The 53,317-nt window shown below is 57.0% G+C and carries 63 protein-coding genes and 7 pseudogenes; 40 read left to right on the forward strand and 30 right to left on the reverse strand.

Annotated elements, in window-relative coordinates:
• Window positions 1–822: 822 nt before the first annotated feature.
• The 3 genes from ACI3K0_RS25945 to ACI3K0_RS25955 all read left to right on the forward strand — a co-directional run bounded on the left by ACI3K0_RS25945 (window position 823) and on the right by ACI3K0_RS25955 (window position 1,996).
• A complete protein-coding gene (locus ACI3K0_RS25945; RefSeq protein WP_183688196.1) occupies window positions 823–993 on the forward strand; it encodes a hypothetical protein in 171 nt (56 codons plus the stop codon).
• Between the two features lie 473 nt (window positions 994–1,466).
• Window positions 1,467–1,613 carry a DUF982 domain-containing protein gene (locus ACI3K0_RS25950; protein WP_148148861.1) on the forward strand — a complete coding sequence of 49 codons (147 nt, stop codon included), beginning with the start codon at window positions 1,467–1,469 and terminating at the stop codon, window positions 1,611–1,613.
• Between the two features lie 80 nt (window positions 1,614–1,693).
• Entirely contained in the window at window positions 1,694–1,996 is a 303-nt protein-coding gene (locus tag ACI3K0_RS25955) for a DUF982 domain-containing protein (RefSeq protein ID WP_206827486.1), read from the forward strand.
• A gap of 176 nt (window positions 1,997–2,172) precedes the next feature.
• Here ACI3K0_RS25955 and ACI3K0_RS25960 read toward each other — a convergent pair whose 3' ends face one another.
• Genes ACI3K0_RS25960 through ACI3K0_RS25970 form a run of 3 tightly spaced genes read right to left on the reverse strand, consistent with a single transcriptional unit; the run spans window position 2,173 to window position 3,091 of the window.
• Window positions 2,173–2,682, reverse strand: coding sequence for a LysR substrate-binding domain-containing protein (locus tag ACI3K0_RS25960; RefSeq protein ID WP_404946526.1), 510 nt, complete (start codon window positions 2,680–2,682; stop codon window positions 2,173–2,175).
• A 2-nt stretch (window positions 2,683–2,684) separates the two neighbouring features.
• The gene (locus ACI3K0_RS25965; protein WP_286194946.1) at window positions 2,685–2,894 is read right to left on the reverse strand and encodes a hypothetical protein; all 210 of its coding nucleotides are present in this window, start codon (window positions 2,892–2,894) and stop codon (window positions 2,685–2,687) included.
• Entirely contained in the window at window positions 2,885–3,091 is a 207-nt protein-coding gene (locus tag ACI3K0_RS25970; RefSeq protein WP_404946527.1) for a LysR family transcriptional regulator, read from the reverse strand. The genes ACI3K0_RS25965 and ACI3K0_RS25970 overlap by 10 nt, the downstream gene beginning before the upstream one ends.
• Before the next feature lie 91 nt (window positions 3,092–3,182).
• On the opposite strand from ACI3K0_RS25970, the gene ACI3K0_RS25975 reads away from it, so the two are divergent.
• The 4 genes from ACI3K0_RS25975 (at window position 3,183) to ACI3K0_RS25990 (ending at window position 6,444) form a co-directional block, all read left to right on the forward strand.
• A complete protein-coding gene (locus ACI3K0_RS25975) occupies window positions 3,183–3,563 on the forward strand; it encodes an SDR family NAD(P)-dependent oxidoreductase (RefSeq protein ID WP_206827485.1) in 381 nt (126 codons plus the stop codon).
• 500 nt (window positions 3,564–4,063) lie between these two features.
• A complete protein-coding gene (locus tag ACI3K0_RS25980; RefSeq protein ID WP_404946528.1) occupies window positions 4,064–4,510 on the forward strand; it encodes a hypothetical protein in 447 nt (148 codons plus the stop codon).
• Window positions 4,511–4,549: 39 nt separating this feature from the next.
• Window positions 4,550–5,641 carry a DNA polymerase IV gene (gene dinB / locus ACI3K0_RS25985; protein ID WP_183688203.1) on the forward strand — a complete coding sequence of 364 codons (1,092 nt, stop codon included), beginning with the start codon at window positions 4,550–4,552 and terminating at the stop codon, window positions 5,639–5,641.
• A gap of 140 nt (window positions 5,642–5,781) precedes the next feature.
• The gene (locus ACI3K0_RS25990) at window positions 5,782–6,444 is read left to right on the forward strand and encodes a hypothetical protein (protein WP_404946529.1); all 663 of its coding nucleotides are present in this window, start codon (window positions 5,782–5,784) and stop codon (window positions 6,442–6,444) included.
• A gap of 544 nt (window positions 6,445–6,988) precedes the next feature.
• Here the strand turns inward: ACI3K0_RS25990 and ACI3K0_RS25995 are convergent.
• The gene (locus ACI3K0_RS25995) at window positions 6,989–7,867 is read right to left on the reverse strand and encodes a 3'-5' exonuclease (RefSeq protein ID WP_286194956.1); all 879 of its coding nucleotides are present in this window, start codon (window positions 7,865–7,867) and stop codon (window positions 6,989–6,991) included.
• Window positions 7,868–8,151: 284 nt separating this feature from the next.
• Here ACI3K0_RS25995 and ACI3K0_RS26000 point away from each other — a divergent pair, with 284 nt between their 5' ends.
• The 7 genes and pseudogenes from ACI3K0_RS26000 to ACI3K0_RS26030 all read left to right on the forward strand — a co-directional run.
• A complete protein-coding gene (locus tag ACI3K0_RS26000; RefSeq protein ID WP_404946530.1) occupies window positions 8,152–8,694 on the forward strand; it encodes a sigma-70 family RNA polymerase sigma factor in 543 nt (180 codons plus the stop codon).
• Window positions 8,691–9,503 carry an anti-sigma factor gene (locus tag ACI3K0_RS26005; RefSeq protein WP_206827480.1) on the forward strand — a complete coding sequence of 271 codons (813 nt, stop codon included), beginning with the start codon at window positions 8,691–8,693 and terminating at the stop codon, window positions 9,501–9,503. Before ACI3K0_RS26000 ends, ACI3K0_RS26005 begins: the two co-directional genes overlap by 4 nt.
• 82 nt (window positions 9,504–9,585) lie before the next feature.
• Window positions 9,586–10,203, forward strand: a complete 618-nt coding sequence (locus tag ACI3K0_RS26010) for a LysE family translocator (RefSeq protein WP_286194955.1) — start codon at window positions 9,586–9,588, stop codon at window positions 10,201–10,203.
• Between the two features lie 402 nt (window positions 10,204–10,605).
• Window positions 10,606–10,758: pseudogene (locus tag ACI3K0_RS26015) on the forward strand (WGR domain-containing protein); the annotation flags it as partial.
• 114 nt (window positions 10,759–10,872) lie between these two features.
• Entirely contained in the window at window positions 10,873–11,145 is a 273-nt protein-coding gene (locus tag ACI3K0_RS26020; RefSeq protein ID WP_404946546.1) for an HU family DNA-binding protein, read from the forward strand.
• Between the two features lie 113 nt (window positions 11,146–11,258).
• Window positions 11,259–11,684 carry an Lrp/AsnC family transcriptional regulator gene (locus ACI3K0_RS26025; protein WP_206827478.1) on the forward strand — a complete coding sequence of 142 codons (426 nt, stop codon included), beginning with the start codon at window positions 11,259–11,261 and terminating at the stop codon, window positions 11,682–11,684.
• 570 nt (window positions 11,685–12,254) lie between these two features.
• Window positions 12,255–12,571: pseudogene (locus tag ACI3K0_RS26030) on the forward strand (aldehyde dehydrogenase (NADP(+))); the annotation flags it as partial.
• Window positions 12,572–13,129: 558 nt separating this feature from the next.
• Here ACI3K0_RS26030 and ACI3K0_RS26035 read toward each other — a convergent pair.
• The gene (locus ACI3K0_RS26035; protein ID WP_148148825.1) at window positions 13,130–13,534 is read right to left on the reverse strand and encodes an OsmC family protein; all 405 of its coding nucleotides are present in this window, start codon (window positions 13,532–13,534) and stop codon (window positions 13,130–13,132) included.
• A gap of 667 nt (window positions 13,535–14,201) precedes the next feature.
• Here ACI3K0_RS26035 and ACI3K0_RS26040 point away from each other — a divergent pair.
• From ACI3K0_RS26040 to ACI3K0_RS26055, 4 genes are all read left to right on the forward strand, one after another.
• Window positions 14,202–14,372, forward strand: a complete 171-nt coding sequence (locus tag ACI3K0_RS26040; RefSeq protein WP_183688659.1) for a hypothetical protein — start codon at window positions 14,202–14,204, stop codon at window positions 14,370–14,372.
• A gap of 55 nt (window positions 14,373–14,427) precedes the next feature.
• Entirely contained in the window at window positions 14,428–14,619 is a 192-nt protein-coding gene (locus ACI3K0_RS26045) for an XRE family transcriptional regulator (RefSeq protein WP_183688661.1), read from the forward strand.
• 438 nt (window positions 14,620–15,057) lie between these two features.
• Window positions 15,058–15,618 (forward strand): DUF4142 domain-containing protein, encoded by a 561-nt coding sequence (locus tag ACI3K0_RS26050; RefSeq protein WP_404946531.1) that lies wholly within the window; start codon window positions 15,058–15,060, stop codon window positions 15,616–15,618.
• Window positions 15,619–15,799: 181 nt separating this feature from the next.
• Entirely contained in the window at window positions 15,800–15,949 is a 150-nt protein-coding gene (locus ACI3K0_RS26055) for an SDR family oxidoreductase (RefSeq protein ID WP_353654219.1), read from the forward strand.
• 423 nt (window positions 15,950–16,372) lie between these two features.
• On the opposite strand, the gene ACI3K0_RS26060 is transcribed toward ACI3K0_RS26055, so the two are convergent.
• Window positions 16,373–17,287, reverse strand: coding sequence for a LysR family transcriptional regulator (locus ACI3K0_RS26060; protein ID WP_404946532.1), 915 nt, complete (start codon window positions 17,285–17,287; stop codon window positions 16,373–16,375).
• A 99-nt stretch (window positions 17,288–17,386) separates the two neighbouring features.
• Between ACI3K0_RS26060 and ACI3K0_RS26065 the strand changes: the two genes are divergently transcribed.
• The 7 genes from ACI3K0_RS26065 to ACI3K0_RS26095 all read left to right on the forward strand — a co-directional run bounded on the left by ACI3K0_RS26065 (window position 17,387) and on the right by ACI3K0_RS26095 (window position 22,392).
• Window positions 17,387–18,283 (forward strand): pirin family protein, encoded by an 897-nt coding sequence (locus ACI3K0_RS26065; protein WP_183688064.1) that lies wholly within the window; start codon window positions 17,387–17,389, stop codon window positions 18,281–18,283.
• Window positions 18,284–18,310: 27 nt separating this feature from the next.
• Entirely contained in the window at window positions 18,311–18,907 is a 597-nt protein-coding gene (locus tag ACI3K0_RS26070; RefSeq protein WP_404946533.1) for an NADPH-dependent F420 reductase, read from the forward strand.
• Between the two features lie 150 nt (window positions 18,908–19,057).
• A complete protein-coding gene (wrbA, locus tag ACI3K0_RS26075) occupies window positions 19,058–19,666 on the forward strand; it encodes an NAD(P)H:quinone oxidoreductase (RefSeq protein ID WP_112651751.1) in 609 nt (202 codons plus the stop codon).
• A 73-nt stretch (window positions 19,667–19,739) separates the two neighbouring features.
• Window positions 19,740–20,513, forward strand: coding sequence for an SDR family NAD(P)-dependent oxidoreductase (locus tag ACI3K0_RS26080; protein WP_404946534.1), 774 nt, complete (start codon window positions 19,740–19,742; stop codon window positions 20,511–20,513).
• A gap of 26 nt (window positions 20,514–20,539) precedes the next feature.
• A complete protein-coding gene (locus ACI3K0_RS26085; protein ID WP_404946535.1) occupies window positions 20,540–20,986 on the forward strand; it encodes an ester cyclase in 447 nt (148 codons plus the stop codon).
• An 11-nt stretch (window positions 20,987–20,997) separates the two neighbouring features.
• Window positions 20,998–21,774 carry an SDR family oxidoreductase gene (locus tag ACI3K0_RS26090; RefSeq protein WP_062579293.1) on the forward strand — a complete coding sequence of 259 codons (777 nt, stop codon included), beginning with the start codon at window positions 20,998–21,000 and terminating at the stop codon, window positions 21,772–21,774.
• A gap of 183 nt (window positions 21,775–21,957) precedes the next feature.
• Window positions 21,958–22,392 carry a DoxX family protein gene (locus tag ACI3K0_RS26095; protein WP_404946536.1) on the forward strand — a complete coding sequence of 145 codons (435 nt, stop codon included), beginning with the start codon at window positions 21,958–21,960 and terminating at the stop codon, window positions 22,390–22,392.
• A gap of 56 nt (window positions 22,393–22,448) precedes the next feature.
• On the opposite strand, the pseudogene ACI3K0_RS26100 reads toward ACI3K0_RS26095, so the two are convergent.
• The 9 genes and pseudogenes from ACI3K0_RS26100 to ACI3K0_RS26140 form a co-directional block, all read right to left on the reverse strand.
• Window positions 22,449–23,115 (reverse strand): annotated as a pseudogene (locus tag ACI3K0_RS26100) (SDR family NAD(P)-dependent oxidoreductase).
• A gap of 174 nt (window positions 23,116–23,289) precedes the next feature.
• Complete coding sequence (locus ACI3K0_RS26105) at window positions 23,290–24,129, reverse strand: oxidoreductase (RefSeq protein WP_404946537.1); 840 nt, start codon at window positions 24,127–24,129, stop codon at window positions 23,290–23,292.
• Window positions 24,130–24,149: 20 nt separating this feature from the next.
• Entirely contained in the window at window positions 24,150–24,452 is a 303-nt protein-coding gene (locus ACI3K0_RS26110; RefSeq protein WP_183688080.1) for a putative quinol monooxygenase, read from the reverse strand.
• Between the two features lie 100 nt (window positions 24,453–24,552).
• Window positions 24,553–24,837 carry a DUF1330 domain-containing protein gene (locus ACI3K0_RS26115; protein WP_183688082.1) on the reverse strand — a complete coding sequence of 95 codons (285 nt, stop codon included), beginning with the start codon at window positions 24,835–24,837 and terminating at the stop codon, window positions 24,553–24,555.
• A 52-nt stretch (window positions 24,838–24,889) separates the two neighbouring features.
• Entirely contained in the window at window positions 24,890–25,438 is a 549-nt protein-coding gene (locus tag ACI3K0_RS26120) for a flavin reductase family protein (protein ID WP_183688084.1), read from the reverse strand.
• Between the two features lie 57 nt (window positions 25,439–25,495).
• Complete coding sequence (locus tag ACI3K0_RS26125; protein ID WP_062579306.1) at window positions 25,496–26,245, reverse strand: SDR family oxidoreductase; 750 nt, start codon at window positions 26,243–26,245, stop codon at window positions 25,496–25,498.
• Window positions 26,246–26,390: 145 nt separating this feature from the next.
• Window positions 26,391–27,395 carry a helix-turn-helix domain-containing protein gene (locus ACI3K0_RS26130; protein WP_206827432.1) on the reverse strand — a complete coding sequence of 335 codons (1,005 nt, stop codon included), beginning with the start codon at window positions 27,393–27,395 and terminating at the stop codon, window positions 26,391–26,393.
• Window positions 27,396–27,778: 383 nt separating this feature from the next.
• Complete coding sequence (locus tag ACI3K0_RS26135; protein WP_183688090.1) at window positions 27,779–28,030, reverse strand: Atu4866 domain-containing protein; 252 nt, start codon at window positions 28,028–28,030, stop codon at window positions 27,779–27,781.
• Window positions 28,027–28,596 carry a hypothetical protein gene (locus ACI3K0_RS26140; RefSeq protein WP_206827431.1) on the reverse strand — a complete coding sequence of 190 codons (570 nt, stop codon included), beginning with the start codon at window positions 28,594–28,596 and terminating at the stop codon, window positions 28,027–28,029. Before ACI3K0_RS26140 ends, ACI3K0_RS26135 begins: the two co-directional genes overlap by 4 nt.
• Window positions 28,597–28,736: 140 nt before the next feature.
• Here ACI3K0_RS26140 and ACI3K0_RS26145 point away from each other — a divergent pair, with 140 nt between their 5' ends.
• A complete protein-coding gene (locus tag ACI3K0_RS26145; RefSeq protein WP_206827429.1) occupies window positions 28,737–29,636 on the forward strand; it encodes a LysR family transcriptional regulator in 900 nt (299 codons plus the stop codon).
• A 625-nt stretch (window positions 29,637–30,261) separates the two neighbouring features.
• Here ACI3K0_RS26145 and ACI3K0_RS26150 read toward each other — a convergent pair.
• Window positions 30,262–30,801 (reverse strand): annotated as a pseudogene (locus ACI3K0_RS26150) (alpha/beta hydrolase); the annotation flags it as partial.
• Between the two features lie 243 nt (window positions 30,802–31,044).
• Here ACI3K0_RS26150 and ACI3K0_RS26155 point away from each other — a divergent pair.
• The 3 genes and pseudogenes from ACI3K0_RS26155 to ACI3K0_RS26165 form a co-directional block, all read left to right on the forward strand.
• Complete coding sequence (locus tag ACI3K0_RS26155; protein ID WP_286194960.1) at window positions 31,045–31,599, forward strand: hypothetical protein; 555 nt, start codon at window positions 31,045–31,047, stop codon at window positions 31,597–31,599.
• Window positions 31,600–31,773: 174 nt separating this feature from the next.
• Window positions 31,774–32,052 carry a GNAT family N-acetyltransferase gene (locus tag ACI3K0_RS26160; RefSeq protein WP_404946547.1) on the forward strand — a complete coding sequence of 93 codons (279 nt, stop codon included), beginning with the start codon at window positions 31,774–31,776 and terminating at the stop codon, window positions 32,050–32,052.
• Window positions 32,019–32,213: pseudogene (locus tag ACI3K0_RS26165) on the forward strand (nucleotidyl transferase AbiEii/AbiGii toxin family protein); the annotation flags it as partial. The gene ACI3K0_RS26160 and the pseudogene ACI3K0_RS26165, both read left to right, overlap by 34 nt.
• Window positions 32,214–32,697: 484 nt before the next feature.
• On the opposite strand, the gene ACI3K0_RS26170 reads toward ACI3K0_RS26165, so the two are convergent.
• From ACI3K0_RS26170 to ACI3K0_RS26180, 3 genes are read right to left on the reverse strand one after another with little or no spacing between them, the layout of a single operon-like run.
• Complete coding sequence (locus ACI3K0_RS26170; RefSeq protein WP_404946538.1) at window positions 32,698–33,540, reverse strand: type 1 glutamine amidotransferase domain-containing protein; 843 nt, start codon at window positions 33,538–33,540, stop codon at window positions 32,698–32,700.
• 54 nt (window positions 33,541–33,594) lie between these two features.
• Window positions 33,595–33,897, reverse strand: coding sequence for a putative quinol monooxygenase (locus ACI3K0_RS26175; protein WP_183688098.1), 303 nt, complete (start codon window positions 33,895–33,897; stop codon window positions 33,595–33,597).
• 14 nt (window positions 33,898–33,911) lie between these two features.
• A complete protein-coding gene (locus ACI3K0_RS26180) occupies window positions 33,912–34,703 on the reverse strand; it encodes an SDR family NAD(P)-dependent oxidoreductase (protein WP_183688100.1) in 792 nt (263 codons plus the stop codon).
• A gap of 97 nt (window positions 34,704–34,800) precedes the next feature.
• Here ACI3K0_RS26180 and ACI3K0_RS26185 point away from each other — a divergent pair, with 97 nt between their 5' ends.
• Window positions 34,801–35,721 carry a LysR substrate-binding domain-containing protein gene (locus ACI3K0_RS26185; RefSeq protein ID WP_183688102.1) on the forward strand — a complete coding sequence of 307 codons (921 nt, stop codon included), beginning with the start codon at window positions 34,801–34,803 and terminating at the stop codon, window positions 35,719–35,721.
• A 62-nt stretch (window positions 35,722–35,783) separates the two neighbouring features.
• On the opposite strand, the gene ACI3K0_RS26190 is transcribed toward ACI3K0_RS26185, so the two are convergent.
• Window positions 35,784–36,575 carry an aldolase gene (locus tag ACI3K0_RS26190; protein WP_183688104.1) on the reverse strand — a complete coding sequence of 264 codons (792 nt, stop codon included), beginning with the start codon at window positions 36,573–36,575 and terminating at the stop codon, window positions 35,784–35,786.
• Window positions 36,576–36,584: 9 nt separating this feature from the next.
• Complete coding sequence (locus ACI3K0_RS26195; protein ID WP_183688106.1) at window positions 36,585–37,292, reverse strand: haloacid dehalogenase type II; 708 nt, start codon at window positions 37,290–37,292, stop codon at window positions 36,585–36,587.
• A gap of 87 nt (window positions 37,293–37,379) precedes the next feature.
• On the opposite strand from ACI3K0_RS26195, the gene ACI3K0_RS26200 reads away from it, so the two are divergent.
• The gene (locus ACI3K0_RS26200; protein WP_404946539.1) at window positions 37,380–38,237 is read left to right on the forward strand and encodes a LysR substrate-binding domain-containing protein; all 858 of its coding nucleotides are present in this window, start codon (window positions 37,380–37,382) and stop codon (window positions 38,235–38,237) included.
• Window positions 38,238–38,335: 98 nt separating this feature from the next.
• The gene (locus ACI3K0_RS26205; protein ID WP_183688111.1) at window positions 38,336–39,202 is read left to right on the forward strand and encodes an SDR family oxidoreductase; all 867 of its coding nucleotides are present in this window, start codon (window positions 38,336–38,338) and stop codon (window positions 39,200–39,202) included.
• A 71-nt stretch (window positions 39,203–39,273) separates the two neighbouring features.
• Here the strand turns inward: ACI3K0_RS26205 and ACI3K0_RS26210 are convergent, their stop codons facing one another.
• The 3 genes and pseudogenes from ACI3K0_RS26210 to ACI3K0_RS26220 form a co-directional block, all read right to left on the reverse strand.
• Entirely contained in the window at window positions 39,274–39,564 is a 291-nt protein-coding gene (locus ACI3K0_RS26210) for a hypothetical protein (protein ID WP_404946540.1), read from the reverse strand.
• A 144-nt stretch (window positions 39,565–39,708) separates the two neighbouring features.
• Window positions 39,709–39,993: a zinc-binding dehydrogenase gene (locus tag ACI3K0_RS26215; protein ID WP_404946541.1), complete on the reverse strand. Its 285-nt coding sequence runs from the start codon at window positions 39,991–39,993 to the stop codon at window positions 39,709–39,711.
• Window positions 39,994–40,220: 227 nt separating this feature from the next.
• Window positions 40,221–40,574, reverse strand: a pseudogene (locus ACI3K0_RS26220) (alcohol dehydrogenase catalytic domain-containing protein); the annotation flags it as partial.
• 353 nt (window positions 40,575–40,927) lie between these two features.
• Here ACI3K0_RS26220 and ACI3K0_RS26225 point away from each other — a divergent pair.
• On the forward strand, window positions 40,928–41,164 hold the full coding sequence (locus tag ACI3K0_RS26225) for a hypothetical protein (RefSeq protein WP_206827419.1): 237 nt from the start codon (window positions 40,928–40,930) through the stop codon (window positions 41,162–41,164).
• A 300-nt stretch (window positions 41,165–41,464) separates the two neighbouring features.
• Here the strand turns inward: ACI3K0_RS26225 and ACI3K0_RS26230 are convergent, their stop codons facing one another.
• Window positions 41,465–42,748 carry a sensor domain-containing diguanylate cyclase gene (locus ACI3K0_RS26230; protein ID WP_206827418.1) on the reverse strand — a complete coding sequence of 428 codons (1,284 nt, stop codon included), beginning with the start codon at window positions 42,746–42,748 and terminating at the stop codon, window positions 41,465–41,467.
• Between the two features lie 216 nt (window positions 42,749–42,964).
• Here ACI3K0_RS26230 and ACI3K0_RS26235 point away from each other — a divergent pair, with 216 nt between their 5' ends.
• The 4 genes from ACI3K0_RS26235 (at window position 42,965) to ACI3K0_RS26250 (ending at window position 46,070) form a co-directional block, all read left to right on the forward strand.
• Window positions 42,965–43,183 carry a hypothetical protein gene (locus ACI3K0_RS26235; protein WP_148148672.1) on the forward strand — a complete coding sequence of 73 codons (219 nt, stop codon included), beginning with the start codon at window positions 42,965–42,967 and terminating at the stop codon, window positions 43,181–43,183.
• Window positions 43,184–43,695: 512 nt separating this feature from the next.
• Window positions 43,696–44,241 carry a TetR/AcrR family transcriptional regulator gene (locus ACI3K0_RS26240; protein ID WP_206827417.1) on the forward strand — a complete coding sequence of 182 codons (546 nt, stop codon included), beginning with the start codon at window positions 43,696–43,698 and terminating at the stop codon, window positions 44,239–44,241.
• Complete coding sequence (locus tag ACI3K0_RS26245) at window positions 44,238–45,425, forward strand: MFS transporter (RefSeq protein WP_206827416.1); 1,188 nt, start codon at window positions 44,238–44,240, stop codon at window positions 45,423–45,425. The genes ACI3K0_RS26240 and ACI3K0_RS26245 overlap by 4 nt, the downstream gene beginning before the upstream one ends.
• A gap of 324 nt (window positions 45,426–45,749) precedes the next feature.
• On the forward strand, window positions 45,750–46,070 hold the full coding sequence (locus ACI3K0_RS26250; RefSeq protein WP_404946542.1) for an EAL domain-containing protein: 321 nt from the start codon (window positions 45,750–45,752) through the stop codon (window positions 46,068–46,070).
• A gap of 146 nt (window positions 46,071–46,216) precedes the next feature.
• On the opposite strand, the gene ACI3K0_RS26255 is transcribed toward ACI3K0_RS26250, so the two are convergent.
• From ACI3K0_RS26255 to ACI3K0_RS26275, 5 genes are all read right to left on the reverse strand, one after another.
• Complete coding sequence (locus tag ACI3K0_RS26255) at window positions 46,217–46,702, reverse strand: hypothetical protein (RefSeq protein ID WP_206827414.1); 486 nt, start codon at window positions 46,700–46,702, stop codon at window positions 46,217–46,219.
• Between the two features lie 114 nt (window positions 46,703–46,816).
• Window positions 46,817–47,800, reverse strand: coding sequence for an aldo/keto reductase (locus tag ACI3K0_RS26260; protein ID WP_183688123.1), 984 nt, complete (start codon window positions 47,798–47,800; stop codon window positions 46,817–46,819).
• 63 nt (window positions 47,801–47,863) lie between these two features.
• Window positions 47,864–48,619 (reverse strand): SDR family NAD(P)-dependent oxidoreductase, encoded by a 756-nt coding sequence (locus ACI3K0_RS26265; RefSeq protein ID WP_148148676.1) that lies wholly within the window; start codon window positions 48,617–48,619, stop codon window positions 47,864–47,866.
• A 128-nt stretch (window positions 48,620–48,747) separates the two neighbouring features.
• Window positions 48,748–50,178, reverse strand: a complete 1,431-nt coding sequence (locus ACI3K0_RS26270; protein ID WP_404946543.1) for an MFS transporter — start codon at window positions 50,176–50,178, stop codon at window positions 48,748–48,750.
• Window positions 50,179–50,248: 70 nt separating this feature from the next.
• The gene (locus ACI3K0_RS26275; RefSeq protein ID WP_206827504.1) at window positions 50,249–50,782 is read right to left on the reverse strand and encodes a TetR/AcrR family transcriptional regulator; all 534 of its coding nucleotides are present in this window, start codon (window positions 50,780–50,782) and stop codon (window positions 50,249–50,251) included.
• Window positions 50,783–50,986: 204 nt separating this feature from the next.
• Here ACI3K0_RS26275 and ACI3K0_RS26280 point away from each other — a divergent pair, with 204 nt between their 5' ends.
• The 3 genes and pseudogenes from ACI3K0_RS26280 (at window position 50,987) to istB (ending at window position 53,130) form a co-directional block, all read left to right on the forward strand.
• Window positions 50,987–51,376, forward strand: coding sequence for a RidA family protein (locus tag ACI3K0_RS26280; RefSeq protein WP_148148678.1), 390 nt, complete (start codon window positions 50,987–50,989; stop codon window positions 51,374–51,376).
• A 237-nt stretch (window positions 51,377–51,613) separates the two neighbouring features.
• Window positions 51,614–52,360 (forward strand): annotated as a pseudogene (locus ACI3K0_RS26285) (Mu transposase domain-containing protein); the annotation flags it as partial.
• An 11-nt stretch (window positions 52,361–52,371) separates the two neighbouring features.
• Entirely contained in the window at window positions 52,372–53,130 is a 759-nt protein-coding gene (gene istB, locus ACI3K0_RS26290) for an IS21-like element helper ATPase IstB (protein WP_206827412.1), read from the forward strand.
• Window positions 53,131–53,317 lie beyond the last annotated feature (187 nt).

Consider the following 53,317-nt stretch of genomic DNA (forward strand, 5'->3'; position numbering starts at 1 on the left):
CCCGCCCCGATCTGATCTTGCAAGCGGGATCAGCCGCTCAGATCGGGGCTGGTCGGTGTGCCGTATGGCGATCAGTTGGACATTTCTATTTTGCAAATCGTCGGACATTTCAACCTTGCCGCCACATGGCGACTATATCGGTGGTCGAGATACAAGGGAGGCTAGTCTCTTCTCAACGACCTTTATCTAGCCAATTGACATGTTGCTGCATCAACCGAATGCGATGCAGCCATCCAAATGATGTAAACAACCTGCGTCTGCCGCTGATAGAGGAATGGCGACGGTTACCTGCCGCCTCCTCCGCTCCTCATAATTTATGGACATTGACGACCCGACAAAGGCTCCGTTTGGACGTATTGAGCGTTGCCGGCCCGGTCTCAGCAGGGCGTGCCCGCCTGTCCGGCGCCGGGGTTGGTACTTGTGTTGTTGTTCTGTTCAGACTGCGCAGCGCCCTGAGTGCCGCCCGGAGCACCGCAGTTCGTGTTCGAGCCACACCGATCAGCCCCTCGATTGCCATCGGTGTTGCTGCCGCCCGAATTGTTGCTGCCGGATGAGTTGCTGTCGCTGCTGGTTCCGCTGCTTTTTCCGCCGTTACCGCTATTATTGCCACCACTCGAACTCTGCGCCATTGGCCGATGTTGTAAGGCCAATCGATAGCGCTACTGCCGTGAGAGCTTTCATCATTTTGGTTGTTTCCGCTATCGCGCCCTACCGCAAGCGAACTTCCGGAGAGTAACAATGTTTCCCCGCTCATCTCGATGCGAAGCGAGAACAAGGAACTAATAGCTTTGTCTCTTGTTACCGTTATCTCAGGAGGCCTTTATGCGACCACAAGATGAGCCAAGCCTACAAAACCACACAGAACCAGTAGCAAAGCAGCAGCAGAAAGCGGTTTTCGGACGCTCTGCTTTGACGCTCCTGGCGATTTTAGCAGCTATCGCAGCTTTCGTGTGGATCGGGATTGCAGTTTACGGCATCAGCACCGGCACGTGAAAAGACATCCCTCCGAATTCAGGTATGGGCTCAGTCTAGTAGTAATCGTGCTTAGCATACGATGATCGCGAGTGCCGGATTTTGGATCTTCCTGATCCAAACGACTTGAACTGGTTTTCAGCCCCGTCGAACTCACCCTTGGGCTCGGGGCGATGGGAGTATGAGGATGATCGCCTCCGGGTACCTCCGATATTTGGGGCGTTTTCGATGCGGCGTCTAGCCTCGGCATTGCAATGTTGCTGCATTAGATTGCCCTGTTTGTAATACGCTTGGTACATACCGCTTTGCCAAGATCCAAGCCCCACATGGTGTGTGAGTATTTACCAAACGCTTGGATTTGAGGGGCCTGGTTTAGGACTTCTGTCCGGTCCATTGGGCGAAGACATCGGAACGCAGCGGTGAGGGCCACTCTCTCGTAAATGGAGTTTTTCTAACGCTATCTGCATCGAGGGAATGTCTTGGAAAAAGACGAGTTGCATTACTTTCAGCCAATCAGGCTGATCGTCGATCCCGGCACGAACGATGTCGTCATCAACTGCGTTGAGGATGCTGCTGATGAACTTCTCGGTAATTGGCCCGACAATGATAGCGACCGGTTCTATGCGGGTGACGCGTTCTGAGCCACATTCCCGACTGGTATGGTTATTGCTCCTTGATCGTAAGGCAAGATGAACAGAAAGATTGCGTCTTGAAACAAAACATGCCGCACGACTTCCCACCCGTCAGGTTGAAACTCAAGACGGGAATTGATGACATCATCATCAGTTCCGTCGAAGAAGCGGCCGAGGAGCTGCTTACCGATTGGCCAGGCGATGAAGGGGATCGATTTTATGAAGCAGTAAAGGCTTGCTTCGACTGCCTGCAAGGTCAATTGGGAACTGAAATAGTACGACAAGCATTTGTTCAGGCTGCCGTAGAGGCAGGCATTTCGGTCGAATTGGAAGCCGGCCAGCTTACCAATGGCCTTGAAACTGAGACGAGCCGCGTACCGATGAACCGGTGAAATCGGATCACTGAAAATTCCGGCTTTTCACCTTCATAGTGTCGATATGCAAATCCCTGACTTATCCCGAGCCGGATACTATGCCAAGCCCGAGATTTCCGGTGAAGCCGCCTGGTAAGCTCGGCATAATAACCACCACTGAAAGGTAGGATTCGGCCCTAAACGTCGTGCCGACGTCAAGCTTCAGATCGGACGGTATCGATAAAGGCGCGTAGAGCGGCTCGCATATGTCGCTGATCGGGATAACAAACGTAGAGTCCAGGAAAAGGCGCACTCCATTCATCGAGCAGCTTAACAAGCTGCTTCTGGTGAAACAGTTCGGTGACCGTGTCCTCGATGACGAAACCGATACCGATGCTGTTCAAAACCGCGCCGAGCGCGGCTTCCCTGCTGTCTACGATAAGAGGGCCATCGACAACGACGTCGAACCATGTGCCGTTTTCGAAGAACTCCCAGGCATAGGGTGTTGAACGACCTGGCCAGCGCCAGCGTATGCATCGGTGTTGGAGAAGATCGCGGCGATGCTCCGGTTGCCCGTGGGTCTCAACATATTCCGGTGTAGCTACGGCCACCTGCCTTAGCTCGGGCCCGATTCGGACAGCGATCATGTTCCTTTCGATCACTTCCCCGACGCGCAAAGCCACATCGTAGCCTCCCGCCACCAGGTCAGTCGCCGTGTCGTCCACCGTCAGATCGACAACGACATCCGGGTAACGCTCGCTGAACGCGCCAGGATAGGCTCGATGTATTTGCGGGAGGCTGAACGGATTGCGTGAACGCGAACGGTGCCTGAGATTGATAGGCTCGCCCTGCGGGCCTGCTCGACCGCCGCTTTCAGTTCGAGCGCGGCAGGACTGGCGCGTTCGAAAAGGATGGTGCCCGCTTCGGTCAGGGACACGCTGCGCGTAGTCCTGTGCAAAACTGGGAGCCCACTGTTTCCTCGAAATTGCGGACTGTCTGGCTCAGAGACGATGGCGTAATGCCAAGCACTTCCGCGGCCCTGCTGAAACTCAAATGTTTCGCGACCACCAGGAAGGCCCGCAGTTGGTGCAATTCGTGGCTGGCAAGATGAGCGGTCATGGCTCTGGTTACCATTATGTGGCTGGGTTAACAAGTTTTGTTAGTTTGGATGATATTCTGAAGTTTGTTGAGGTCCGGTACGATTGCCTTCCATAAGGAGCCTGACATGCCGAACACATCCGAACGAAACGAAATTCCACAGAGCTGGAGCCTTTGTGGCAAGGTCGCCATCGTAACCGGCGCAGCCCGTGGTATCGGGCGCGAGACCGTAAAGCTACTGCGGCAGCGCGGCGTAAGTGTCGTCGCTACCGACAAGAACCCCTCGGTGCATGATCTGGCTGGAAGCGAGATCGCCACGCTGGAGGGCGATGTTTCGATGGAGGAGACCGCCGTGCGAACCATTGCTCTGGCAAAGGAGCGGTTCGGCAGCGTGGATACGCTGGCTTCGTCAACATCATCAGAGGATCCGAAAGCGGCCAACCATCGCGCCGGGCCGAAGGCTTCCGAAACGATCCGCGCCTTTAACTCGTCCGGCCAGTGCCGGTGAACCTCACGCCAGGATTCCTGGTCGTGAGAACCACCCATGTACTCTCAATGGAGAAACTCTCGTTGATCGTCCCTGGATAGGCGATCACAGATCAGGGCGGCGAGGACAACGTGGGATCAGAACAGCGGTTACCTTCTATCAGTAAAACATCGCCGAAGCCGTGACCGGTTCAGCTGCCTGAGTTCAATGGCAAGCGCTTCATCCCGCCAACCAATCCACGAGAAACCCATGCCGATGCTTCTCCTGACCCAAGAGGACGTCGAGGTCTTGACGAAAAGCCCCTGGGATGAGGCAAAAACGCTTACCCCGCGACTGCGGGCGCACTCCCAGATCATCCCGTCGCGCGAGCCTGTGCTTCGTCGATCGCTGCGAAAGACGGTGAGCCCCTCGAGCAACCAATGCTATAGTGACCGAAACTGTCCTGAGGAGGCCTTCTAATTATTTGACTCTTTCGGCAATTGTTCTTACTTTGTTCTCTTCGATATTGGGAGGATACGGACATGAGATGGCTCAAACTCGACCCTGTAAAATCGTCGATGTCGGAACGTGATTTCCATCTGGCTGTCCAGCATCACTATCTGGAGCTGTTTCTGCCGCATCTGGAAAGCTTCGACTGGGATATCGCCGCATTCTACCGGAGCCGAGAGGAGCCGCTGGTCTACTACTTTTCGCCGGGCGCCGCTGATCTGCTCCTGAAATTCGGTAAGTACCTTTATGAGACATGTGACCGGCCGGAATCTAAAGCAGTTCAATTGCAGGTCGGGACATCGCTTGCCTACGATACCGCCTGGGTGGAACTGCCCGATGAAACCCGTCCTTATCCGAAGTTTGATCAGGAGCTTGCGGACGCCGAGGCCGATTACTGGGACACCGTCTGGGGACCGGGCGGCGAATGCCGACCGATCGAAGAAGACGAGCATGACGATCACCAGGAGCGTCGAGCGTGATGCCAGTGCTCACCAGCTGCTGAGGGATCGGTGGACCCTATGACCTCCCCCGCCATCCGGAAGATTATTCACGTCGACATGGACGCCTTCTATGCGTCGGTGGAACAGCGAGACGACCCGGACCTTCGCGGTAAGCCGCTGGCGGTGGGCGGTGCTGCCGCACGGGGCGTCGTTGCGGCTGCCAGTTACGAAGCACGGAAATTCGGTGTTTACTCGGCAATGCCCTCGGTTACCGCCGCACGCAAATGCCCTGAGCTGATTTTCGTAAAGCCTCGCTTCGAGGTTTATCGTGCTGTCTCGCAGCAGATCCGGGAAATTTTCGCCGAATACACCCCGCTAATCGAGCCGCTGTCGCTTGACGAAGCCTATCTCGACGTGACCGAAAATCTGAAACAGATGCCGATTGCAACCGAGATCGCGCTGGAGATACGAGCCAAGATCAAAGCAGTGACCGGGCTCAACGCGTCCGCCGGCATTTCCTACAACAAGTTTCTGGCCAAGATGGCGTCTGACCTCAACAAGCCAAACGGCCAGGCTGTCATCACGCCCAAGAATGGTCCCGCCTTTGTCGAGGGGCTTGCCGTCAAGAAATTCCACGGCGTCGGACCGGCTACAGCACAAAAAATGCATAAGCTTGGCATCGAAACTGGCGCGGACTTGAAGGCTCAGTCGTTGCAGTTCCTCACTCAGCAGTTTGGCAAGTCGGGCCCCTATTTCTATGGCATCGCTCGTGGCATCGATGATCGCCGGGTACAGCCGGATCGGATGCGCAAGTCGGTCGGCGCCGAGGACACGTTCAGTCGAGATATCGACGATATCGACCGTGCGACCGGCGAATTGAAGCCGCTTGCAGACAAAGTCTGGACCTATTGCGAGGCCAAACGCATCTCCGGCAAAACGGTAACGGTGAAGATAAAATACTCGGATTTTAACCAGGCCACCAGAAGCCGAACCGGTGCCCTGCCCTTTTCAACCGGCCAAGATCTTCTCGATGCAGCTTCGGAGCTGCTCAAGACGGTCTATCCGTTCAGGCGATCGGTGCGATTACTCGGGGTGACCCTTTCATCGCTCACGGGCGCCCAAGACGATGGCGACAGTGAGGATCAGCCGGAACTGGATTTCAGCATGTAGAGGAATACCTAACTAGCGTTGGATGAACAGCTGCGAGACCCTCGACATCACCCGAATGGGGGATGAACGACTAGAGATCAGAATGCATCCCTAATTCGACATAGCCGGACAGCCGGCTCGCAGTACCGAAAGAGAAGAAGATGAAGACGATCACCGCGGGCTTGGGCATCACTTTCGTCTTAATGACGGCCATGAATGCGCAAGCTCAATGCAAGTTTGAAAAGCCGACCGGTGGCTGCGTCGGCCGAATAGAAATTCTGAAATCAGGTGGGTCGAAGCCAAGCTATAGTGCCGAGCTCAAAGTCACCAGTTCAGCCGGCGCCTGCTCGAAAGTTGAATTTTACGTCAATTCCACGCCCTACACTTCCATCATCCGCAGCAGCGGCGTCGAGAATGAGAGCTTGTCGGGCACATCCCCTATAAAGAAAAGCGACATAAAAGTCAGAAAGTGCACCTCATACGATGAAGGGGACGGCACTAGCTCAAGTGAAGAGGCAGGGTCGCACTTCTTCAACGGCACTTGGGAAGGGCAAGTCGGCATGTTCTTCATGAAAGCCGGGATGACATTGACATTGAACGTTAACGGTAGTGCGGTCAGCGGCGGCTCTCATGCTCACAATGGAACAGGGGACTATCAGATTAGAAACGGACGCGCCTCTGGCAATCGCGTTACGTTCGATTATGCCCAGCCAGCCGATGGCAAGACTGCATCGGTTATCATAACCAAAAACTCCAGTAATTCAATCAATTACGCAGCGTCGGCATCTGGGATGACCGTGTCTGGCACTCTCACACGAAGGTAGACGCCACTCGGCGTCACCAATTTTGGCAAAACAGCGATGTGACGAAAAAGCAATTGCGTCCTAAGTCCCCCGACTTTGTCCCTAACGCCGGCATGATAGGCGCTCGATCTTTTCAGAAGGCAGGCACCGGGTCCAAATCCAGGCCCCAATCTCATCGCGCTGAAAAAGCTCGTAGGGGGTGGGTGTTTGATGAAGCACCGGGCAATACCGCCGCGTCAGGATGGATGGCGGATCAATAAAAAGAACGGCGCGACAATCCAGGTGACAGGACGTAAACGAATACGAAAAAGCCCGCCGCGGGAGGAGGAGCGGCAGGCTTTTCGAAAATAATCGAACAGCGACTGGGAGGAGGAGTGCCGCTGTTCACTCTGGCAACCTCGAAGAAGGGAGCGGGTTACCTGAAACACGAAGCCCTGGGGGAGGAGGTAAGTCGCTTCGTTGGGATTACTTATACAGCATCCAAAACGACGGGTTAGTCACCTTACCGCAGTCCAGCCATGAGAACAACGCATATCTCTAAAGTCGGCTGCCTAATTTCGAGCCGTCACGCACGAAAACGGTCAAAGGCTGTCAGGAACCTGATCGGCGGATCCGCTTCCGGATAGCGGTAGATTTCGGTCCTCAGGTAGTGGAGCTCGCCGTCAAGATCGGTGTGATCCACCTCAATCCACCAGGATTTCGGTCTTCCTTCGCTACCGTCCGACCACCGATAACCGCGAGCTTTGAGGTGATCCTTGAGATCGAATGGGCTGTTTTCGGCAAAGATGCGGACACGGGATTTCTGACTGTTAAGATATAGCTCCGCGAATGGACTGCCAGCATTGGCATCGATCCTCCGATCAAGGACTTCAAGCAGGGCGAAACAATCGTCGACTGCCCTGTGGCCGTCGTGGAAATAACCAGCCTGGCCAATCAGATAACCAAGCTTGGTGCCCTCGAAGCCCCGCGCCGACCAGTCGATCTCCGAGTTCGAACATGCCCAAGCCTTGTCGGAAAATGCCGACGAAAAAGCCTCACAGAACGGCCGGTCGAAACCGGCATTGTGAGCGATGATGAGATCGGCCGGCGCGACCAGCGCGCGCACAGCCCGCATGTCGATCATCTGACCTGAAACCATCTCGTCCGTAATACCGGTCAGCCTAGTGATTTCGGTAGGGATTGGTTTCGCGGGTTGCTGCAAGCCGCCATACACGCCAGTCACGTCACCTATTCCTCCCCGCTCGTCGAAGGTAAAGGCGATCAGACCGATCTCTATGATTTCCTCGCTTCGGTAACTGAGGCCTGTTGTCTCGGTGTCGAGAATGATACCTTTGAGAGGAAAACCAGGCCGGATATTGTCCGTCGTCACGCGCGGCACGAGCTTTTCCAAAATGCGATAGCGTCCGGAGGCTGAAAGATGCGCGACCATGTCGGCCTCCGTCATCTGTCGGCCAGCCGGCAGTTTGCCTCGCTGGCGCAGTGAAGCTTCGGTTTCACCACGAAGATCGTCGGAAAACATATCAAACTGGGTAGGCAAACCTAATCTTCCTAATGCCTGATGCGCGAACTGCTATCATGCGGACGCGCTACAGTCATCAAGACCGAAGAACCACGCCGCCACATTCGCATTGACTCCAGTGAAAATTTCAGCGCCATTTCCGTTTGTCAGGTGCCGCTATTTGACCGAAAGGCCAATGCAATGCGTTCTTTCATTGATTCCGCAAACCGATGACGACCTTGGCCAAGGCGCGTTTTGCCCAGATCGTATTGCCGAGAATTGACGAGGGTTATCGCCTCGCACGATGGCTGACAGGCAGTGCGACCGATGCGGAAGATGTGATGCAAGAGGCCTGCATCAGGGCGTACCGAGCGATTGAGGGCTTCGCCGAAGGTAACGCGAGGGCCTGGTTTCTGACAATTGTTCGTAACGTTGCCTATTCCTGGCTGCAACGTCACCGTCCGGGAAAGCTCGTATTCCTTGAGGATCTTTCACCAGTCGCCCTGCAGGAAATCGAAACTGGCGGTTTGATGAACAGCGCCGTTCCAACCCCAGAAGACCTGCTTCTTGCCAAGCAGCGATCGGCGGAATTACAAAAAGCCGTAGAAACTTTGCCTCTCCATCTCAGAGAGACGCTGGTCTTGCGTGAGTTTCATGGACTAAGTTATCGGGAGATTGCCGTCATCAGCGACATACCTATCGGCACGGTCATGTCGCGTCTTGCCAAGGCAAGGCAGTCGCTTCTGTCGCGTATGAAGGAGACGGAGCAATGACGATCGACAACGAGACGCTCCTGCTGCTCAATGCCTTCCATGACGGCGAACTGTCGCCCGGCGAGACGCTTTCAATGCAGCAACGGCTGGAGCGGGAACCGGAGCTTGCCGAGATCGCACGCAAACTTTCTGGCCTATCATCGGCACTTGTCGATGTCCTTCCAGGGGAACCCGCGCCAGAGCGGCTGCGCGGCACAATCCTAGCTTCCTTGTCTCCGGAACTGACTGTTGGTAATGCGCAGGAAAATTCTGCCGAAGAGCCGGGATTGAAGCAGGTAGACACACCCAACGCACGCTGGGCGATCGCAGCCTCGCTGCTGATTGGGCTTGTTGGAGGTGGTCTCGGTGGAAATTATTTGGCTCGCGTCACAGGCGACACAATGGCTAGATCCACAATCGAGAACGAAATTCTCGCCGCACACCTGAGAGGATTGATCGCTCCCCAACCCTTCGACATCGCCTCATCGGAAGGCCATGTCGTCAAACCTTGGTTCAATGGAAAGACAACCATTGCGCCGACCGCACCGGATTTTTCTGTCGAGGGCTTTCCACTTGTCGGTGGGCGCATTGATATTATCGGCCGCACACCGGTTCCGGTCATGGTTTACAGGCGCCGGCAGCACACGATCAGCGTGACGGTCACAGATTCCACCAGACGGGCAATGTCCGCCCAGGACGTTTTCAACGGAACCAATGTCGTAAACTGGACAGAAGGCGACCTGACCTATTGGGCCGCCTCAGATCTCAATCCCGGTGAATTGACAACCTTCGCCGAACTCTATCGAAAGCGGCTTGCTGGCAAGTCTTAAGAAAATTTCTGACCGGTGCGAATAAAGTCCCGCAAGCTCCGGTTTACTCCACCGTGCAAGGTTGGGGGAAACCATGAGTGGGATGGCATGCCTTATAGCAGGTGCGGGTGCTGGGCTTTCAATCGCAATACCGTTTGGGCCTACAAGTATGATGTGTGTCGAACGGACACTTTGTGAGGGGATACGTACCGGGATCGCGGCGGGGGTCGGTGTCGCGACGGTACATTTCGCATATAGCAGCATTGCACTGCTGGGAGGCCTGGCACTGATGAGCCAGCCTGGAGCCGACAGCCTCCTAAGCTTTGGGGCAGGATTGCTCCTTTTGTATTTTGCCTCTCGGCTCTGGCGCCGGGACCTCGTTTTCGTCGCGCAGGGTAGGACGCCGTCCAGCTTCGGACGCACCTATTGTGGCGCGATCTGCTTTGGATTTCTCAATCCGGTAACTCCCGTACTATGTGCAGCCAGCCTCACCGCGTTTGCCAGCCAGATCGCAGTTCCAGGTGGGCTTTTGCCGATCGGGGTGTTTGTCGGCTCACTAGCGTGGTGGTCATTGCTCGCGCTTGCGGTGTCGATGTTGAGACAGCGACTAAACAACGAGGTACTTTCATTGGCAAACCGTGGAGCTGGCATTCTGCTTATCATACTGGGGCTCTCCATGCTTGCAAAAAGCCTTGAGGGGCTCTCGCAAATTATTACGTGACGATGATCTGTTCGCCAGTTCCTCACCTCCAGGGGGGCGGCAGACAGCGTCTGGGGGATTTGCTTTGCCCCAGGCGCTGTGTGTGGAAGGCCGCGCCTCGTCTCCGCGCGGCCTTCCATATCCGAATTAGATGACCGAGCGTCGTGGGGCTTATTGACCTGTTGGATGAATAGAGAGACGGCACTCAAAGCTTATCGGTCATCTGACTGTCGAGCCTTGAACGTCTACTCTTCGGAAGGGAACAAGCACGATCGTATATCGTCGGCGTGAGCTTCGCGCGAATGCCGATTGTCGACGCTCCGATGGTGGACGGCAGCTATCGGGCGAGGATTTTGACGGTCCTCGAAGGCGATCACGAAAGCACCAGAGCCACATACTGCTACCGCACCGCGCCGTATTGCGATCCAGCAAACCCTGTTCGGAGAAACCGCGTTGGTACGGACATGCGGACGGATCGGTAAGGCAGGTGAAGAGATGACAGAAATGTTTGGCACGGAGAAGGAAGCTATATCCCGTTTTCTCGAACTGGTGCTTCAGAAGAGCAAACGAGGTTATCGCGCGGTGAGAAGGCGTGGAAACACCGTCAGGGGCATCGCTTCGCAGAGCATCGGCACATCACAATCGCCGGGTCGGCTCAAAGGGTTTCCCGTCATTAACAAGGAAACCATCATGACCACGACCAATGAAACGCCGGCAAGATCGCTTCCGAACAGGACCAAAGCGCAGGCGAAGACGATTGTCGAGACCGTCTTCGCGTCCATTACGGCGGCTGCTACTTTGGGCGCGGAAACCTCGATACCAGGGTTCAGCAAGTTTAAAATCAAGGACACGCCGGAGCGCGAGGCCCGCAATCCGGGAACGGGAGCGACCATCAAGGTTCCGGCTGCGCGGAAACTTGCCTTCCAGCCTGCAAAGGCGCTGAAGGACACGCTCAACAAGTGAGCCGACGCTAGGAAACGAGTGCCCCTAAGCCCAATATTGGCGGCTTCTGCCGCCACGCTTATAGCTGATCACGATTTCGACTTAAGTCGCAAATCCTAACGTTTGCGACGAACATGATCGAAATCCTGCAGGACGACGGACGTATCAGCGTCTCCGAACTTGGAAGAAGGGTCGGTCTCTCTCAGCCGGCAACGTCAGAACGTCTGAGGCGGCTTGAGGAAAGGGGTATCATCACCGGCTACAGGGCTGTCATCGATCCGGCCTCCATAGGGCTTGGAATGATGGCGATCATCCGCCTGCACACAACGCATGAATACATCAAAACGTGCCTGAAGCAGTTTTCGCAGATGCCGCAGGTCATTGAGGTTCTCAGACTGACTGGAGAAGACTGTTTCCATCTCAAAGTGATCGTGCCCTCACCAGCCGAGCTGGAAAGCATCGTCGATGCCGTTGCCCGCTATGGTTCGGTTACCACGGCGATCGTTCTACGCAGCGAAGCCCCCAAGCGTATCGGGCGTGAGCTCATAAAGAAGGGTTGAATTCGCAATAGTCCCGATTAAAACGACACTTATTTCCCCGGGTTTTGCGGCAGGGTACGGTATTCTTAGATAGCTGCAATGACCCGCGTTGAGGCAAAGCGGGAGCCGGCCTAGAGGGGCGGCTCTGCGGAAACCATGGCATCGCGTGCAGCCTCTTTCTCAGCAAGCTGGCGCTCAGCGTCAGCAAGCTCTTTGAGAATCCATTCGCGTTCATCTTTGTAGACCGCGTTCGCAACTCGGCGCGCAGTTCTTCGATGAGTTGTTCCAGCAGCATCGTCATCTCCTTGACGTTTGAGAAAGATGACGCCGCGGGGCGTGAGGAAATGGCGGGGTCAAGAATCGCTTCAGCGACCGCCGCAGGCGGCAAGCGGAGGAACCGATTTTCTGGCGGCCTCCTTCAGGGTGGCTCCTGAAAATTGGAGGGGGCCGCGAAGTTCTTGAAGCCGGTACTTCCTCACGGCGCCATTCGTCATTCTGAGCAGACCCCACCTCTCCGTATCGCGACCGGAAGAAGAAAGCGGGCTCGATGCCCGATTTCTTCTTGTACTGAGCGCTGGGTAATCCCCGCAAGTAGTCCGTTGCAAAGATTTCAGCGAGTTAGATGCAATTCTTGATGCGTTAGAAGAGCAGCTTAACATTGCACTTCAACTGGATGGCGACAACCAAGTTGAGGTGCGCCGCCTATTGCCACGTCTTGAAATGCTGGCCGGGCGCATTCTCGTAAATGGCTTCGGCACTGGCATCGAGGTCTCCCCGGCGATGGTGCACGGCGGCCCTTTCCCAGCAACGTCTGACGGCCGGTCTACGTCAGTTGCCACGCTGGCCATTTATCGGTTCTTACCGCTGTTTCGTACCAGAACTTCCCAACCGACATAATGCCCCCTGCGCAGGTAGCCGCTGAGGTCGAGTGCTCTACGGCAATCCGCGCGAGAGGATGCCGTAGAGTACAGGGAGCATCGCCGACGCTGCTGGACTAGCCAAAGCGTTCAAGAGCGCTGTTCCTTGGTGCGGCAATCTTGTCGCAGAAGGCGCGCTAAGCGTTTACGTCAGATGCTCGATCACAGGAAGCGAGCGAAGCCGTCGTCTCGTAGTAGAGAAGATCGCATTGCCCAGCGCGCCCGCCGCCGCCGCGATCCCTGCCTCCCCGACACCACCAGGCTCCTCATCACTTTCGACTTGGTACACCTCGATCTGCGGAACTTCATTTAAGATGGATGAGCTCAGTCATATTTTGCCTCGGCGATCGTTCTACGCAGCGAAGCCCCCAAGCGCATTGGGCGTGAGCTCATAAGAAAGGACTGAATTCGCAAAAATGCCAGCGCCTTCACGAATGACGCCGTTTGCGAGCTCGGTTAGCCTCTCCGTAGAGGTACCGTCACCTCCGCACTATTGGCAGCCGTGCATCGACGCCGGGCGAGGGTCAGCGCCCTCGAGCCAGCGAGCTATCAGGCGACCTTGAGCGTGGTCGGGACGCCACGATGGAGAGAATTTGCTACCGTGCAGATCGACCATGCATGATCAATCAGGGTCTTAGGATCGGAGCCATCCAGTGTCGTGCATCTTACGGAGAGGACGGCGTTGGTGGCGACAAGAGGCGCACCGTCCAGTTCCAGGTGGACCGTCACTGCTATTTCTCCGATCTCGACACCTAGATCATGCGCCACATATCGGAGGTCATTGCAATAGCAACCTCCTACTGCCAGAGCGAGCAGTTGCCCGCCGTTGAAGCCGAGGCCCAATCCACCGGCCTTGCCTTCCGGCCTATCGACCACGATGGTATGGCCACCAGCCCAGCCGACTGCTGCTTCCGTACCCACCACATTACGCAACTCCACAATCGACTGAGCCATTTCCTTCACTCCGTCCGTATGGGGTTCATCGCAGGCTCCTGGCGTAAGCGGACCATGTCAAGCCGGATCATGATTGACTGATGCTGCTGTCGCGAGCTTCCTGTCATATTGAATTTCAGTAGCTTGAAACCGGGCATATTTGCTGGTTACTCTCAGCAATCCTCCGCCAACCTTGTTCATTCAGGCAATGTTCAAAGCAAACGCTGTACAGGTCAGAGTCTCCATCGATGATGGTTCCGGTAGCATTAGACATCATAAAACTCCTTTTTGGACATGTTCCCACATGATGAACGTCTGTGAAAACCTTGCTCGACCCTGGGAGTTCCGGACTATCTGGGCATGTTTGAACGTATGCCGAAGTATTCAATGTCCGATGAGCTCGGAGACTTGAGAATGATGATGGTGCGCCTCTCCAACTAGGGTGACGCGCTTCTCCGAGAGTCCGAGCGAGACATTGGTGTGCTCTTGGGCGGAACTGGCCATCGATCAGCGTGAAATCATTTGACTTTGCTGTATACACGACGCCTTGATCCCCCAATGTGGTTCCAGGGCACTGACGAGACAAGGCCGCGAACAGCGCCTGTACGATAGCAGACGGCGAGCTCCGACCTATTGTGAGCAATCTCCCTTTCACCCATCTATGAGGAAACACTCAAGGATGATTGTCATGGTAAGCCGGCTCAGGAACAAACTGACCGTGCAAGAACGCACGGCGATTTTTGAACACACCAACAAGGTTGCGGCCGATGCGGCTGAAGAGGAACGCCGTTTGCGCGCGGAAAAAACTGAGCGCCTTCGCCGGCTTAGGCTGGAGGGTGGCCGCGACGCTTCGCAGTAGCACGGAACTCGTTAGGCCCTCCTGCATTTCCTGGCAAATTCAAGGAGATCAAGACATGCATCAGATTGTGAAATCGTTGAGCAGTTCTGCAGCAAGCCGTCGTGCCGCCCGACTCGCTAAGGGTTACAACCTAGAAGAGCTCGCAATTGCGACCGGGCTGACGGTTGTGGAGATTGCTGCGGCTGAGGAGGACAATGCCGTGGTGCCCAAGCATCACGTGGAACGGATCGAGCATGCCCTCGGCTAAGCAGTTTGGCGATCAGTAGTAGGATTATGTCGAACGGCAAAGAGAGAAAGAATATCGAAAGCGATCTCGGGAAATCCGCGACCTCCTTTATCGGGCGGTTCAGGACCATATGGCCCAAATGAGTGCTGATGCTAAAGAGCCTACCAAACAAGCCTATGAGCGCCTGTCGTCATTGCTGGATAGCCTAGGTGGCGACTTAAAGCTGCCCTTGGACGATCGGAGCAGACAGCCGGGCGGTTTGCACGAATAGCCTGAGAGCCAGCGCGATGCCTGACAAGATCGGCAAGGTTGCGTGAGAAACGTTGAGCTGTATGGTTCTCTTGAGGTACGGGCAGGTCGAAGGCCCACGGCTTAGGCATCGAGACGGGGAAACCGGCGGTCAAGGAACTTTCGCTGATCGGTCATGTTCGAGGATCTCCACAAACCCGGGAGATGTTCATGAACCGCCGTAAAATGCTGACTGCAATTGCCGCGACGGCCGCTTTGCCCGTCCTCCTTTCTTCCACCGCTACCTTCGCGCAGACGGAAGAGACCACAGGCGAAGCCGAAAAGAAGCACGCCGACGAGACGAAGAAGGTCAGTTCGCTGTCCCTTGCCACAAGCCGCGTCGCTGCCGAAAAGGCGTCAGATCCCATGGTGAAGGAATTCGCGAAGTGGGAGGTCGCCGAGCAGGAGACGATCGGCGATATCCTCAAATCCATGGAGATGGACGGCAAACCCGAAGGCGCTCTCAAGCCGCCCTCTGACAGTGAGGTACAGGCGATGCTCGACGCGGAGGGCAAGGCTTCCCTCCAGAAGCTGAAAGCTACAAGCGGAGCCGCATTCGACAAGGTGTATATCTCCGCACAGCTCGACGGCCACAAGAAGTTGCTGGCGATCCAGGAGGATTACCTGAAAGTCGGTCAGAACCGGGAGCATCTTAACGTGACGAAGCTGGCCCGCGGGCAGATCAAGGAGCATATCGACCATCTTGACATGCTGAGGTCGAAACTGGGTTGATCTTGTTCGGTGACCACGGATGTACTGGCACCGCACGCTCGAGAGGCCGGTCTCATCGCCGGTCTCTCGTTCTTCCGGCAAGGGTGTCCTTGCTGCCAGTAACGCCATTTGCGGAGATCAGGTTTGAGCGATAGCGATGTAAGCTCGTTATGAAAAAACTGTATCCGAGCGGCTCGCAGGGGTGCGGGATGCAGTGTCGAACATGATCCCTCTCGCACATATGGGCAGGCCTGAAGAGGTGGCCGCGGCCGCCTTCTTCCCCGCAAGCGAAGAAAGCAGTTTCACGACGGGTGCAGAGCTCGCTGTCGGCGAAGGCATAGCCCAGGTCTGACGGCAGCCTTACAATGGGCGGCGGACGCACTTAAGCTATACCATGGTCGTAAACCCGACCAGATTCTCGAGAGATGAACTATGCACCGCTTTTGGACAGACAACGCCTGAGTTCAAGCTGATGGCGCTGCACGACCAATTTCCGGCTAATGGATGCGAACCTTCGACCTTAAGACATATCAGCTAAGCGCCTGAAAAAATGGGAATTTGCGCTGCGCGCTGAGCACCGCCCGCACTGTGGCAGTCCGGCGGGTCGCTACGATGAAAAGTATTACGCTTTATCTCTCGGTCGCGAGTTGACCTACAACAGTCAAGCGGAAACGCCATCTCGTTGACGGTAACATTGCGTCCCCGGGCGATGCGGGCGGTAATCTGTAATTGCATCGACACGCCAAAACTGTTCGGTCGCGTCTTTTCCCAAAGTCTAACCAGCCGCTATCGGATCATCAATATCTTGGCTCTGGAAATGGTCGATCAGAAAGCGGGCGGCCGGTCCTGGAGGTGTGTCCGTTCGGTAAACAGCCTGAAGGCGGTAAGGACCGCCCTTGCAGTCAGGAAGATCAAGGTGCACCAAGCGCCCTGTCTCTATATCATCTTTCACCATTGGTTCAGGCATGTTGCCCCAGCCAATGCCTTCCTTGAGCAGCATATGCTTGGCGCCAAGGTCCGCGAGGCGCCAGGTATGGTTCCCGACAACAGCAAACTCGTGGCCCTGAGTGAGAGGCGATCTGTCGGTCAGGACCAATTGGATATGTCCTCGCGCCGCGCCCGGAGGGTGAGATCCGCCAGCTAACGGATGATCCGGTGAAGCGACCGGTATGAGTTTGACGAAACCTACCCCGATGCGCTCCAGGCCCGCGATCTCGACATCGAGCGGGCCACTGATGCCGATCGCTGCTGTACGGTTGAGAACAATCTGCGTGACCGCACCCAAAGCTTCGACATAAAGACGAAGTGATACGCTCGGAAACTCTTTTCGAAAGGCTTTCAAGGCGTCCATGACTCGGGCGGCAGGTAGCATGACATCCAGCGCAAGGTGGACCTCCGGCTCTACGCCGCGAAGCATACTCTTCACCTTGGCTCGAAGATTATCGATGCCGTGGGCAACGCTCTTAGCTTCGGCGAGGACCGTCCGCCCCTCCAGTGTCAGCTGCGGCTTCTTCGTTGAGAGCCGGTCGAAGAGCGTGACACCCAATTGCGTTTCGAGATTGGCAATCGTGTAGCTGATCACAGACGTGGCGCGGTTGAGCTTCCTGGAAGCTGCCGCGAAGCTCCCCGTCTCTACAACGGTAATGAAGACTTTAAGCTGATCCAGCGTCGGCTGGCCTGGGTCTGACATTTCTAATTCCTCGAACGTTTTCGCCGAAATTATCTGAGTTTTCCGAAACGTCTAGGGGGCCTACCTTCATTGCATCGAATTCAACCGCCGGAGCTGACAATGTCCTATTTGTCTAACGCTGACATCGAGCAGGTTATCCTGCCCTCGACCCGTGATCTCGGAGGCTTCTCCGTTCGCCGGGCGCTGCCTGCGGCCATGCGCCAAATGGTCGGGCCATTCATATTCCTCGACAGTTTCGGACCCGTGCGGTTCGGTGCTGGTGAGGGAATTGATACCCGCCCTCACCCACATATCGGCCTTTCAACACTCACTTACCTTCTGGAAGGTGAGCTGCTGCATCGTGACAGCGAAAGCTACGTGCAGTCGATCAGCCCCGGGGAAGTCAATCTGATGGTCGCCGGTTCCGGCATTGTCCACTCGGAGAGGACGCCGGACCATATTCGCAAGGACGGGGGAAAACTCACGGGCCTGCAGAGCTGGATCGCTCTTCCCAAACAATCGGAAGAGACTGCACCACTCTTTCAGCACCTCGGCGCCCATGAACTGCCGACGATCAATGGTGAGGGCATCGATATGAAGCTTCTCGCCGGCACGCTGCACGGACGGCGCTCACCTGCCAGCACCTTCTCTGACCTCTTTTCTGCAGAAATCCAGCTTCAGGCTGGAGCACGCTACAGGATCGACGGTGAGCATATCGAGCGAGCGATCTTCGTCGTCAGCGGTACGATCGAGATCATCGGGCAGGACGGAACCTACGGCCCGGATCGTCTTATCGTGTTCAAGCCCGGCGCGGAGATCGTGGTGAAGGCGAACGAGCCAGCCCGGTTTCTCGCATTCGGAGGCGAGCCGCTTCCTGAAAAGCGGTTCATCCGCTGGAATTTCGTGGCCACGGATCAACAGCGCATTCGCCATGCTGCCGACCAGTGGCGCGAACGACAATTCCCCGGCGTGCCGGGCGACGACGAGTTTATTCCCCTCCCCGACAACTTCAACTGAAACCCCATCTAATCAAGGAGCAATACAATGACTACCTATGCAATCATCGGTTCTGGTGCGATCGGCTCTGCACTTGCTGAACGCTTCCATGCTGCAGGCGTTGACGCCGTTATCGCCAACACACGCGGTCCGGCGTCGCTTCAGCCTGTCACGGACAAGTTTGGCGCTAAAGTGAAAGCGGTCGAGCTCGATCAGGCTCTTAACTCGGACGTCGTCATCCTGGCCGTGCCTTACGACGCCGTGCCGGAAGTCGCCAGCAGAAAGACTGCGTGGGATGGCCGCACGATCGTCGATGCGACAAATGCTATCGACTTTCCTGCTTTCAAACCGCGTGACCTTGGTGGCCGGCTGTCTTCGGAAATTGTCTCCGATCTCTTCCCTGGCGCTCAGCTCGTGAAAGCGTTCAACACCCTCCCGGCCGCTGTCCTGGCTGCCGATCCGGTGAAAGCGAGCGGAAGGCGCGTTCTCTTCCTATCAGGTAACTTTCCAGAGGCCAGTAAGAAGGTAGCGGACCTGATCGCTCGTTTGGGCTATGCGCCGTCCGACCTTGGCAGTTTCAAAGCCTCCGGTTCACTTCAGCATTTCGGCCAGGCGCTGGTCGCGCTCAACTTGCTGAAAGACTGAACACTCCTCAGGGAAGGCAAAACTGATTTCGACAACGGAATCGCTCGATAAAATCGAACGTAATGGACAAAATTATGCAGCTTTTATCGAATGATGAAAAAGCAGATGTTGCCTCCATCGAATTCACCCACTCCAACGGAGCAAAGCAAAATGACCAAGGTTCTCGTTCTATACTACTCGTCCTACGGCCACATCGAGACAATGGCAGGCTCAATCGCTGAAGGCGCAAGAAGCGCCGGCGCCGACGTTACGATCAAACGTGTCCCGGAAACTGTCCCACTCGAAATTGCCGAAAAGGCTCATTTCAAGATCAGCCAGGACGCCCCGATTGCGACAGTCGCGGAACTAGCGGATTATGACGCGATCATCGTCGGTACCGGCACACGTTTCGGGCGGATGTCGTCGCAGATGGCGGCCTTCCTCGACCAGGCCGGTGGCCTGTGGGCACGGGGTGCTCTCAACGGCAAGGTGGGCGCTGCGTTCGCATCGACCGGCACCCAGCACGGCGGCCAGGAAACCACCCTTTTCTCGATCATCACCAACCTCATGCACTTTGGCATGATCATTGTCGGCCTGCCCTATAGCCATCAGGGCCAGATGAGCAGTGAAGAAATTGTTGGTGGCGCTCCTTACGGGGCAACGACAGTTGCCGGTGGCGACGGGTCGCGCCAGCCTTCGCAGATCGATCTCGCCGGTGCCTTCCATCAGGGCGAAATCGTCGCCCGCACAGCCGCAGCACTCGTCGCTGCCCGCAACTAAACCCGCCTAACTCACTCTTAAAACTCAGCTCCAACCAGACCAGCCGACTGCGATCGGCTGGCAAGGAGAAGTCATGTTCTCGCTTTTCTCAAACAGGGTCGTCGCGGTCACCGGTGCAGGCTCTGGGATCGGTCGAGCGATAGCACTTGGGCTCGCTCGCGACGGCGCGACAGTGCATCTGGCTGATCGCGATGCCGAGGGTCTCACCCAAACGGCAGAGCTCATCCGCGCCGAAGATGGCCGGGCATTCACAACCGAGCTCGATGTCGCGAGCGAACTTCAGGTCGTCGGATGGATTGAACAGATCGATGCCGCATCCGGTCGGCTCGACGCGGCCTTCAACAATGCCGGGATAACCGGCCCTGCAAAACGTATTGAAGATTATCCGTTGGAAGACTTTCAGCGGGTCATCGCAGTCAATCTCCAGAGTGTCTTTCTCGGGATGAAGTACCAGATCCCTCTGATCAGGCGCAGTGGCGGTGGTTCGGTCGTGAACACGGCTTCGGTTGCGGCTTTGACCGGACCCGGAGGCATGAGTGCCTACGCAGCTTCCAAGCACGGCGTGCATGGGCTGACCCGGGTTGCCGCAATGGAGAATGCAGCGCACGGCATCCGCGTCAACGCGATTGCGCCCGGCTGGACGGAAACGCCCATGGTCGCTGCGAACAGCCACCAGAACCCGGCGTTTGCGGCACTCGCTCAGAACGCCATTCCTGCCAAACGCGGCGGCAAGCCGGAGGAAATCGCGGCCGCAGCAATCTGGCTTGCCTCCGACGCTGCCTCCTATGTCACCGGACACATGTTGACCGTCGACGGCGGCATGACGATCGGTGGTTTTGAACTCTGACACCGAACCTTAAAAGGGAAAATCCCATGTCAGACCAATCTGAAGCATTGAAAGCAGTCGTCCGCCGCAACACACTCGAAGTGCAGTCTGGCGGCAACTTCGAGCTTTTTGACGAGCTTTTCGCCGACGACTTTTTGGACCACACGCCGCAGCCGGGCGGGACGCCAGACAAGGAAGGAGCGCGTCGCCTTTATCACGCGCTGCGAGAAGCCTTCCCGGACTTCCACGCCGAGATCCACTGGCAAGCGGTCGATGGCGATATCGTCACCACCTTCAAGACTTATCACGGCACACATAAGGGCGTCGTCCTTGGGATCGCGCCAACGGGCCGCCAGATCAAGTTCGAAACTGTCGATGCCATGCGCATTCGCAACGACCAGATCGTAGAACACTGGGGTGTCGCCAACCTCTATTATCTTCTGCAGCAACTCGACGCCCTGCCCTCCTCGGCCCCCAAAGTGCCGGAACATTAAGGATCACCACAATGAGCAACAGTAACATTCTCGACGGCAAGGTCGTGATTGTAACCGGCGCATCGAGCGGCATTGGGCGTGCAATCGCCATCCGGGCTGCCGAACATGGCGCCAAAGCAGTTATCGTCTCGGACGTGGTGGAAGCACCGCGCGAAGGCGGTGAACCAACTGCCTCCGAGATCAGAAAACTGGGGGCCAAATCCGTTTTCGTGAAAGCAGACGTCAGCCGCAAGGCTGACAACGACGCCCTCGTTGCGGCGGCAGAAGAATTCGGCGGCGTCGATGTCATGGTCGCAAATGCAGGCATTACGCTGAAGACAGACGGGGCGGAGGTTCCGGAAGACGATTACCGCCGCCTGATGTCTGTCAATCTCGATGGCCCGCTGTTTGGCGCGCAGGCAGCTGCGCGTCAGATGAAAGCACTCAACAAGCAGGGCAGCATTGTCCTCATGGCAAGCATGGGCGGGATCTCTGGCGCCGGCATCACCGTCGCCTACTCGACCAGCAAGGGCGGCGTTGTGCTGATGGCCAAATCACTGGCCGACGCTCTTGGCCCCGACGGTATCCGCGTCAATGCAGTCGCACCCGGCACCATCGACACCGAGCTTCTTCGCACGAGCCCCGGTATCGCCCAGGCCTCCGAGGGCTTTCGCCAGAGGACGCCGCTTCGCCGGCTTGGCAAACCGGCGGAAGTCGGAGATGCTGTGGCCTTCCTTGGCTCTGATCTGTCGAGCTATGTGTCGGGCACCGCGCTCCTGGTGGATGGAGGGCTGCTCTCCGTCATCTGATTTCTCGACCCTCCAGTCGGACCCGCGCCCTCAAAAGCGCGGGTTTTTCTTTGCCTCCATCGTTCGATTTTTTCGACGATAATCTGCGATATTATCCAGCTTTTTCGTTCGCTCGGATGGTGGCAATTTCTCCTCACGACGCAGCCACGGTGGCTACGCCCCACAACTCAAGGAGATATGTCAATGTCTTATTCCGAAGTAATCGCTCAGCGCGCTGAAACCCTTTCCAAGTCTGCCCTAGTTCACGGTGTAACACCCCTTGTTGGCCGTGTCCTTTTGGCGGCAATCTTCCTTCTGTCCGGTATCAGTAAGATCTCTGATCCAGCTGGAACGATCGGCTATATCAATATGGTCGGCCTGCCATTCCCGCCCCTGTCCTACGGCGCAGCCGTTGTGACCGAAATCCTGGGCAGCATCGCCTTGATCCTCGGCTTCCAAACCCGCATCGTCGCCCTGATCCTTGCCCTATTCAGCGTTGCCACGGCGCTAACGTTCCACAACAACCTCAGCGACCTCAACCAGTTCATCCACTTCTTCAAGAACATCGCAATGGCCGGCGGCCTGCTGCAGGTCGTCGCGTTCGGCGCGGGCAGTTACAGCCTCGACGCCCGCCGCTGAATGAAGCAGCCGATCAAAGGAAAAAGCCCGGACCATCGTCCGGGCTTCTCGCACTTTTACTTACCCCATTCCGGACCGCCGTCGGTGCAGGTCTGACCCCCATCGACAGGCAAGACAATTCCGGTTATCCAGGCAGCTTCATCACTGGCAAGAAAAGCAACCGCCGAGGCAATCTCTTCAGGTTGGCCTGCCCGCCTCAACGGAATTCGATCCCAGGCTTTCTCCAGTAGCCCATCATCGTCCATGATGGCATCCACCATTCCCGTAACAGTAAGTCCCGGTGCCACTGTTGGCTCTGACGCCGAACTTGCCCAGGTCACAGGCTGCTGAGCGCGTCAGGTTTGCCACGCCACCCTTTGCAGCATTATAGGCCGCATGGCTCCAGCCACCACCAAGGGATGACACGGAGCCGATGTTGACGATCGAACCCTTGGTCTCCTTAAGATGCGGAACCGCTGCACGGCTCATGTAGAAGACACCGGAGAGGTCCGAGGCAATGCACTCGTCCCAATCCTGATCGCTGCTCTCCTCAATGGTGCCGACAAGATTCATGCCGGCTGCATTGACGACAGTGTCGATGCGGCCGAAGCGCTCCACGGTCGCGGCAACAAGGGCGTCGCAGTCCGGCCGTGAAGAAACATTGGCGACAAAGGTGCCGCTGCGCTCAGTCGGCATCTTACAGGCAGCTTCCGATAATCGCTTCTCGGTTCTGCCGGAGATCATCACGGACGCTCCTTCCTCAAGAAGCCGGTTGGCAATAGCGGCGCCGATACCGGAACCACGCCGGTCACAATTGCTACTCTTCCTTCAAATCGCTTTGACATGACACACTCCTTCAATCTCCGTGCCGATGGCCGCGGTAGTTTTGGTTTCGTGTTGGTTTTTGACTTGATTGGTTCAGGTTGCCGGGAAGTCGGCTGAACGAGACAAGGCCTCCCAGGCAACAACGTTTGCCTTCAGGTCTTCCGCCTTCTTCAGGGCAGCGTCCGCGGCGTCATTGCCGAGCGGAAGGTGGTGCGGAGGCTGCTCAGCCAGCACGGCTTCCCGGATGGCCTTCGCCGCACGTGCCGGGTCGCCAGCTTGCTCTCCCACCGATGCGTGGTAAGCGCGACGTGCCTCGCCCGCTGTCGCCTCGTAATCCTCAATGGACGCAGAGACCTCGTTCGACGAGCCTGCCCATTCCGTCCGGAAGGCGCTGGGCTCGACGGTCATGACATTGATCCCGAGAGGGGCGACTTCTTTCCGAAGCGTATCCGACAGGCCTTCCACGGCAAATTTCGTGGCGCAGTAGTAGCCCACGCCTGTGTAGCCGACCAGGCCGCCGATTGATGTCAGATTGACGATCGTACCACTGCGGCGGGCTCGCATATGCGGAAGCACCGAATGGATCGTGTTGGCGACACCAAAGAAATTGACATCAAACAGGCGACGGGCGTCGGCGTCGGCGGTTTCTTCAATAGCACCGAAGAAACCGATCCCGGCGTTGTTGATCAGAACGTCGATGCGTCCGAAGTGCGCTTCTGCAGCGTCAACAACCTTTTGGCACTGATCCCGATCGATGACGTCGAGCGGGAGGATCAGGGCATCGCCCTTCTGCTCAAGATCCGCGATCTTGTCGGTTTTGCGGGCGGTGACGACAACCTGTTCACCCGCCTCAAGCAAGTGTTCCGCGATGTAGCGACCGAAGCCCGTAGAGCATCCGGTGACGAGCCAGACTTTAGGGTTTTGCGTGCTCATTTCATATACTCCTTTCTGTTTCAGGCCTGCGGGGACCGTTGCTGGTAGCCGCAGATTTCCACGTCTTCGACGCACAGGTCCGGGACCTTCGCCATGAAGGCTTCGACGTAAGGTGTGCTCATATGCAGTTTGAAGTCGGAGGCGTGCCGCCAGTCTTCGAGCACCATCCACACGTCGGGAACGCCATTGGACTGGTGAATCTCGTAACGGAGGCAGCCTTCCTCGTTTCGGGACGGAGCGACGAGCTGAAGCAGTTCGTCACCCAGATCTCCTGAGCGGCCCGGCTTTGCGGTGAAGTAGGCCACATTGGTGAGTTCAGCCATTTCAGGTCTCCTTCTCGGTTAGGGCAACACCCGCATAGTGACGGCATGCCTGGAAAAGATCTGCCGCGTCTTTGCGGGAGCTGTCGTGACCTTGCTCTTTTCAGACTCCGTTGATTGCTATGATGCGCGATGCGGCGGCAGCCTGCCGCTGTGCGGCCAGAGGTGGATATTCCGGCGATGCGAAGAGCTCACTGATCGCTTGCTTGTCAGGAAACTCGATGATGAGCATGTTGGTGGCCGTCCAGCCTTCCAGTTCCAGAGGGGCTTCATCGATGGCGATGAGCTTGCCGCCGGCTTTGGCGACGAGCGGCAAGGCCTTCGACCGGTAGTCTTCGATCGCCTTCATGTCGTGGATGTCGAGATCAACGATGAGATAAGCAGACATAGTTTTCTTCCTTTCTAAATGGGTTGCTGGTGCATTTTGGGCCCGGCGCCTCTCAGGGGAGATGGCGCCATTTGACCATCCGATCTCGAAGGTCGAGTGTGCCGCCATCGACGGTGAACGTGCCGTCACCGCGGTGATGCATCATTCGACGCTCTTTTCGGTTCTCGTTGATCCAGATCCTCGTCGCCTCAAGGATGAAGAGGTTGTAAGGATCCGAGAGCCTGGTATCGACGACCCGGCATTCTATGTTGGCCAGGCAGTCTGAGAGGAGCGGGGCTGATCCATCCTTGGCAGGTCGCGTTTTGAGACCATACCTCTGGAATTTATCCACCCTGTCGCCCGAGCAGTTCCCGACGTCGACAACGGTCTCGGCGAGATCAAGACCGGGCACAGCGATGACACATTCTCCGGTTTTCCGGAGAGCTTGATAGCTGTGATCCCAGGGCCCGATCACACAACCGATCAGCGGCGGGTCGTGTTGGATCATCATATGGAAGCCCATCGTCATCACGTTGGGCTTGCCGTTGTCACTGGTCGAGACCATGACGATCGGGCCAGGTTCCAGGACGCGATATGCTTGAGATGCGGGTAATTCCTTCATGACAATCTCCCTTGAGAGGTCCCTGCGACAAAGCAGGGACCCTTCAGGGCCGGTCCGTTACCAACCCTGTTCTACTGGCAGAACGAACAGCTCGGCGACGTCCACATGGGCCGGGGCCTGGGCTGCGAAGACGATGGTGTCGCCGATATCCTCGCCCTGGAGGAAGGTCATCTGACCGGCCAGCTCATCCATCTGCTTGCGGTAGCCCGGATCTGTGATGTGGTCATAGAGCTCGGTGGCAACCGCGCCAGGCTGGATGCAGGTCACGCGAATGCCATGCTTCTGACCGACTTCCATACGCAGGCCATCAGAGAAAGCCGTGACCGCATGTTTCGTGGCGCAGTAGACCGACAGGCCCTTGAACACCTTGCGACCGGCGATAGACGACATGTTGAACACGTGGCCGGAATGCTGCTTGATCATCTGGGGCAAAACGGCGGCCGTCGTGTTGAGCAGGCCCTTCACGTTCACGTCCACCATCCGCTGCCACTCGTCGACCTTGAACTGGTCGATATCGGAAAGCGGCATCAGGCCGGCATTGTTGACGAGGATGTCGATCGAACCGTATGCGTCGATAAGCTTTTTGACACCCGCATCGACCGAGGTCGTGTCAACCACGTCCATCTCGATCACAAGGGCTTCTCCGCCCTTGGCTTCGATCTGTTTCTTGAGATCTTCGAGCTTGTCGGTGCGCCGTGCAGCGATACCAACTTTTGCACCGGCTTCAGCAAGCTTTGCAGCGGTCGCAGCGCCAATGCCACTCGATGCGCCGGTGACCAATGCGATCTTTCCGTTGAGGTTGGTCATTGTCTTCACTCCTTGTCTCAAAGCCCACCACCGCGGTGGGCGTTTCGTTTTGACAAGGAGGAATTTAAGCCGATCGTCGGCATCCTTCTCTCGGGACCTTGCTCGACCTGTTGCGATCTTGCTCGAAATCGCGACGGGTCAAAAACTAACCTCGCCGGTAGTGGCTCGGCGGCAGGCCGGTTTCGCGACGGAAGACCTGGGCGAAGTGACTTGGGCTCGAATAGCCGACGGACATGCCAATCTCGATGATGCTGGTATCCGTCTCCTGCAGAAGAAGCTGTGCCCGGGCAACGCGCTGGCGAATGAAGTAGCGCGAGGGCGAGAGCCCGGTCGCCTTCTTGAACAAACGACTAAAATGAAATTCGCTCATGCCGACCGTCTCAGCCAACTGGGCGAGATTGAACGGCTCGGCTAGATGTTCCTCCAGGTGGGCCAAGGCCCGACGGAGCTTAAAGCCGGGGAGCGCATTCTGCCGATCGTCGGGAGCTTCACTGGCGGCGTAATTCCGGATGAGATGCACGGCAAGGGTCTGGGCGAGGCCCTGAATGAACAGCTGGCTTCCCTTCCCCTCAGACGTGAGCTCTTGGTGGATCACGGAAAGAAGGAGCGACAGCTGCGTGTCCTTGCCCCCGGAAATGTCGCGAAGTGCAGGAGGGGCGGCGCAGCCCAGCACGTCGTAGGCGACGCGCTCGAACAGCGGAACGGAGAGATAAAGATGCATAACCTGGAAAGGCGCGTCGCCGATAGCGCGCCAGCGCATCTCATATGGGGTGGGAGAGCGGGTCAGGAAAAAATCGCCAACTGTGACCGTATTAGCGACCCATTCCCCGTCAAGGTCACGCTCCTCAACCACCGCTTCGCCTGACATCACCCAGACGATCAGGGGCTCAGCGACTGCGGGAACAAGAAATGGCTCCTGCTTGTTCAGGCGGGAATAGACCTGCACGAACATGTCATTCCACGCCGGACTATCGCCACTGACAAGCGTGCGACCGGCTATATATTGTTCAAGCCCGAGCGGGGACGTCCGCTCGGGCCTTGCAATAGCCTCCTCCAGTTCAGGCACGAGTACCGCTGGATAAATGGGCTTCCCGGTAACGGCCGGGATCGGCGGCAAATCGATTTGACGGGATGGTTCGATGGTTTCCAATGCGGACCCTCTCTTAAAACGAGCAGCTGCGAAGGTTGCCTAAGGGCTCAATGGAACCTGTCCTGGTTCACATCTCCGCCCACAACCACCATTAATGATGCGATGCAGCATTTGGTTTCGTCCGATAGGAAGATAAAACCGGTCTCATCCGACTCTTTGAGACAAATGAAGTCCACATCGACGTCGCAAGTGAGTATCTCGGGCTTCGTGGCACTATTCGGAAAGCCTCCAAGAGCATCTTTTTCAAGGAGCGAACGCAAGGCTGCTCCCTCTCCCGGCAGTGCTCGATGAATGTAACTGCTGCTGTATCGCCACACATGGTCTACTCCATTGAAAAAAGATCGAGCTCGCCGGCAGGGTCTGCCGGCGATATCATGACCTGACTACCGCCTGCGATAGAGAACCATGCCGGCGTGGTACAGGACGCCATCAACAAAGTCGCCGTTGGCAGTAAAGCCGGTATCGTCCCAGTACTCGATGTGGTCTCTCGACACCTCGTATCGTCCTTGATAGGCACTTTCGCGTCGGCCACGCGCCTCGTCGTAGCGGCCGTTCGGGAGCAATTGGTGCCGTATGCGGCCGTCTGCGGTCTCCCACATGCCGACATAGGGGTGTGAAGGCGTTGCGGCGGTCATTGGGCCACCTCCGTCTTGCCTAGGAAAGACTGAATGGTCTCGGGCTCGACGACCCAAGCGTAGTTCAGTTCATGGCGGATTTTCCATTTGCCAGCGGTACATTCCCAGCCCAACTGCGAGCGGCCATCGAAAGCGATCACCTTGCCGTCAAGGCGATCGATGCGGCCAACGAAGCCAAGTGTCGTCGAAGCGACTGTCTCGCCGACGATCGCGTCATGACCTCCAGTCAATCCGTGGCGGACAGATCGAGCGGCGTTCTGCAACGCCTCCCAGTTGGCGCCGTAGCGAGCCGAGTTATCAAAGAGCTGTGTGCTGCCGGGCGCAAAATTGTCGTAGAAAACACCTTTCGTATTTTCCAGATCGTAATACGTGTTCAGCTTTTCTGCGAACACGAATTTGCCATCGCCTTCATGTCGCTCCCAACCCTTCATGATCCAGTCCGCATGAAGTGCGAGAGGAGCCTCGGAGCCTTCCCGAGGGCACGCGCTATCTTGTGCAGCGACAGGTCCGGCGCAGAACCCAAGAGCCAAAGCTGCTGCTGCGAGTCTGATCTTGATATGTGTCATGAGAATATCTCCTTCGATGATCGGTTGTTCATGCCTGCCCTGCCGCGATGGCGACCGTTGGCCACGGACAATAGGTAGACAAATTCGATTGTCGTCTGTATCCCCTTTCCGCTAACGAGATTGGTTAGCGAGATACGACAATGAATATCGATCTTAACTTGGTGCCTATGTTTCTGGCCGTCGCCGAAGAAGGAAATTTTAGGTCCGCGGCCGACCGGTTGGGTGTTACTCGCTCCGCCGTGAGCCAAGCGATCAGACGTCTCGAGGATATCTGCGGCATCGCGCTCGTCAGCCGCACGACCCGTAGCGTGCGGCTCACCGAAGCGGGCAACCGCTTCCGCGAAACCCTGTCCCAACCAATGGCAGAGGTCAGATCTGCGTTCGAGAATGTAGCGGGCGACGCAAGGCCGAGCGGGTTGCTGCGGATCGCGGTGACATCGATTGCCGAACAGTTTTTGTCCGGCCCACTGATCGCGTCCTTCGCTGAAGCCCATCCCGGCATAACGATCGACGTCACGGTGACGGACGACGTCTTTGACATCGTAGACGCCGGCTTCGATGCGGGCGTCCGGCTGGGTGATGTGATCGAGCAGGATATGGTCGCGGTTCCACTGACCAAAGAAGAGAGAGAAGTGGTCGTCGCGACACCGCGATATTTCGAAGTCCACGGAGCGCCCCGGCATCCTCGGGAGCTGGTGCGTCATCGTTGTATCGGTTGGCGTCCCTCTCCAAGTGCTGCGCCTTACCGATGGGAGTTCGAGGAAGATGGAATTCCTATCGACGTTGCCGTTGAGCCGCAAATCACCACCAACGATCTGTATCTGATGGTCCGGACCGCACTCGCTGGTGGCGGTATTACATTTGCGTTGGAGGAGACCTTTCGCTCATACATCGATCGCGGCGAGTTGATCACGGTGTTGGACGACTATCTGCCGCCCTTTCCAGGGTTTTTCCTATATTTCCCCAATCGCCGGAATATGGCGCCCAAGCTGCGCGCGCTCATCGAGCATGTTCGTGCCTACCGAGTGGCCCAACTATAGCCGTCAGCGGCTGGAGTTGGATCAGTTTCGCCGTTTTCCAATCGCTACATCCTGCAATTCGATGAAACTCAGCCTCATGTGTAAATTCGATATCGATCGAAAGCCGGATAGCAGTCCGCGCGGGCAATGCTGACGAATAACATGAGAAGCAGCGCGGGCGTGCCCGCTCTTGGAAGGACCCGAAGTAATGGCGCACATTATGTGGGAGACAGTCTTCCCGGAAGTGTTGAAATTGCGACGTTTTCTATCGATATCCCTCATTTATTTCAGTTGGTCATCCCGATTTTGACCTGCGGCTCTGTGGAGCTAGAGAGATTTTGAAAATGGCAGCGTCTATCACTTGTCCTGCATGACCATCCTCTTTGCGATGTCGGGATCCCGATGCGTCGCGCCAGATCGGCACAAAACGGGTTCCACGCTTCGTCCCTATTAACTGCCCTCCGCACACATTCTATGATCACATATCGCAATATTAGCGCTTTCTGCCTAAGCGCATCTTTAATAAACCGGCGGAGGGGAAACTATGCCGGTAACCGGCGAAGTTGCAAAGTCATCGATAGGCCCCAGGTCCCATTCGGAGAACCAATGGACGCATCAGCGCCGCAGGTGTAGATGGGCCCAACACACGCAAACGATGTTTCGTTTGCCAGTTCCCCATGGAATGAGCAAGGATCGAGACTTCCTTCACCTGCGCGTCCTTGGCGAGATATTGGAAGAGCAACTCCAAGGCATTGCGCGTGTAGTTGGTACTCTCCCGATCGTAGCCATACGCGAGCAAACTTCCCCGGGACGGCCATGTGACCAGCACCGGCGCGCTTGCTACGCCAGAATCGTGAACGATCTGGGCAAAGCGATAGACCGAGTCTTCGAACCGATTGTTGAAGCCGTGAATGAAGACCAGCACACTACCGTCCCGGCTCCTCTTGACGGAAGCACTCAGCCATTTTCTGGCATCATCTCGGCTGATTTCCTCCGCCTTCAAAGTCGCAAAGTCCGTGGCTGGATTGGATGGGAGTCTTTTCGGCCATGCCACCTCACCAACTTTGCGCACATTTGCCGGTGGGATGGAGACGGTGATTTCGGCAAAGGCCGCGTCCCTGGCTCGTTCACCGGTAAACATTTTGCCGTTGATCATCGAGCGACTGCGTGTGGTGGTGACTAGCATGTCAACCTTGGTGGATGTGGGGACGCTGTCGGCAACGGGAATGAGAACGGTCGCCGTTCTGATCCTGATTGCCGGTGCCTTTGACTCATCGTATTCACTAGTACCGAAAAGATATCCAAACACATGAAACCGCGAGCATGGTCGTTTCCGAGGTCGTCTTCGGGATCTTGCTAACTGCTGTCGCAATTCAGCTGATTGTCAATGGGCTGGGCGTCTAGGGATTATAGCACCCGTGGCTGATCATTGCCCCAGAAGGACGTCAGTTTTTCCAGAGGGCTGGCCAAGCGGAACATGACTGATCGACAAAAAAATACTATCGCCTACGCGGCACTTATGGTGCTCCAGTCTCTGGCAGTGGCATATCTACTCTGGGTGATCTTTCCGATCTTCTACGCCGTCGTCACCCATCTCGGCGAACGCCAACAAGTGCCATCGTCTACGTTCATTGCGATTCTCATAACGGCTTTGGTTCAGCAGGCGAGCTACTGGGCGAGAATGCGTTGGGTCGAGGTCCGTGCCCCGTTCCGCTCTATCCTCGTATCTCATCTGTTTTCCTTCGCCGCGCGCATGGCCTTCCTGTTCGGTGGTGTCCTGTTCTCAACCATCTTTTTTCGGCACTTGCCGGAAATCAACGCGCTGCCCCACTCGGTCAAGCGGTGCTGCTTGGCACGCTGGTCTTGTTGGTGCTGTTCGGGTTCTTTTGCTACTCCGTCGAACTTGAGCGCCTCGCTAAGACCCTCGAGGTTCCGCCTCAAACCTGATCGCGTGTCCTACTATTTGAAAGATCGGCATGTGTGATCCTGGCACCTTATCGCCATCGAAATTGCGATCGGCGACTAAGCAAAGTAGGGCTTGCGTTATTTCGCTTGGAACGATGAGAAGAGCCCTTCAAAGAACGAATCTCGCCTGATCGAGTCTCCGCGCCTGTCCCTTCGGTTACCGATATTCGCGGATTTCCACCCAATGGTTGAGATGTTCTCGGAAGAGCCGGTGTCGCGCCACCTGGGGAAGCTTAACCGCAGTGAAATATGGACTCGGCTCTTACGCGACGCCGGGCACCGGCAGTTGATGGATTTTGGCCAATTTTCCATTATTGAAAGGGCGCAAAACACTTACATCGGAAAGGTCGGGTTTGCTGTGTTCGAACGCCCGCTGGGCCGGGCGGACACAAATATCGAAATGTCTTGGACTCTTCGGAGCCAGTTCCATAGGCTCGGGTATGCGAAGCGTGCCGGCAGCATAAGGAACTGATGTTCTGTGCACCGGACCATCGCTATGATCGGGCAGTACCCGGTAGTTTCCGGCTGGTGCCGACGGCCGATATGCGGAAGAAACTCGCGACCGAGTACGGGAGAATGTCGGCGATGATCTTTGCGATGCCGCCTGATTTCGAGGCCATCATGAAAAGCATCTCGCCTGGGTCTTCCGTTCAGACGTCCGGTGCGGCTGGAGATCACCTTTTCGTCGCTCAACAGCGAAAAAAGGGCAAGGACAGCAGCTCGATCCCGGGTTCTCATCAGCCAGTCCCAAGACGAAAAAGCCTGCCGCGGGAGGAGGTGCGGCAGGCTTTCGAAAAGAACCGAACAACGGCTGGGAGGAGGAGTGCCGCAGTTCTGACAGACGCCCCTTGGGAGGAGGAGTGGGCCGTCTGAAATCGAAGCTCTGCGGGAGGAGATGCATTGCTTCGATGAGAAACACAATCCCAATTTTCGCTGCACACGAAATAGACTTTGCTGCAGTGCAGCTATGCGCAGAATGCAGCGCCTGATTTCGAGGGAGGACAATGGTGACATAATTGTGCGACCATTGTAATCCAGAACTAATCCAGCGAACACGGCAATTAACCACATTGCCGTGAAACCGTAATTCCGCCTATTGAGGCGACATCGGCAGATGCTACTTCAATCGGCTCAGCAGTTCCTGGGCCACAGCCGGGGCTGATGCGGGATTCTGGCCGGTGATCAGCTCGCGATCCGTTACGACATGCGCGGAGAAAGCTGCATCAGCCTGACTAAATTGACCGCCCGCCTGTGTGAGCGCATCCTGCGGATAGAATTTCATCTCGCCGCCACCCAGCAGTCCCTTGGCCATTTCCTCTTCCTGGTTGCTGAAGACCGTGAACTTGTAGCCGGCATAGATCCAGCCAGTTTGCGCCTTTGCGGTTCCCGCCGTCTCGAACTTTGTCACGAACTCTTGTGCGTCCGGCAGCGTAGACAGCAGTGCGATGGGACCATGGCAGGCGAGCGCCGTCGTCTTGCCATTCTCATGGAACCAGATGAGCAGCTTGCCGAGTTCGGAACTCACCAGAAGATCCTGCATCGGTGCGTGACCGCCGGGCACGTAGACCGCGTCGAAATGGTCGTAGCCGATCTGCTCGACCCGCGCGAGGCTGATGACCGGCGACTTGTCCCTCGACATCAGGCCCAGTTCCGACAGCTGCGCTTCGCTGGCTTTCATCGCCGCTTCGTCACCGCCGAAATACATCTTGTCGATGGATGTCCGGTCGACGGAAGGCGCCATACCTTTGGGTGTGGCGAAGGTGACCTCATGGCCTGCGTCGAGCAAGGCCTTCACCGGCTGCATCAATTCATTGAGGTAGAATCCGGTTTTGAATACCTTGCCGTCCTTCAGATCGAGACGATCGTAATCGGACAGCACGATCAGGACGTTTCCGGCATGGGCGCTTAAGGTGCTGGCGCCGAGCGCAAGAGCGACGGCGAGGCTGCGCAGAAGTTTCATGGGTCTAGCTCCGAAAGTTAGAAATATGGTGGGGAAGGGAAAGGCGGTTGCTTCTCAGCCAGCGACCTTGGTGAGCCGGTGCAGCGCAAAGTCGGCGAAATAGTCGCCAACGCCGCTCGCCTGAAAGCGCTGCAGGACGGCGCCCTGCATATGGGCGCGCCATTGGTCTTCACTTTGCCAGGTTTCGACAAAGATGCGCACGCGTCCATCATCGAGCGACTGGTGCAACTCGTACCGGAGGCAGCCGTCTTCGGCCAGCGTCTCGGCGACCAGCTTTTCCTGGGCAGCGCCAAGCGCCGCCTCCTTGCCGGGCTTGGCGGTGGTGATGGCGATGATGGTCAGAGGCGTGTTTGACATGGGTAGTGCCTTTCTCAGGCGATGGTGTTGACGAGACCGCCTTCGGCACGAAGGGCTGCACCGTTCGTGGCCGATGAACGGGGGCTGGCGAGATAGGCAACGAGGTTTGCCACCTCTTCCGCCTCCACCATGCGCTGGAGGATCGAAGCCGCGCGGGCGGTGGCGAAGAATTCGGCCTCGATCTCTTTGATCGGTGCGGAAGGATCGCTTGCCTGGCTGCGCAGGAAGGCTTCGATGCCTTCCGAGCGGGTCGGTCCCGGAAGCACGGAATTGACCGTGACATTGGTGCCGCGGGTCAGTTGCGCCAATCCGCGCGAGATCGACAGCTGAGCCGTCTTGCTCGTTGCGTAGTGGATCATGTCCTCAGGGATGGCGAGACCCGACTCACTGGAAATGAAGATGATCCGGCCCCAATTGCGCTCCAGCATGCCGGGCAGATAGGTGCGCGACAGGCGCACGCCGCTCATGACATTGACGTCGAACAGATGGCTCCAGTCGGCGTCGGTGATGTCGCCGAAGGCCTTGCTCTCGTAGATGCCGATATTGTTGACGAGGATATCGACCAACGGTTCGGCCTTGGCGATGATCGCGGCACCCTCGGCGCTGGCCGCGTCTGCCAGAATGCCTGTGATCTCAGATCCGCCGGAAGTTTTGACGGCAGCGATCGCGCTGTCGAGCTTGACGCGGTCGCGGCCCGTGATGACAACCCTCGCGCCTTCGATGGCGAGAGAGCGGGCGATTTCGAGGCCGATGCCGGCGGTGGCGCCGGTTACAAGGGCGGTCTTTCCGTTGATTTGCAGATCCATGACGTGTCTCCAGATTGTTGCTGGAGACAATTTATGATTTAAGCCTCGGAGATACTATTGCCTGTAAAAGACGTGCACCTGTGAATGAGGATCATCAATGCCGCGCATTCTGATGGAACGTTCCGGCGAAATGGAGGTGTTTGCCCGCGTTGTTCAGGATGGGGGATTCTCCGCCGCCGCCCGTAACCTGGACATCACACCATCAGCGGTTAGCAAGTTGATCGCCCGTCTGGAAACAAGGCTCGGCACGCGCCTGCTGGTGCGAACGACCCGCGCTCTGACGCTGACCGAGGAAGGCGAAGCCTATCACCATGCGGCGCTTCGGATTCTGCAGGAACTGAACGATGCGGATCAGGAGGCAACGGGCGGTGCGGTCCGTGGACGGCTGAGGATCAATACCACAATACCGTTCGGAACGATGTTCGTCGCACCGGCCATTCCGGAGTTCATCGCCCGCAATCCCGACCTGATCGTCGACCTCTCCTTCACCGACGGGATTGTCGACCTGGTAGCGGAAAAGACCGACGTCGCTATCCGCATGGGAAACCTGCCGGACAGCGGCCTGATCGCCCGCAAGCTCGGACAGAGCCGGCGCGTGGTCTGTGCTTCACCTGACTATCTGGCGCGCCGACGTTCGCCGGAAACGCCTATGGACCTCGCGCAGCACGACTGCCTGACCTTCAATTTTCGGCGAGCAAGACCGTCCTGGCCGTTTCGTGACCGCGACCGGGACATCGCACAACCAGTCAAAGGCAGCATCGTCGTCAACAACGGCGAGACGATGAAGCAAATGGCGTTGGCCGGCGCTGGCATTGCCCGCGTCGGCCTGTTTCATGTGGCCGACGACATCGCCGCTGGGCGTTTGATTCCACTGCTCGAAGACTTCAATCCACGCGATCTTGAACTGGTGCATGCCGTCTATGTCGGTGGTGGTCCCCTGCCCCACCGCGTCCGTGCCTTCATCGACCATATGGTCGTGACACTGGGTGATTCACCGCTGCTGAAAGGGACGCCCTGACCCGGAGAAAAATAAGGAAATGCGCACTTCAAGATGCTTGATGCTTCGCCTTTCTTATCCGATCAATCGCGATATTCCGGCGCTTGCCGGTCCAGCACCCGACGGATGCTTTCCAGATGCATTCTGGCACTTTCCGGGTCCCCTTCGCGCATCTGCCGCGCCGCATCAGCCGCGACAGCGGGCACGACCGGCAGAAGTTTGCGGCCTGAACCCATTGCCTTCAACTGAACTTCGGCAGCACGTTCGAGATAGTAGAGATCATCCCAGGCTTCGGCGATGTTCGGCGCGCAGACCATCACGCCATGGTTTTTCATGAACAGGATATCCTTGTCTCCAAGGACGGCGGCGATCCTGTCGCCTTCGCTTTCGTCCAGAGCAAGGCCATTATAGTTCTCGTCAACCGCCACACGGCCGTAGAACTTGAGCGCCGTCTGGCCTGCCCAGACCAATGGCTCACCCTCGACCATGCTGAGCGCGGTCGCATTCGGCATATGGGTGTGAAACGCAGCACCGACCCGCGGCGCCATCTTGTGCAACCGCGCATGGATATAGAACGCGGTTGCCTCCGGTACGCCATCCCCGGCAACCACATTGCCTTCGAAATCGCAGATCAGCAATGACGAGGCAGTCGCCTCCTGAAACGCCCAACCCAGGCGGTTGACGATGAAGAGGTCGGGATGACCGGGCACAACAGCCGAGAAGTGGTTACAGATCCCCTCTTCAAGGCCGAGCCGCGCTGCCATGCGAAGGCAAGCGGCGAGGTCGCCCCGTGCTTGCCAAATCTCTTCGGTGTCCAGCAAACGATTGTGCCGTAGTGCAGGATTTGTCTTCGAAACATTCAGCTCATGCGCCATGTTAGTCTCCTATCGTTCCATCCAGCCCGCTGCGGCAAGGATGGCAGGCACCTTGTCGAGCGTCGGGACGATTTCGTCCGGGCGGTAATCTTCCAGGGGTTTGCGGCCGGTGCCACGATCGACCCAAACGGTACGAAAGCCAAGCTCGCGCGCCGCTGCAAGATCCAGATGCGGACTGGCGCAAATATGCACCAGATCCTCCATGCTGGTGCCGAGGCTTTTCCAGGCATGATGGAAGATCTGGCTGCATGGCTTGTAGGCACCGGCCTGTTCCGCAGTGATGACGCGGTCGATGTGGCCACCAAGTTGGGCCACGTTTCCAGCAATGATGGCATCATCAGTATTGGAGATGATCGCCAGGCGGAAACCTGCATCTTTTAACTTTCCAAGGGTTGCCACAATCTCCGGAAACGGCGGCATCTTGCCGATCGACGAGGTCAGGATATTGGCATCCGCTACCTCAAACGGAAGGCCGAATTCGGCCATCGCCCGTTCCAGGGCAAGGGCGCAGACCTCGGCAAACGTGCGGTGAGGACGCCCCTCCTCCAGCGAATGTTCATGGTGATCGTAGATCGAGATAAATGCCTTCTGATCGATATCGCCACCTTTTGCGGACAGTATTCTGCCCATTGCAGCAAGCAGCCCTTCGTCCCATTGAATCAGGGTTCCATAGCAATCAAAGGTCAGCCAGGTCGGCTTGGGTCCAGTCAGGGTCATACGTTTTCTCCTTGATTTTCCCGAGATTGACAAAACCTGCGTGGATTACGAAATTAAATCTCATCATCATCTTCATTGGGAAATCAAATGAGCTTCGGGTTCGATCTGGATCTTCTGAAAACCTTTGCTGCCGTCGTCGATTGCAGCGGCTTCACCAAGGCGGCCGAACGGGTGCGCTTGACGCAGTCGACGGTGAGCCAGCAGATCAAGAAGCTGGAGGTCAATTTAGGCACCTCACTGCTGCGACGGGACAAATCGACCGGAACTGTTGAAACTACGGAAGCCGGCGAGTTACTGCTGAGCTATGCGCGCAGAATACTCGCCATCGCAGATGAGGCCGCCGAGGTCATGCGAAGACCTCTGGCGCCGCGGTCCGTTCGCCTCGGCGTTCCGGAAGATTTTGCCGGGCGGCGCCTCATCGATCTGCTGTCGGGATTTTCAATCGCATCGCCTCACATAAGGCTCGACACGGTTAGTGGCTGGAGCACTGAGCTCCGGCGCCTGCTGGATGCGGGCGAAATTGACCTCGCGCTGATCAAGCGCGAGCCTGGAGATGGGGCCTGTCTCGCGAGTTGGAAAGAAGAGTTGGTCTGGGTGGAGAGCGCCACCCGTTCGGTCGAGACGGACCCGGTTCCACTCGCGGTGTTTCCCGTCGGCTGCATATACCGGGATCGCGCCATCCGCGCGATCGAGCGCAGCGGTCGTCGCTGGCGGATCGCCTATACCAGCCAGGGACTGATGGGTGTGCAGGCGGCGGTTGCCTCCGGCCTCGGAATCAGTCTGCTACCTTCCGACGCGGTGCTAACCGAACACCGGCAACTTGGGCCATCTGACGGCTTCGACGATCAGCCAGCGTCCGAGATTGCATTGGTAAAAGGACGGACAAGTCTGTCCAATGAAGCAAAGTTTGTCGGCAGCTTCCTAACGGATATTCTGGAGCCGTAATGTCCTGGATAAAGATGTGCGGGTGACCGGCGCGGATAGATCACGGAACAGTTACCGATCCCAACGGTTAAGCCTCCTCATTCAACTGGAGGAAGATCATGACCGAAGAACGCCGACGCCCGAACCCACCCTATCCGGAACAGCAGCAAGAGCCGCCGGGCAAAACCGCTTCAATGAAACCCGTCCCGGATCACGGCGAGAAATCCTATCGCGGCAATGGAAGACTTGAGGGCAAGGTGGCGCTGATCACCGGCGCCGATTCCGGGATTGGCAAGGCCGTCGCCATTGCTTTCGCGCGTGAAGGCGCCGATGTCCTGATCTCCTATCTCAACGAAGACGACGATGCGGCCGACACCGCCAAATGGGTCGAGGACGCCGGCCGTAAGGCGCTTGTCATCGCCGGGGACATCACATCGGAAGACCATTGCCAGGAGCTCGTCGCGCGCGCGGTCGATGAGCTCGGCGGGATCGACATCCTGGTCAACAACGCTGCTTTTCAGCGCACCTACGGTGATATCGCCGATATATCTGCTGATGAGTGGGACACGACCTTCCGAACGAATATCTATGCGCCGTTCTTTCTAGCTAAGGCCGCCGCTTCGCATATGAAACCTGGAAGTGCGATCATCAACACGACCTCCATCCAGTCGCGACAGCCATCGCCGCAGCTTCTGGCATACGCATCCACCAAGGGCGCCGTTTCCAACTTCACGGCCGGCCTTGCCGAAATGCTCGCTGAAAAAGGCATCCGCGTAAATGCCGTCGCTCCTGGCCCAATCTGGACGCCCCTTATTCCGTCAACCATGCCAGCTGAAAAAGCCGCCAAGTTCGGGCAACAGACCTTGATCGGCCGCGCCGGCCAACCCGCCGAACTGGCTGGCGCCTATGTCCTCCTAGCTTCCGAGCTTGGGAGCTATATGACCGGCGCCGTCATTCCGGTCACCGGCGGCGAGATCATGATTTAATACTTCAGACTCCGAGGCCGGGCGGAAACATGTTTCCTCCGGCCCGGGTGGTTCTTTGCATAGGCAGCATTTCACCGATGCCAAAAAAATCCCAGCTCTCCAGATGGCGTCAAATACGCGTGCACAAACTGAATGGAAGACGCCATGCCGCGAGCTATCCATTCGGGCCGGGTGACAACTTTGACGCAGCCGTCCGCTTTGTCCCGAAAAGTCTTGTATGCCTCCGGTCCCTCTTCGAGGCCTATGCGGTGGGTGATGAGGAAAGACGGATCGATTTTGCCCTCCACAATCAGGTTCAACAGCGGCTCGAGATACCGTTGCACATGGGTCTGGCCTGTCTTCAGCGTTAGACCTTTGCCCACGACGGCTCCAAGAGGTACTGAAACTGCTGGACCCACGAATACACCGGGGACCGAAACCGTCCCGCCAGGCCGGCAGGCGAGGATCGCTTGGCTGAGGGCGTAAGGCCGTTCGGTTTGACGTCAGCTTTGTCTGGAGGGTCTCCATCACGCCACCCGCCTCATGGCTTTCCATCCCGACTGCCTCACGGCATCCGGTCCAAGCCCATTGGTGATCACGAGAATACGCTCCTGCAAATCTTCAGCGGTATAATCGAGCGTTTCCGCACCGGAGGCTCGGGCAAGGGCTAGTCGTTCCGGCACGGTGTCAATGGCAATGACCCGTTCAGCGCCAAGCAGAAAAGCCGATCTGATTGCAAACAGGCCGACCGGCCCGCAGCCGAATACGGCAACCGTCTGCCCTTGCTTGATGTCGCAGTTTTCGGCGGCCATGTAGCCGGTTGGAAAAATGTCGGAGAGGAACAGGACCTGTCGTCGATCAGGCCGTTAGGACAACAATCGGGCCAACATCGGCATAAGTAACGCGAAGATAATGCGCTTGTCCGCCCCGGAAGCGGCCGTACATTTTCGGAATAACCGAACAGCCCAGCCGTTGGATAACCGATTTGCTTGGCCTGCATCGCGCCGGATGGATTCGAACGCTCGCAAAGCGAAAACTGACCCCATTTACACTGCCGACATTCTCCACAGGCAATGGTGAAGGGCACAACCACACCTTCACCGACCTTGAGCCTGGAAGCCTCCCCGGCCGACCTCGACCACCTCACCCATGGGTCGTGGCCCATCACGTCCCCCGCATGCATCCCGGGGACGAAACCGCCGTAGAGGTGAAGATCCGACCCGCAGATCGCGCAGCTGGTCACCTTGATGATCGCGTCGCGATCGTCTTGGGTGACCGGATCGTCTACCGCTTCGCAGCGTATGTCGCCGCTGCCATGCCAAGTAAGACCTTTCATCTGCGGTCTCTCCCAATTTGCGGTCGGTCGTAGCCCTGATCTCGTCAGAGCAATCATCCGCCGTCAGCCCGTCAGGAACTCGCGGCATGGTCAACTGTTCCAGCTCTGTTGCTCAGACGCTTCCCGCATTCAGCCGCACAGGAAATGTGGGAGCGCACAGTCTGACCGGAAGTCACACCTGATATCGAGTTCGACGTTGCATCGAGGCTTCTGCCTCGTGCCGCTCCCACTTATGAACACCTCCAAGGATCCCTGAGGCAGCCACCTCATTTGTCTTGAACGGATCCGGGTCCGCGAGACGTTCACAACGGCCACACTGAGACGGGAGAGCTCAGCTGAGTTCTCTTTCGTCTTACAAGCTCGTAGGCAAAACATATTATCGGCCATGCGCCAATATCTTCAGTGACACAATGAACCAACATCAGCCGCTATCCAAATGCTCAGAGCTCTCCGGCCGTTACACTGAAGGCGGCATCACCGTCGTTGTGGAAATCTTCCGCCCTTCAGGCAGTGATGATTGGCGGATGGAGGTAACCAGCCTAGAAGACCAGATCACCGAATGGAATGAATCTTTCGCTTCTGCCCATGAGGCATGGGAAGAGTTCATCTATGTCGTCAGTACGGAAGGTCTCTCGGTCTTCCTCTAGACGCTCTCAACACCACCGGAGATGTAGGTTGGCGACCGACAGCGACAGACGGCGAACGATTTTTGATCGAGTGCGCACCAAGGCACTATTGCGGGGAATGCCTATCGACAGTGACCCCGAATTTCTGGCCTTAGTCGATCTTTGGATCAGCGGCGAGTACGAGATGTCAGAGCTCAGGTCTCGATACAACGACCTTACAGCCCGCCGAGCACAGCGATCAAGGTCTGGCCCTCCCGCACCGGAACCGACGCCCAATCAAGCGGATGCGTTTGGAGGTGTGGGCGAAGATGCTGATCCACGTCAACGCATCGCCCCGGAAGCCGACTGAAATCTGACGACATCCTTGCCGGCCGCCTTCGCATCGTAAAGAAGCGCATCGGCCTCCCTAAGAAGCTCGGAAATGTCACGCTTTTCACCCGCCCAAATTCCCCCAATGCTCGCGCGGACATCGGCGATTTCATCGGAAATCGCAATAGGCTCCCTCATCCGCGCGAGAATTCGCTCCGCCGCCGCCTCTCCTACGGAACGATCGCCCGCGACGACCACGACAAATTCATCCCCACCTGTCCGTGCCACGAGATCATGGTCCCTGACGGCTGAGGTCAAGCGCGCAGCTGCAGTCTGCAGGACGATATCTCCCATCGCATGACCATGAGCATCGTTCACCTCCTTGAACCCATCGAGGTCGAGCGCAAGGACAGCGAAGCCTTCGGCAGACTGCAAAGCCGCGAACTCGATCGACAGCCCACGACGGTTCAGCAGCCCAGTCAACGCGTCCGTGCGCGCCGTCTCCTCCAGCATCTCGATCCGGCGTCGATCTTCGGTAAAGTCGATTGCCATTCCGACGATCTTGACCGGACGCCCGTCGCTATCACGCAACAGCCGCCGATCACAACGCATCCAACGTTCGCCATGAACGGTGTCGAGACGATACTCGGCAACATTCTGATCGAGCTTTCCGGCAATTAGCGGCGTCAGATCGGCCTGGGCGCCGTCGTTCACGTTGACTCTGTTGACGTAGCGCTCAAGGTCGAGCCGCGCAGCAGTGGGCCCACCGATGAATTGAGCCAGTCGATCCGAGGTCTCGAATTTGCCTGTGAGGATATCCATTTGCCAGAAGCCGCCACGGACGGCTTCAAGCGCGAGCTCAAGCTGCGCTGCGCGCTCGGCGAGCTGACGCTCATGGTCCTTGTGTCGGGTGATATCCTCGATCTGCGAAATGAAGCGTACGACACGCCCTTCAGCATCGCGCATCGCGGCCACGTGGATCAGGACGTGGACAATCTCTCCGAAAGGCCGCAGGTAACGCTTCTCGATCGTGTAGCCGTCCCGCCTTCCTTGCAGGACCTGCTTAAATAGGATCAGATCTGCCTCGATATCCTCTGGATGGGTAAAGTCCCTGAAATGCGTCCCGAGCACCTTCTCTAAAGGCAGTGACAGAAGCTTGGCGAAAGCGGCATTGCCGCGAATGATGCGTCCCTCCAGATCGACCAGGGCGATCCCTATGGGGGCGTTCTCGAAGGCAAAGTCGAACAGCGCCAGGCGGGTTTCGGGATCGTCGGCCGTATAGGGTTCCGCTACCATCTTTCCTCCAAAGACAAGAGCTCCAAGCCGATAGGTGTGTTTTAGAGGATGATAATCAAGGTGCCGACCCGCTAAGGCGCGATGTGACATGCCGCAGTTGAAGCGGCTCCTTGATGTCAAAGACCCTCGAAATTATCTCTCCGAGTTAAGCACTGACACATTCAAGAAAGCAGATACGGGCCGGCATCCACAAACGGTGAAATCAGGGAGGAAGACATGGATGGAAGAAGCCGGGATCTTTCCGAAAGCGACATGCGGATATTGCGAACGCTACTTGGCCGCTACGCGGCACGTTACCATCTCACTGGCCCCGAAAAAGACGACTTGATCGAGCGAACGTTCCGGGCCTTGGCGAGCAATCCGGACATATTTTTCGAAATCCCTGTCGAGAAAGCCGCCGCGGAGACAATGCACCGGATCTATACCGACGATTAGATTTGAGGCGAATTGCATGGCGAGAAGTGGGGCTGGCTCAGGATGTTGATTGGTCGCGAACGTCACCTAATGGGGGCGGGAGACGCAGCAGTATTCGGCTGCAAGTTCGCTGGCCACTGAGCCGGCCGGCGATCAAGCCCCTCCTGATAAGATTAACCTAAGAGAGCTCTTGAACGATATAGCACTTTCGACCCAGTCATTCAAATGACAGTCATTCCAGATCTTCAACAGCGACCCCGGCTCTGAAGGCCGTGCGTGAACGAAATATCACCGCGCACGATAGACTATCGGCGCGGCGCCTTCGGTTCAGCCGTCACCTGTCACGGAGTGTGGCCTCAACCTCCGTGCCCACATATGCCTAACCGCAATAGATCAATCGAAGTCTTCGATCTTGGCCCGATCTCCCGGTCCCTAATGCCGCCAGCTTTTCTAGTTGCAGCGATGGAGGTCAAAATAATACCTCGCTGTTAACCATTACTTGACATGTAAAACGATCGCTTTACATCAACGTCATGAAAAAGCAGCAAGCGATTATAGGAGGCGCGGAGCGAGCGTTCGAAGCCGAAGGGTTTCGAGGAATTGGGGTCGACAAAATCCTCGCCCAATCGGGAGCATCGACACGAACCCTTTATAAGCATTTCGGGTCTCGGGATGGTCTCGTGGTTGAGGTCCTAAAGCAAAGGCATCTCGCCTTCATGGCATTGTTGAGGGAGGCGGATCCTTCCGACCCTGTAGGGCAGCTTTTCGATATCCAGCGTAGGTGGACTGATGATCATATTAATTCCGGCTGTATGTTTTTGCGCGCCCACGGCGAATACGCCGCCGTAAACGCGGAGATCACCGCCGTCGTCCACGATCATAAACAACAATTTGAAACTGAAATCGGACGGCGTGTGGAGATAGCACTCGGTAGTCCTGACGCGGATCTAGCAATGCAGATCTCGCTTTTGTTTGAAGGCGCGACGGCGTTGTTAAGCTTGAGAGGACCAATCACTCTTGAGACCGCGAAAGAGGCAGCGGCGCTTTTGGTACGAGCACGTCTGGAGCATAGGCCATGATCGGACGCGCAAACATGGTGGCTGCGGCCTTCGCCCTCACAGCCCTCACCTACGGGTTGACGAGGTTTGCGTATGGCCTTCTGCTGCCTTCGATCCGGGCTGACCTTGACTTGAGTGCAATAGCAGGTGGCTGGATCGGCGGGTTGGCCTTTGCATCGTATTGCCTCGGGGTTGTTTTGGCGTTCACCTTAGTCGACCGGTTCGGCGAGCGATACATCACCGTATTGGCAGGCTCGTGCGCGACTGTCGCAATGGCAATAATCGCCGTGTCGTGGTCAGTTTGGAGCCTAGGCTTCGCCATGGCACTTGGGGGCCTTAGCACCGGATTGACGTCACCTCCGCTCGCATCAGCGGTGGCAATAACTCTTTCTCATCCTGATCAGCACAAGGCCAATGGCCTCATCAATTCGGGGACTGCAGTAGGGATAGTAATTTCAGGCGCAGCGGCGCTCGCATTTTATGGTAGCTGGCGCGCGCTTTATGCGGCGTTTGCTGGTCTCGGATTAATAATAACTTTCTGGCTTTCCTGGACGATCCCGCCTCGAAACAGCAAAAACGTCGCAGAAAAATTGCATTGGGGTGACGCTCAGGTTCCGGGCGCACACAATCTCACGGCTGGCTCGTTCATCGTCGGCTTTGCTAGCACCGCAGTATGGACATTCGGCGCAAACGTAATGCAGGATGAAGTGGACTTCTCCAGGTATCAAATCGCTTTAAGCTGGATTGTACTCGGAGTGGTCGGCATAGGAGGATCATCAACGGGGTCACTTGTGCAGCATCTCGGACTTCCTTTTGTTTACCGCCTTGCGGTCGCAGTGATGGGTTTAGCCATCGCGATCCTTGCAGCAGCGATTGGTTACTCCCCCCTCGCCTTCATCGCTCTCGGTTTGTTCGGCTTAGGCTACATCGTCGCAACGGGTGCCCTTCTCATCTGGGGTGTATCGATCTACAGCAGACACCCTGCACTAGGGCTGAGTGTGCCGTTTCTCATTGTTGCTATCGGTCAAACCGTTGGAGCGCCGATCTTCGGGCTGCTATGGGATGTCGGTGGAAGCGTCTCGGCTCTCGCAATCTTCGCTATGGTCATGGCAGCTGCCGCAAGCTTCACCGCTGCAAAGAACGCACCTTCTGAAGAAAGTCACCAATCAGACCGAATTGGTGGCGCGGTCAGTGATAAGTCCTGAGGGACTATGCTGGTGAGAGGTGCGTGATGAGGACCAACTCCATCTAACCAACATTCTAAGCGACATGGCCAGAAGAGGTCGACGAGAGGAGCGCCCCGATCCTTCTTGCATCACGAAAAGCCAATCGGCGTCTGCGCCGCCCATGCTGGCAATCGGGGCGGAGCAGCCACCTCCTGCGCTTCGGCACTGACGAAATCTTTTCGCGCTCTTGATGGGAGGTGGACCGCCGTCACCCAGGACAGGCGAAGCTAAGGCCATTTCCGCCTCTTTCGAGAGCCGACATGCACCGGCGCCGAACCGAGGGCATCATAAGCAATAACTGCAATGGTCACGTTGTTTACTCCGGCAAGGCGCTCATTGCAGCGCTATCCGCTCACCACGTTGAAAATTGACCGGGGATTTATTCAGCACATTCTGGATAAGCCTCGTGACGCCGCGATCGCAAAAGCGTTGATCGGTCTGGGTTGCGACCTAGGCCTTGAGACGGTCGCGGAAGGCATCGAAACGAGTGCTCAGGAAGATGCTCTACTTGCACTCGGATGCCGGACAGCCCAAGGCTACCTTTACGGCCGGCCCATGCTCTACGCTGCCGTCCTTAAGTTTATCGAAAAAAACTGTCTTCCCCTATCTTCGATGGCTGGTTGAGGGCTCGCTCCGCAGTTTTTTTGCGTAATGAAGGATCTGAGATGGACGAGCGGGATGTGACATGAAGTGGCTGAGGCGACCTGCAGATCTTCGCGCGACGCGTTGCCTGATGTAGCGAGGACTATGGCATGCGCGCAAACCCTATCTCACCGGGCACGATCGCCGAGACGGGCCAAATTATAGATCTGAACCGCAAGACCCAATACAAAAATGGCCGCTATGGTCCCGACGGCACCCTTTAACACAACCGAATTTGGGTCCGCGACAAACGGATGACCGTCGGGCACGCGTCTCAAGGTCTCGGAAACAGATGGGACCATCAGCAAGAAGACAGTCAGGCTCAAGAGTATCGTCTCGATATAATTCCGAAGGCGCCCCAGAAAGACGAGCTTGTTGGCTGCGTAGCCACCAAGCAGACACAGCAAGGTAACAAGCGCGATCGCAGGGCTGACAGGTGCCTTAGCCACGAGGAAAATTGTCAAGCTGCCGACCAGCATGCATACGAAATAGATGTATCCTGGCACGCTGTCCGGCTTGATACGTCCAAATCGAAAAATCATGTAGGCGGCTGCGGGTATTGCAGGAAGGCTTCCTAACGTGTGAAGCCAGCCGAGCGGTGTTATTCCGAACATATTCATTCCTTCTCTGCGTAAGCTGGATTCAAAGACCAGGGAATATTTGATGGTTAGGAAGCGTCTCCGTCGTGGGTAAACGCTCCCGGCGACCCGGGCGAAAACGCCAAGCGATCAGGAAAACCCCACCACAGAGTGGGGAATGTAGTTGACCTCAAGGGTTTGTATTTCTGCAGCGGTGAGCCTGAAGCCCAGCGCAGCGGCAGCGTCATCCAGGTGATGCAATTTGGTCGCCCCGATTATGGGCGCCGAGATTTCGGATTTCGATAGGAGCCATGCGAGTGCAATCTGTGCCCGTGGTACCTCCCTCTTCTGCGCGATCTTTGCTACCGCCTCGACCACGCGTCGGTCGGCGTCCGCTGTCGTGCGAGTGTAAAGGCCGTTACCCAACTCATCGGTTTGGGAGCGCTCGCTTTGCTCCCTCCAGTCGCGGGTCAGGCGGCCGCGCGCAAGCGGGCTCCAAGGAATGACGCCGATACCCTCCGATTTGCAGAGCGGAAGCATTTCCCTTTCTTCCTCGCGGTAAAGCAGATTCAGGTGGTTCTGCATTGAGACGAACTTTGTCCATCCGTTCGCCTGGGAGACAGAAAGCATTTTGGAGAATTGCCACGCGTACATGGAGGAAGCGCCGATGTAACGGGCTTTGCCTGCCTTGACGACGTCATGCAGGGCTTCCAGGGTTTCCTCGATCGGGGTTTGATGGTCGAACCGATGGATTTGGTAAAGGTCGACATAGTCGGTGCCCAGCCGCTTCAGGCTTGCGTCGATCTCCGAAAAAATTGCTTTTCGGGAGAGGCCGGCGCCATTTGGTCCAGGCTTCATTCGGCCGTTGACCTTGGTGGCGATGACGACGTCGTCTCTGGCTACGTAGTCTCTGATCGCACGGCCGAGAATTTCCTCGCTCGTCCCGTCCGAGTAGACATTGGCGGTATCGAAGAAGTTGATCCCGAGTTCGATCGCCCTGCGGATAAATGGCCGGCTCTGCTCTTCTGGCAACGTCCAGGCGTGGCTGCCGCGATCGGGCTCCCCGTAGCTCATGCATCCAAGGCCGAGGCGCGAAACCTCAAGGCCGGTATTTCCAAGGCGCGTATAGTTCATGTCTATCTCCAATTTCGCTATGAGACGAACTTCACAGGCGACAGGTCTCGCGTCGCCTGACGCTCAGGCGCTTATGCCGCCGTCAACAAGAATGCCCGAGCCGGTGATATAGCCTGCGCCCGGCCCAGCGAGGAAAGCCACGACCTCTGCGACCTCTCTGGTCCGACCGTAGCGGGCAATCGACAGGCTTGGCAGGATAGCAGGTGCCAGTGCGCCATCGGCAGGGTTCATGTCGGTGTCAATTGGGCCCGGCCTAACCAGATTGACGGTTATTTCCCGCGGCCCCAGTTCGCGAGCGAGACCGCGCGTAAAGCTCTCAAGTGCCGATTTGGTCGCTGCATAGACCGCGATCCCCGCAAACGGGACAGCCAGGCCCGCGTTACTGCCGGTACTGATGATGCGTCCACCATTTGGGATGTGTTTGAGCGCCGCCTGTGTCGTCAAAAAGACGCCGCGCACATTGACGTCCAGCTGCCGTTGGATCTCTTCGAACGGTTGTGTGGCAAAATCACCAGCGAACAGGACGCCGGCATTGTTAACCAGGATGTCGAGGCCGCCGAGTTCTGTGACAGTCCGGTCGATAGTGGCGGTCGCGGTATCGGGCCTGGCCGCGTCGGCCTGGATGGCAACCGCTTTGCGACCTAGAGCCCGGATCTCTTCGGCGAGAGCTTGCGCTTTTTCGGCCGACTTCTCGTAGGTAATCGCAACGTGAGCGCCGTCTTCCGCCAGCTTCAGCGCGATGGCAGCACCGATGCTGCGTGCCGCACCGGTCACAAGCGCTCGTTTGCCGGCAAGAGGAAGGTTGGGGGTGATGTCCATGGGAGGTTACCTTGATGTGTTATGGTTCAATTTGTGAGGAAATGATTGTGCGGTAGTGGCAGCTGAGCCGTCGGAAACGTTCGCTCCCTCAACGACAAAGCGGGTGATCAAACCGCCAAGGCTCGCGCTCATCGGACGACCTCTTTCTTCGGTCCAAGCCCTGCAGAGAGCCAGCCTGCGACGAGTAGACAAAGACCGATCGCCACTGCTGCAATGCTGTAGGCATGACCAATGGATCGCTCATCGGTTGATGAGCCCAGGGTCGAAAAGAACAATCCGCCGATTAGGGCTGTGGCTAAAGCGCCCCCAATCTGAAGCATCGAATTGACTAGGCCGGAAGCCAGACCAGACTGCGTCGGGTCCACCCGCTGGACGACTGCTCTTACGAGATTTGGAAGCGCAATTCCTTGTCCGGCACCAACGATGAACAATGCAACGAAGAGGAACTCCGGCGCCCCAAACGAAATGAGAGCTGCTGTGCCAAATAATCCGGCGGCTTCCAGAGACATGCCCGCGGCGGTGGAGTACCTGCCGAAAATGCGAAAGACGTGGCCACTTACGAATGGCCCCAGAACGAAGCCGACAGCGGCAGGAAGGATTGCAACCCCTGCCTCGAAAGGGGTGCGACCAAGGCCGCCTTGTTGATAGACAGAAAATGTCAGCCAGAAGGCCGCGAAGGCATAGAAGAAAAATGCTGAGAGCAGCCCACGCTTCAGTCCCGGCACCTGAAGCAGGCGCGGAGCGATAATGGGATCTCTTCCAGCCGCCTCTACCCTCCTCTCGTGATGCCAGAACAGGAAAATAAGCGGAAGGGAGGCGGCAAGCATCAGGATTGCCGAGGTGGGCCAGCCATGCTCGCGGCCCTCGATGAGCGGCCAGATCAGCGCACAGAGCGCGAGTGCAATCAGCACTGCTCCGCCAAGATCCAGTTTGCTTGCGTGCTCTGCTCGTGTCTCTCGCAACATCATCATCGCCGACGGTGCGGCGATGGCGATCACCGGAAGGTTGATAAGGAAAATGGCCCTCCATCCCAACCCAAAAATATCGAGCGCAATGAGAGCCCCACCAAGAAACAGTCCGGCCATCGATGCGACACCGAATGTCAGCGCGTAAAAACTGAGAGCCCGTGATTTCTCTTGCTCTGGAAAAATTGCATTGATGGATGCCAAAGCCTGCGGCGCCATGATCGCCGCGGCAAATCCCTGAAGGATCCGACCGACAACAAGCACCGATGGAGACCAGGCAAAACCGCATAAGGCGGAGGCGGCCGCGAAAGCGACCATTCCTACCAGAAAGACATTCCGGCGACCGTAGAGGTCGCCTAGCCTGCCACCCGTGATCAGCATCACGGCATAGGTTGTGGCATAGCCCGAGATAATCAGTTGCATTGTCGATGCGCTGGCATGGAAATCCTGACGGATCGAAGGCAGCGCAACATTGACGATGAAGAAGTCGAGCGGTGGCAGGAAAGCTCCAGTTAAAAGGATGACGAACGCCGTCCATCTGCGCGGATCAGGGGGGAGCTCAAGATTACGGACACGTTCCACAAGTCTCTCCATGTCGAATGCAGACCGATCAGTCGGACCTTACAAATTCGCTATTTTGGAACCTTTTGGTTCCTAATAAAAGTCAGCCAAGCGGTCTCAGCGCGAAGTCGACCATCGCTTTAGTGGTGTCGCGATCCGCGCCGGCTTTTCCCAACACTCTCATTCCTTGGATTTGACACACGAGGAACCTTGCGAGTGTCCGCTCGTCCAGTTCAGCACTGATCTCGCCCAGCGCTTGACCTCTTATGATGGCGGCCGCATAGAGATCTTGCAGTCGCCGAAACAGCCGAGCGATCCGAGCGGAAACCTCTTCATCCGCCGGAAGCATTTCCACAGCCGACAACACGACAAAGCAGCCTCGCAGCCCCTCCTTGCCGGAGGATTCTTCGACCTGCCGCGAGAATGCATCCTTTATTGCTGCTTTAGGAGACGGGTTGGAATGTAGGATTTCGCCAACCTTGCGAATGGCTTCGTCGATGTAAAGGTCAAGGGCGCGCAGATAGATGCCCCGTTTGTCCACGAAAGCCTTGTAGAAGCTCCCTCGTGATAGCTCCATGCCTTCGAGCAGGTCGGGCAACGAAGCATCGTGATAACCTCGATCCCAGAACACGCTCATTGCCTTGCGAACTGCGTCATCGAGTTCGAATTCGCGAGGGCGTCCGATGGACGGGGATGTTTCAGTGCTTTTCACCATGAGAACCATATGGAACCATTCAGTTCCTATTGCAAGTGATTTTTCTCGGCGCTACCTAGAGAATCTGATTTCAAGGCGCCGCTCATCTATAACGGGGCGCCACTCTCTAATAGGAAGCGCAGAACAATGGATCGCGAAATCATCATACCGGAGGAAATGCGTGAGATCGTTGCAAGAGCGGGATATGCGCCGGCGGTTAAGGTCGGCGATACGATCTACGTCGTCGGGCAAGTCGGCCGCACCATAGACCTTCAGGTGATTGAGGACCCGCATGATCAGTTTCGCGCCATGTGGGAAAATCTCCGTATCGTTCTTGAGGCCGCAAACTGCACCTTCAATGACGTTGTGGAGATGACGAGCTATCACGTGGAGATGTCAAAGCACATGGATATCTTCCGGACGGCAAAGAACGAAGTCTTCCCTAAAGGGACATACGCGTGGACCCGCATTGGCGTATCCGAACTCGCCCATCCAGGCTTGCTTGCGGAGGTGAAATGCGTCGCAGTGAAGCGGTAGCAGATCCAGCCACACCTCTCTCAAGAAGAGGTGGGCGCTCGTCTGCGCCTAAGAGCGGTACCGGCATTAAAAGGCGGTCTCATTCATCTTGAACGGGTACGAACTTGCGACATACGAATGGAAACGTGCATTATCTCAGAAGCTTAGGCTCATCGATCTTCTTAGATCCCTGATCCGATTGCATTTTCCTATGCAGACTGTTTGCTGACTGCCTCAACGAGGATTTGATCAGCGAATATGGTCCCGATCCCACAGTTTCCAACATGGGAGGCGTTCAACGTCTGGCTGGAAGAGCAATGCCGCAAGCGCCAGGGCGACAGGCTACGCGGCGAGAGCGGGACGATCGGGGAGCGGCTACAACGGGATCTGGCGGCTGCCATGCGCATGTTACCGGCATCGCCTTTCGATGCGTGCGACCAGGCCGGCGTCAAGGTAACAGCCCAGTCGCTCGTTCGCTACAAGACAAACGACTATTCCGTGCCGGTCGCCTACGGCCAACAGGATGTCTGGGTCCGGGGTTATGTCGACGAAGTGGTGATTGGCTGCCGTGGCGAGATCATCGCCCGCCATCCCCGGAGCTGGGAACGGGAAGACGTCATCTTCGATCCTGTGCATTACCTGCCGCTGATCGAGCAAAAGATCAATTCGCTGGATCAGGCAGCGCCTCTCCAGGGGTGGGACTTGCCAGAGGAATTCGCCACGCTGCGCCGGCTGATGGAAGGCCGCATGGCAAAGCATGGCCGACGTGAGTACGTGCAGGCTCTCCGTCTTCTGGAGAGTTTCGACCTGGCGGACCTGCATGCGGCGGTGAAGCAGGCCCTGCAGCTCGGAGCTATCGGCTTCGACGCCGTCAAGCACCTGATCCTATGCCGGGTGGAGCGCCGGCCGCCTCGACTGGACCTGTCTAACTATCCCTACCTGCCGAAGGCGACGGTCGAGACGACATCGGCGAAGGCGTACATGCGCCTCCTGTCATCGGATGCGGGAGAAGCGGCATGGGTACCGAAGCATCAGAGATCCTGCTTGCCCATTATCTCAAGACGCTGGAGCTGCCGACCTTCCAACGCGAGTACCAGAAGCTGGCCCGGCTATGCGCCACAGAGGGTGCCGATCATGTCGGATACCTGTTCCGGCTTTCCGAAAGGGAGATGATCGAACGGGATCGCCGCAAGGTCGAGCGCCGCATCAAGGCGGCCAAATTCCCCGTCGTCAAAAGCCTGGACAGCTTCGACTTCGCCGCCATCCCCAAGCTCAACAAGATGCAGGTGCTGGAACTGGCCCGATGTGAGTGGATCGAGCGACGCGAGAACGTCATCGCTCTCGGGCCAAGTGGCACGGGCAAGACGCATGTCGCACTCGGTCTCGGCTTGGCCGCATGCCAGAAGGGCATGTCCGTCGGCTTCACCACGGCCGCCGCCCTGGTCAGCGAGATGATGGAGGCACGTGATGAGCGGCGTCTTCTTCGCTTCCAGAAGCAAATGGCTGCATACCAGCTTCTCATCATCGATGAGCTGGGCTTCATGCCGCTGTCGAAGACCGGCGCGGAGTTGCTGTTCGAGCTAATCTCGCAACGATACGAACGCGGAGCCACCCTGATCACCAGCAATCTACCGTTTGACGAATGGACGGAAACCTTGGGTTCCGAACGTTTGACGGGCGCACTGCTCGATCGCATCACCCACCACGTCAACATCCTCGAAATGAACTGCGACAGCTATCGTCTCGCCCAAAGCCGCGCCAGAAAGGCCGGCTAAACCCTCCTTGAAAATCGCCACGTACGCATGAGACCCCCGCTCGGGCTACGCCCTCACGGAGGTCTCATGCGCGCGCCGATAGTGGCCTGGTTTTACTCCGCCGCCTGGCGTTAATTTGCTCCGGCGTTGACACGCAGTCATAGATGCGTCGTACCTGCATCGCTCAGCCAACTCATTGGGCACCCCA

The organism is Rhizobium sp. ZW T2_16 (assembly GCF_044987325.1).
Lineage (GTDB): Bacteria > Pseudomonadota > Alphaproteobacteria > Rhizobiales > Rhizobiaceae > Neorhizobium > Neorhizobium cellulosilyticum.

Bases quoted from the DNA above. Each gene is read 5' to 3' on its own strand.
- ACI3K0_RS26110 (WP_183688080.1), bottom strand. From the start codon at position 24,452: ATGGCTGAACTCACCAATGTGGCCTACTTCACCGCAAAGCCGGGCCGC.
- ACI3K0_RS25975 (WP_206827485.1), top strand. From the start codon at position 3,183: ATGCCGAACACATCCGAACGAAACGAAATTCCACAGAGCTGGAGCCTT.
- ACI3K0_RS25990 (WP_404946529.1), top strand. From the start codon at position 5,782: ATGAAGACGATCACCGCGGGCTTGGGCATCACTTTCGTCTTAATGACG.
- ACI3K0_RS26280 (WP_148148678.1), top strand. From the start codon at position 50,987: ATGGATCGCGAAATCATCATACCGGAGGAAATGCGTGAGATCGTTGCA.
- ACI3K0_RS26080 (WP_404946534.1), top strand. From the start codon at position 19,740: ATGTTCTCGCTTTTCTCAAACAGGGTCGTCGCGGTCACCGGTGCAGGC.
- ACI3K0_RS26000 (WP_404946530.1), top strand. From the start codon at position 8,152: ATGACGACCTTGGCCAAGGCGCGTTTTGCCCAGATCGTATTGCCGAGA.
- ACI3K0_RS26235 (WP_148148672.1), top strand. From the start codon at position 42,965: ATGGATGGAAGAAGCCGGGATCTTTCCGAAAGCGACATGCGGATATTG.
- ACI3K0_RS26040 (WP_183688659.1), top strand. From the start codon at position 14,202: ATGGTAAGCCGGCTCAGGAACAAACTGACCGTGCAAGAACGCACGGCG.
- ACI3K0_RS26135 (WP_183688090.1), bottom strand. From the start codon at position 28,030: ATGACCGCCGCAACGCCTTCACACCCCTATGTCGGCATGTGGGAGACC.
- ACI3K0_RS26270 (WP_404946543.1), bottom strand. From the start codon at position 50,178: ATGGAGAGACTTGTGGAACGTGTCCGTAATCTTGAGCTCCCCCCTGAT.
- ACI3K0_RS26170 (WP_404946538.1), bottom strand. From the start codon at position 33,540: ATGAAACTTCTGCGCAGCCTCGCCGTCGCTCTTGCGCTCGGCGCCAGC.
- ACI3K0_RS26180 (WP_183688100.1), bottom strand. From the start codon at position 34,703: ATGGATCTGCAAATCAACGGAAAGACCGCCCTTGTAACCGGCGCCACC.
- ACI3K0_RS26050 (WP_404946531.1), top strand. From the start codon at position 15,058: ATGAACCGCCGTAAAATGCTGACTGCAATTGCCGCGACGGCCGCTTTG.
- ACI3K0_RS26105 (WP_404946537.1), bottom strand. From the start codon at position 24,129: ATGAGCACGCAAAACCCTAAAGTCTGGCTCGTCACCGGATGCTCTACG.
- ACI3K0_RS26195 (WP_183688106.1), bottom strand. From the start codon at position 37,292: ATGACCCTGACTGGACCCAAGCCGACCTGGCTGACCTTTGATTGCTAT.
- istB (WP_206827412.1), top strand. From the start codon at position 52,372: ATGGGTACCGAAGCATCAGAGATCCTGCTTGCCCATTATCTCAAGACG.
- ACI3K0_RS26010 (WP_286194955.1), top strand. From the start codon at position 9,586: ATGGCATGCCTTATAGCAGGTGCGGGTGCTGGGCTTTCAATCGCAATA.
- ACI3K0_RS26185 (WP_183688102.1), top strand. From the start codon at position 34,801: ATGCCGCGCATTCTGATGGAACGTTCCGGCGAAATGGAGGTGTTTGCC.
- ACI3K0_RS26215 (WP_404946541.1), bottom strand. From the start codon at position 39,993: ATGGCCGCCGAAAACTGCGACATCAAGCAAGGGCAGACGGTTGCCGTA.
- ACI3K0_RS26245 (WP_206827416.1), top strand. From the start codon at position 44,238: ATGATCGGACGCGCAAACATGGTGGCTGCGGCCTTCGCCCTCACAGCC.
- ACI3K0_RS26035 (WP_148148825.1), bottom strand. From the start codon at position 13,534: ATGGCTCAGTCGATTGTGGAGTTGCGTAATGTGGTGGGTACGGAAGCA.
- dinB (WP_183688203.1), top strand. From the start codon at position 4,550: ATGACCTCCCCCGCCATCCGGAAGATTATTCACGTCGACATGGACGCC.
- ACI3K0_RS25995 (WP_286194956.1), bottom strand. From the start codon at position 7,867: ATGACGGAGGCCGACATGGTCGCGCATCTTTCAGCCTCCGGACGCTAT.
- ACI3K0_RS25955 (WP_206827486.1), top strand. From the start codon at position 1,694: ATGCCGCACGACTTCCCACCCGTCAGGTTGAAACTCAAGACGGGAATT.
- ACI3K0_RS26125 (WP_062579306.1), bottom strand. From the start codon at position 26,245: ATGACCAACCTCAACGGAAAGATCGCATTGGTCACCGGCGCATCGAGT.
- ACI3K0_RS26190 (WP_183688104.1), bottom strand. From the start codon at position 36,575: ATGGCGCATGAGCTGAATGTTTCGAAGACAAATCCTGCACTACGGCAC.
- ACI3K0_RS26025 (WP_206827478.1), top strand. From the start codon at position 11,259: ATGATCGAAATCCTGCAGGACGACGGACGTATCAGCGTCTCCGAACTT.
- ACI3K0_RS25945 (WP_183688196.1), top strand. From the start codon at position 823: ATGCGACCACAAGATGAGCCAAGCCTACAAAACCACACAGAACCAGTA.
- wrbA (WP_112651751.1), top strand. From the start codon at position 19,058: ATGACCAAGGTTCTCGTTCTATACTACTCGTCCTACGGCCACATCGAG.
- ACI3K0_RS26045 (WP_183688661.1), top strand. From the start codon at position 14,428: ATGCATCAGATTGTGAAATCGTTGAGCAGTTCTGCAGCAAGCCGTCGT.
- ACI3K0_RS26265 (WP_148148676.1), bottom strand. From the start codon at position 48,619: ATGGACATCACCCCCAACCTTCCTCTTGCCGGCAAACGAGCGCTTGTG.
- ACI3K0_RS26070 (WP_404946533.1), top strand. From the start codon at position 18,311: ATGACTACCTATGCAATCATCGGTTCTGGTGCGATCGGCTCTGCACTT.
- ACI3K0_RS26065 (WP_183688064.1), top strand. From the start codon at position 17,387: ATGTCCTATTTGTCTAACGCTGACATCGAGCAGGTTATCCTGCCCTCG.
- ACI3K0_RS26275 (WP_206827504.1), bottom strand. From the start codon at position 50,782: ATGAGCGTGTTCTGGGATCGAGGTTATCACGATGCTTCGTTGCCCGAC.
- ACI3K0_RS26005 (WP_206827480.1), top strand. From the start codon at position 8,691: ATGACGATCGACAACGAGACGCTCCTGCTGCTCAATGCCTTCCATGAC.
- ACI3K0_RS26160 (WP_404946547.1), top strand. From the start codon at position 31,774: ATGTTCTCGGAAGAGCCGGTGTCGCGCCACCTGGGGAAGCTTAACCGC.
- ACI3K0_RS26225 (WP_206827419.1), top strand. From the start codon at position 40,928: ATGAACCAACATCAGCCGCTATCCAAATGCTCAGAGCTCTCCGGCCGT.
- ACI3K0_RS26175 (WP_183688098.1), bottom strand. From the start codon at position 33,897: ATGTCAAACACGCCTCTGACCATCATCGCCATCACCACCGCCAAGCCC.
- ACI3K0_RS26095 (WP_404946536.1), top strand. From the start codon at position 21,958: ATGTCTTATTCCGAAGTAATCGCTCAGCGCGCTGAAACCCTTTCCAAG.
- ACI3K0_RS26085 (WP_404946535.1), top strand. From the start codon at position 20,540: ATGTCAGACCAATCTGAAGCATTGAAAGCAGTCGTCCGCCGCAACACA.
- ACI3K0_RS26260 (WP_183688123.1), bottom strand. From the start codon at position 47,800: ATGAACTATACGCGCCTTGGAAATACCGGCCTTGAGGTTTCGCGCCTC.
- ACI3K0_RS26140 (WP_206827431.1), bottom strand. From the start codon at position 28,596: ATGACACATATCAAGATCAGACTCGCAGCAGCAGCTTTGGCTCTTGGG.
- ACI3K0_RS26205 (WP_183688111.1), top strand. From the start codon at position 38,336: ATGACCGAAGAACGCCGACGCCCGAACCCACCCTATCCGGAACAGCAG.
- ACI3K0_RS26145 (WP_206827429.1), top strand. From the start codon at position 28,737: ATGAATATCGATCTTAACTTGGTGCCTATGTTTCTGGCCGTCGCCGAA.
- ACI3K0_RS26020 (WP_404946546.1), top strand. From the start codon at position 10,873: ATGACCACGACCAATGAAACGCCGGCAAGATCGCTTCCGAACAGGACC.
- ACI3K0_RS26255 (WP_206827414.1), bottom strand. From the start codon at position 46,702: ATGTTCGGAATAACACCGCTCGGCTGGCTTCACACGTTAGGAAGCCTT.
- ACI3K0_RS26230 (WP_206827418.1), bottom strand. From the start codon at position 42,748: ATGGTAGCGGAACCCTATACGGCCGACGATCCCGAAACCCGCCTGGCG.
- ACI3K0_RS26200 (WP_404946539.1), top strand. From the start codon at position 37,380: ATGAGCTTCGGGTTCGATCTGGATCTTCTGAAAACCTTTGCTGCCGTC.
- ACI3K0_RS25970 (WP_404946527.1), bottom strand. From the start codon at position 3,091: ATGGTAACCAGAGCCATGACCGCTCATCTTGCCAGCCACGAATTGCAC.
- ACI3K0_RS26090 (WP_062579293.1), top strand. From the start codon at position 20,998: ATGAGCAACAGTAACATTCTCGACGGCAAGGTCGTGATTGTAACCGGC.
- ACI3K0_RS26250 (WP_404946542.1), top strand. From the start codon at position 45,750: ATGGTCACGTTGTTTACTCCGGCAAGGCGCTCATTGCAGCGCTATCCG.
- ACI3K0_RS25980 (WP_404946528.1), top strand. From the start codon at position 4,064: ATGAGATGGCTCAAACTCGACCCTGTAAAATCGTCGATGTCGGAACGT.
- ACI3K0_RS26115 (WP_183688082.1), bottom strand. From the start codon at position 24,837: ATGTCTGCTTATCTCATCGTTGATCTCGACATCCACGACATGAAGGCG.
- ACI3K0_RS26240 (WP_206827417.1), top strand. From the start codon at position 43,696: ATGAAAAAGCAGCAAGCGATTATAGGAGGCGCGGAGCGAGCGTTCGAA.
- ACI3K0_RS26120 (WP_183688084.1), bottom strand. From the start codon at position 25,438: ATGAAGGAATTACCCGCATCTCAAGCATATCGCGTCCTGGAACCTGGC.
- ACI3K0_RS26060 (WP_404946532.1), bottom strand. From the start codon at position 17,287: ATGTCAGACCCAGGCCAGCCGACGCTGGATCAGCTTAAAGTCTTCATT.